38 protein-coding genes, 2 tRNA genes, 2 rRNA genes and 2 pseudogenes (2 of these 44 only partly in view) are annotated in these 43550 nt (G+C 59.2%); 23 read left to right on the top strand and 21 right to left on the bottom strand.

The features are described from left to right. The 4 genes in view from ACA074_RS23315 to hemA are tightly spaced (each overlapping or abutting the next) and all read right to left on the bottom strand, a layout consistent with a single transcriptional unit that may run on beyond the window. Positions 1-644 carry the 5' portion of a molybdopterin-synthase adenylyltransferase MoeB gene (locus tag ACA074_RS23315; protein ID WP_497677891.1) on the bottom strand. It extends 112 nt beyond the left edge of the window, so the window shows 644 of its 756 coding nt (coding positions 1-644); the start codon lies at positions 642-644; its stop codon lies beyond the left edge, outside the window. Beyond that, positions 638-1468: a peptide chain release factor N(5)-glutamine methyltransferase gene (prmC, locus tag ACA074_RS23320; RefSeq protein WP_497677892.1), complete on the bottom strand. Its 831-nt coding sequence runs from the start codon at positions 1466-1468 to the stop codon at positions 638-640. The genes ACA074_RS23315 and prmC overlap by 7 nt, the downstream gene beginning before the upstream one ends. Then, positions 1469-2551: a peptide chain release factor 1 gene (gene prfA, locus ACA074_RS23325; RefSeq protein ID WP_401271813.1), complete on the bottom strand. Its 1083-nt coding sequence runs from the start codon at positions 2549-2551 to the stop codon at positions 1469-1471. After that, on the bottom strand, positions 2548-3834 hold the full coding sequence (gene hemA / locus ACA074_RS23330) for a glutamyl-tRNA reductase (protein ID WP_187678054.1): 1287 nt from the start codon (positions 3832-3834) through the stop codon (positions 2548-2550). The genes prfA and hemA overlap by 4 nt, the downstream gene beginning before the upstream one ends. 182 nt (positions 3835-4016) lie before the next feature. On the opposite strand from hemA, the gene ACA074_RS23335 reads away from it, so the two are divergent. The 8 genes from ACA074_RS23335 to ychF all read left to right on the top strand — a co-directional run bounded on the left by ACA074_RS23335 (position 4017) and on the right by ychF (position 10933). Continuing rightward, a complete protein-coding gene (locus tag ACA074_RS23335) occupies positions 4017-5741 on the top strand; it encodes a tetratricopeptide repeat protein (protein ID WP_401272232.1) in 1725 nt (574 codons plus the stop codon). Next, positions 5741-6358: a lipoprotein insertase outer membrane protein LolB gene (lolB, locus tag ACA074_RS23340; RefSeq protein ID WP_187678056.1), complete on the top strand. Its 618-nt coding sequence runs from the start codon at positions 5741-5743 to the stop codon at positions 6356-6358. Before ACA074_RS23335 ends, lolB begins: the two co-directional genes overlap by 1 nt. Positions 6359-6360: 2 nt before the next feature. Next, a complete protein-coding gene (gene ispE / locus ACA074_RS23345) occupies positions 6361-7212 on the top strand; it encodes a 4-(cytidine 5'-diphospho)-2-C-methyl-D-erythritol kinase (protein WP_497677893.1) in 852 nt (283 codons plus the stop codon). A 36-nt stretch (positions 7213-7248) separates the two neighbouring features. Further along, positions 7249-7323: transfer RNA gene (locus ACA074_RS23350), tRNA-Gln, on the top strand. Between the two features lie 45 nt (positions 7324-7368). Beyond that, a complete protein-coding gene (locus ACA074_RS23355; protein WP_003171603.1) occupies positions 7369-8310 on the top strand; it encodes a ribose-phosphate pyrophosphokinase in 942 nt (313 codons plus the stop codon). A 141-nt stretch (positions 8311-8451) separates the two neighbouring features. Further along, a complete protein-coding gene (locus tag ACA074_RS23360; protein ID WP_187678058.1) occupies positions 8452-9054 on the top strand; it encodes a 50S ribosomal protein L25/general stress protein Ctc in 603 nt (200 codons plus the stop codon). A 171-nt stretch (positions 9055-9225) separates the two neighbouring features. Then, positions 9226-9810, top strand: a complete 585-nt coding sequence (gene pth, locus ACA074_RS23365; RefSeq protein ID WP_212617127.1) for an aminoacyl-tRNA hydrolase — start codon at positions 9226-9228, stop codon at positions 9808-9810. A 22-nt stretch (positions 9811-9832) separates the two neighbouring features. Next, positions 9833-10933, top strand: a complete 1101-nt coding sequence (gene ychF, locus ACA074_RS23370; RefSeq protein WP_187678059.1) for a redox-regulated ATPase YchF — start codon at positions 9833-9835, stop codon at positions 10931-10933. Positions 10934-11113: 180 nt separating this feature from the next. On the opposite strand, the gene ACA074_RS23375 is transcribed toward ychF, so the two are convergent. Then, positions 11114-12331: an MFS transporter gene (locus ACA074_RS23375; protein ID WP_497677894.1), complete on the bottom strand. Its 1218-nt coding sequence runs from the start codon at positions 12329-12331 to the stop codon at positions 11114-11116. A 333-nt stretch (positions 12332-12664) separates the two neighbouring features. Between ACA074_RS23375 and ACA074_RS23380 the strand changes: the two genes are divergently transcribed. Together ACA074_RS23380 and ACA074_RS23385 are read left to right on the top strand one after the other, a co-directional pair. After that, positions 12665-14722: a methyl-accepting chemotaxis protein gene (locus ACA074_RS23380; RefSeq protein WP_497677895.1), complete on the top strand. Its 2058-nt coding sequence runs from the start codon at positions 12665-12667 to the stop codon at positions 14720-14722. 115 nt (positions 14723-14837) lie between these two features. Then, positions 14838-14914: transfer RNA gene (locus ACA074_RS23385), tRNA-Met, on the top strand. A gap of 68 nt (positions 14915-14982) precedes the next feature. Here the strand turns inward: ACA074_RS23385 and ACA074_RS23390 are convergent. Together ACA074_RS23390 and ACA074_RS23395 are read right to left on the bottom strand one after the other, a co-directional pair. Next, the gene (locus tag ACA074_RS23390) at positions 14983-15207 is read right to left on the bottom strand and encodes a SymE family type I addiction module toxin (protein WP_497615351.1); all 225 of its coding nucleotides are present in this window, start codon (positions 15205-15207) and stop codon (positions 14983-14985) included. 79 nt (positions 15208-15286) lie between these two features. Then, positions 15287-15757 (bottom strand): helix-turn-helix domain-containing protein, encoded by a 471-nt coding sequence (locus tag ACA074_RS23395; RefSeq protein WP_489881031.1) that lies wholly within the window; start codon positions 15755-15757, stop codon positions 15287-15289. 334 nt (positions 15758-16091) lie between these two features. Between ACA074_RS23395 and ACA074_RS23400 the strand changes: the two genes are divergently transcribed. Beyond that, entirely contained in the window at positions 16092-17309 is a 1218-nt protein-coding gene (locus ACA074_RS23400; RefSeq protein WP_497677896.1) for a pyocin-S2/colicin E7-DNase domain-containing protein, read from the top strand. A gap of 1 nt (position 17310) precedes the next feature. Beyond that, the gene (locus ACA074_RS23405) at positions 17311-17565 is read left to right on the top strand and encodes a bacteriocin immunity protein (RefSeq protein ID WP_489881029.1); all 255 of its coding nucleotides are present in this window, start codon (positions 17311-17313) and stop codon (positions 17563-17565) included. A gap of 151 nt (positions 17566-17716) precedes the next feature. Here the strand turns inward: ACA074_RS23405 and ACA074_RS23410 are convergent, their stop codons facing one another. Beyond that, on the bottom strand, positions 17717-18829 hold the full coding sequence (locus ACA074_RS23410; protein ID WP_497677897.1) for a DUF2817 domain-containing protein: 1113 nt from the start codon (positions 18827-18829) through the stop codon (positions 17717-17719). A gap of 154 nt (positions 18830-18983) precedes the next feature. Here ACA074_RS23410 and ggt point away from each other — a divergent pair, with 154 nt between their 5' ends. The 3 genes and pseudogenes from ggt (at position 18984) to ACA074_RS23425 (ending at position 21408) form a co-directional block, all read left to right on the top strand. After that, positions 18984-20816: a gamma-glutamyltransferase gene (gene ggt, locus ACA074_RS23415; protein ID WP_497677898.1), complete on the top strand. Its 1833-nt coding sequence runs from the start codon at positions 18984-18986 to the stop codon at positions 20814-20816. 133 nt (positions 20817-20949) lie between these two features. Next, positions 20950-21033: pseudogene (locus tag ACA074_RS23420) on the top strand (type II toxin-antitoxin system HigB family toxin); the annotation flags it as partial. A 3-nt stretch (positions 21034-21036) separates the two neighbouring features. Continuing rightward, positions 21037-21408 (top strand): helix-turn-helix domain-containing protein, encoded by a 372-nt coding sequence (locus ACA074_RS23425; protein WP_401271435.1) that lies wholly within the window; start codon positions 21037-21039, stop codon positions 21406-21408. Positions 21409-21442: 34 nt separating this feature from the next. Here the strand turns inward: ACA074_RS23425 and ACA074_RS23430 are convergent, their stop codons facing one another. The 5 genes and pseudogenes from ACA074_RS23430 to ACA074_RS23450 all read right to left on the bottom strand — a co-directional run bounded on the left by ACA074_RS23430 (position 21443) and on the right by ACA074_RS23450 (position 25676). Continuing rightward, complete coding sequence (locus ACA074_RS23430; RefSeq protein ID WP_401271433.1) at positions 21443-22075, bottom strand: LysE family translocator; 633 nt, start codon at positions 22073-22075, stop codon at positions 21443-21445. A gap of 73 nt (positions 22076-22148) precedes the next feature. Next, positions 22149-22748, bottom strand: coding sequence for a flavin reductase family protein (locus tag ACA074_RS23435; protein ID WP_497677899.1), 600 nt, complete (start codon positions 22746-22748; stop codon positions 22149-22151). A gap of 181 nt (positions 22749-22929) precedes the next feature. After that, positions 22930-23490, bottom strand: a complete 561-nt coding sequence (locus ACA074_RS23440) for a methyl-accepting chemotaxis protein (RefSeq protein WP_410457997.1) — start codon at positions 23488-23490, stop codon at positions 22930-22932. Next, positions 23470-24294 (bottom strand): annotated as a pseudogene (locus ACA074_RS23445) (PAS domain-containing protein); the annotation flags it as partial. The pseudogene ACA074_RS23445 and the gene ACA074_RS23440, both read right to left, overlap by 21 nt. Before the next feature lie 68 nt (positions 24295-24362). After that, positions 24363-25676 (bottom strand): MFS transporter, encoded by a 1314-nt coding sequence (locus tag ACA074_RS23450; RefSeq protein WP_187678068.1) that lies wholly within the window; start codon positions 25674-25676, stop codon positions 24363-24365. 320 nt (positions 25677-25996) lie between these two features. Between ACA074_RS23450 and ACA074_RS23455 the strand changes: the two genes are divergently transcribed. The 4 genes from ACA074_RS23455 (at position 25997) to ACA074_RS23470 (ending at position 31330) form a co-directional block, all read left to right on the top strand. Then, positions 25997-27415 carry a short-chain fatty acid transporter gene (locus tag ACA074_RS23455; protein WP_187678069.1) on the top strand — a complete coding sequence of 473 codons (1419 nt, stop codon included), beginning with the start codon at positions 25997-25999 and terminating at the stop codon, positions 27413-27415. 218 nt (positions 27416-27633) lie between these two features. Beyond that, positions 27634-29334, top strand: coding sequence for an acid phosphatase (locus ACA074_RS23460; RefSeq protein ID WP_489881024.1), 1701 nt, complete (start codon positions 27634-27636; stop codon positions 29332-29334). 119 nt (positions 29335-29453) lie between these two features. Then, entirely contained in the window at positions 29454-30626 is a 1173-nt protein-coding gene (locus ACA074_RS23465) for a hypothetical protein (RefSeq protein WP_497677900.1), read from the top strand. Positions 30627-30805: 179 nt separating this feature from the next. Beyond that, positions 30806-31330 carry an SET domain-containing protein-lysine N-methyltransferase gene (locus ACA074_RS23470; RefSeq protein ID WP_497677901.1) on the top strand — a complete coding sequence of 175 codons (525 nt, stop codon included), beginning with the start codon at positions 30806-30808 and terminating at the stop codon, positions 31328-31330. Positions 31331-31351: 21 nt separating this feature from the next. On the opposite strand, the gene can is transcribed toward ACA074_RS23470, so the two are convergent. Then, a complete protein-coding gene (gene can, locus ACA074_RS23475; protein WP_401271417.1) occupies positions 31352-31996 on the bottom strand; it encodes a carbonate dehydratase in 645 nt (214 codons plus the stop codon). Positions 31997-32137: 141 nt separating this feature from the next. On the opposite strand from can, the gene ACA074_RS23480 reads away from it, so the two are divergent. Next, entirely contained in the window at positions 32138-32545 is a 408-nt protein-coding gene (locus tag ACA074_RS23480) for a serine kinase/phosphatase (protein WP_497677902.1), read from the top strand. 125 nt (positions 32546-32670) lie between these two features. On the opposite strand, the gene rimI is transcribed toward ACA074_RS23480, so the two are convergent. Both rimI and ACA074_RS23490 read right to left on the bottom strand, forming a co-directional pair. Beyond that, positions 32671-33123 carry a ribosomal protein S18-alanine N-acetyltransferase gene (rimI, locus tag ACA074_RS23485; RefSeq protein WP_187681331.1) on the bottom strand — a complete coding sequence of 151 codons (453 nt, stop codon included), beginning with the start codon at positions 33121-33123 and terminating at the stop codon, positions 32671-32673. Continuing rightward, positions 33116-33865 carry an energy transducer TonB gene (locus ACA074_RS23490; RefSeq protein ID WP_497618297.1) on the bottom strand — a complete coding sequence of 250 codons (750 nt, stop codon included), beginning with the start codon at positions 33863-33865 and terminating at the stop codon, positions 33116-33118. Before ACA074_RS23490 ends, rimI begins: the two co-directional genes overlap by 8 nt. A 220-nt stretch (positions 33866-34085) precedes the next feature. Between ACA074_RS23490 and mksB the strand changes: the two genes are divergently transcribed. From mksB to mksF, 3 genes are read left to right on the top strand one after another with little or no spacing between them, the layout of a single operon-like run. Next, complete coding sequence (gene mksB, locus ACA074_RS23495; protein WP_187681332.1) at positions 34086-35363, top strand: Mks condensin complex protein MksB; 1278 nt, start codon at positions 34086-34088, stop codon at positions 35361-35363. After that, positions 35353-36054 carry an Mks condensin complex protein MksE gene (gene mksE, locus ACA074_RS23500; protein WP_187681333.1) on the top strand — a complete coding sequence of 234 codons (702 nt, stop codon included), beginning with the start codon at positions 35353-35355 and terminating at the stop codon, positions 36052-36054. Before mksB ends, mksE begins: the two co-directional genes overlap by 11 nt. Next, the gene (mksF, locus tag ACA074_RS23505; RefSeq protein WP_401271405.1) at positions 36051-38891 is read left to right on the top strand and encodes an Mks condensin complex protein MksF; all 2841 of its coding nucleotides are present in this window, start codon (positions 36051-36053) and stop codon (positions 38889-38891) included. The genes mksE and mksF overlap by 4 nt, the downstream gene beginning before the upstream one ends. A gap of 116 nt (positions 38892-39007) precedes the next feature. On the opposite strand, the gene ACA074_RS23510 is transcribed toward mksF, so the two are convergent. The 5 genes from ACA074_RS23510 to ACA074_RS23530 form a co-directional block, all read right to left on the bottom strand. Further along, positions 39008-41311, bottom strand: coding sequence for a PqiB family protein (locus ACA074_RS23510; RefSeq protein WP_497677903.1), 2304 nt, complete (start codon positions 41309-41311; stop codon positions 39008-39010). Further along, entirely contained in the window at positions 41304-41927 is a 624-nt protein-coding gene (locus tag ACA074_RS23515; protein ID WP_497677904.1) for a paraquat-inducible protein A, read from the bottom strand. The genes ACA074_RS23510 and ACA074_RS23515 overlap by 8 nt, the downstream gene beginning before the upstream one ends. Further along, positions 41914-42573 carry a paraquat-inducible protein A gene (locus ACA074_RS23520; protein WP_497677905.1) on the bottom strand — a complete coding sequence of 220 codons (660 nt, stop codon included), beginning with the start codon at positions 42571-42573 and terminating at the stop codon, positions 41914-41916. The genes ACA074_RS23515 and ACA074_RS23520 overlap by 14 nt, the downstream gene beginning before the upstream one ends. Before the next feature lie 148 nt (positions 42574-42721). Next, positions 42722-42837: ribosomal RNA gene (rrf, locus tag ACA074_RS23525) — 5S ribosomal RNA — on the bottom strand. Positions 42838-42988: 151 nt separating this feature from the next. Next, positions 42989-43550 (bottom strand): 23S ribosomal RNA (locus tag ACA074_RS23530); it runs 2332 nt beyond the window's last position.

Genomic DNA, 43550 nt, shown 5'->3' on the forward strand with positions numbered 1-43550 from the left:
CCGAAGCCGACCAACACTTTCAACGCTTCAAGCGCCTGAAGGCTGCCGACCACCCCCACCAACGGCCCGACCACACCAGCCTCGCTGCAGGTCAGTTCGGCTTCGCTGCCATGCCCGTACAAACAGTGATAGCAAGGGCTCTCGGCGCGACGCGGATCGAACACCGACAGTTGCCCTTCAAGACGAATGGCGGCTCCGCTGACCAAGGGTTTAGTCGCGGCCACGCACGCAGCGTTGACCGCTTCGCGCGTGGAAAAATTATCCGAACAGTCGAGTACCAGATCCACCGCCGCAACGGCAGCGGCGAGAGAGTCCTCGTCGAGCGCCTGACGATGCGGCACCAGTTGAATCTCGGGATTGATCGCACTCAAGCGCTTTAGCGCCGAGTCGACCTTGCTCATGCCGACGCTGTCGGTGTCGTGAATGATCTGGCGTTGCAGGTTGGTCAGATCGACTGTATCGAAGTCCGCCAGATGCAGTTCGCCGACACCGGCTGCCGCCAGATACAGCGCAACCGGTGCGCCAAGACCACCGAGGCCGACGATCAGGACGCGACTGTCCTTGAGCTTCAGTTGCCCATCAATATCGATGTGTTGCAGCAGAATCTGCCGGCTGTAGCGCAGCAACTCCTGATCATTCAGCACGGCAGGCGCCCCAGGCTGATGCGTTGATGGCCGCCCAGATCGGTACGGCTGTGGACTTCTTCGAAACCGCGAGTGTTAAACAGATCGCGCACGGCTTCGGCTTGATCATAGCCGTGTTCGAGCATCACCCAGCCGCCGGCCTCCAGATGATCCGGGGCCTGGGCAACGATCAGGCGCAGATCGTCGAGCCCATCCTCACCGGCCACCAGCGCACTCGCCGGTTCGAAGCGCACATCGCCTTCGACCAGGTGTGGATCGGCGGCGGCAATGTACGGCGGGTTGCTGATGATCAGATCAAAACGCTGACCTTCCAGAGCGCTGAACCAGTGACTGCTCAGCACCGTGGCGTTGTTCAAATGCAGACGCTGGCGATTGCGCTCGGCCAATGCCACCGCTTCCAGCACGCGATCCACGGCGGTGACCTGCCATGCCGGACGCTCACTGGCCAGAGCCAGGGCAATCGCGCCGCTGCCGGTGCCGAGGTCGAGCACTTTGGCCGGGGTCGCTGGCAGCAATTCCAGCGCCGCTTCCACCAGCAGTTCCGTGTCCGGACGGGGAATCAGCGTGTGCGGCGCGACTTCCAGATCGAGTTTCCAGAATCCTTGCTGGCCGAGAATGTAGGCCACCGGCTCGCCGCCACGACGGCGTTGCAGGTATTCGGCAAAGGTCAGCGCGGCTTCCGTCGGCACGATGCGCTCGGGCCAGGTGTGCAGGAAGCTACGCGACTTGCCCAGCGCGGCCGCGAGGAGCAATTCGGCATCGAGACGTGCGGTAGGTGAGTCCGGCAGTTCGGCGGCACGCAACAGGCTGGCAATGATGGTCATTTATTCACCTATCGCAGCGAGTTGGTCAGCCTGGTATTCGGCCAGCAAAGGCTCGATCACCGCGTCAACGCCACCGGCGAGAACGTCATCAAGAGAGTACAGGGTCAGGTTGACGCGATGGTCAGTGACCCGGCCCTGGGCAAAGTTGTAGGTGCGAATCCGCTCGGAACGGTCACCGGAGCCGACCAGCAATTTACGCTCGCTGGCGATGGCATTGGCCGCCGCGGCGGTTTGCTGATCGTTGAGCTTGGCCGACAGCCACGCCATCGCACGCGCACGGTTCTTGTGCTGGGAACGCTCTTCCTGGCACTCGACGACGGTGCCGGTCGGTATGTGCGTGATGCGAATCGCCGAGTCGGTCGTGTTGACGTGCTGACCACCGGCCCCGGAGGAACGGTAAGTGTCGACGCGCAAATCCGCCGGGTTGATCTCGATGGCTTCCCGCTCGTCCGGCTCCGGCAACACCGCTACGGTGCAGGCCGAGGTGTGGATACGCCCCTGGGATTCGGTGGCGGGTACACGCTGTACGCGGTGCGCGCCGGATTCGAATTTCAGCTTGCCGTAAACGTTGTCGCCTTCAATGCGAGCGATGACTTCTTTATAGCCGCCGTGTTCGCCTTCGTTTTCCGAAAGGATCTCCACACGCCAGCCACGGCGTTCGGCGTACCGCGAGTACATGCGGAACAGGTCGCCGGAGAAAATCGCCGCCTCGTCGCCACCGGTGCCGGCGCGGATTTCGAGAAACACGTTGCGCCCGTCGTTGGGGTCCTTGGGCAGCAACATGCGCTGCAGATCGCCTTCCAGCGTGATCAGCAATTCTTTGGCTTCACGGACTTCTTCCACGGCCATTTCACGCATGTCCGGGTCGCTGTCCTTGAGCAGCGCCTGCGCGCCTTCAAGATCGCTTTGTACGCTGAGCAGCTTTTTATAGGCGTGTACGATCGGCTCGAGTTCGGCGTATTCCTTGGAATAAGCGCGAAACTTGGCCTGATCGGAAATGACTTCGCCGTCGCCGAGCAACGCGGTCAGTTCCTCGAAACGGTCCTGGAGGATGTCCAGTTTATTGAGCAGTGACGCTTTCATTGCGGTTTTTTATCCGAAAAGCTATCCGGTGAGCCCTCGAGGGCAAAGAGTTCCTGGGCCATGGCCAGCGCATCGAGGCGGCCTTCGGCAGAAAGCTTTTTCAGTTGCACGCTGGGCGCATGCAACAGTTTATTGGTCAGGCCACGGGCCAATTGCCCGAGCACATCTTCAGCGTTGCCGCCGTTGGCCAGCAGACGCAGGGCTTTTTGCAGCTCTTCGTCGCGCAAGCGTTCGCTCTGTTGACGATAGGCCTTGAGCACATCGACCGCCGCCAGCTCACGCAGGCGCACCATGAAATCGTCGGCACCGACCGAGACCATCTCTTCGGCCGCTTGCGCTGCGCCTTGGCGGCTCTTGAGGTTCTCGGCGACCACTTCGTGGAGATCGTCGACGCTATACAGGTAAACGTCGTCCAACTCGCCGACTTCCGGTTCGATATCCCGGGGAACAGCGATGTCGACCATGAAGATCGGTTTGTGCTTGCGCAGCTTCAGTGCGCTTTCCACCGCGCCCTTGCCGAGAATCGGTAACTGGCTGGCCGTCGAACTGATGACGATGTCGCTGCGCACCAGTTCGGCCGGGATGTCCGAGAGCAACACCGCGTGGGCGCCGAACTGCTCGGCCAACAGGCTGGCACGCTCCAGCGTACGGTTGGCGACAACGATGCGTTTGACCCCCAGCTCGTGCAGATGGCGGGCGACCAGGGTGATGGTCTCGCCGGCGCCGATCAGCAAGGCCTGGCTGCGTTGCAAATCACTGAAAATCTGTTTCGCCAGGCTGACCGCGGCAAACGCCACGGACACCGGGTTTTCACCGATGGCGGTGTCGGTACGCACCTGCTTGGCGGCATTGAAGGTTGCCTGGAACAGCCGGCCCAGCAGCGGCCCGATGGTGCCGGCCTCGCGGGCCACGGCGTAGGCCGACTTCATCTGGCCGAGAATCTGCGGTTCGCCCAGCACCAGCGAGTCGAGCCCGGAGGCGACGCGCATCATGTGACGAACTGCCGCATCATCTTCATGCACATAAGCACTCGCGCGCAGCTCATCGAGGCTTAAATGGTGATAATCGGCCAGCCAGCGCAGCACGATATCCGCAGAAAGCTGATCCTGTTCTATATAAAGCTCACTGCGATTGCAGGTGGAGAGGATCGCAGCTTCGCGGCTGTCGGTCATTCGGCAGAGCTGCTGCAAGGCCTCAACAAGTTGCTCAGGGGTAAAGGCCACGCGCTCGCGGACGTCTACTGAAGCAGTCTTGTGGTTAATACCGAGTGCAAGGAAGGCCATTCAAGGTCGCTGATGGTGACGTGAAGCCGGCAATTGTCCACCTTCGTCAGATTCAGAACAACTACCGCTGACTATTGTCCCAATTGTCCGCCCCTATAATGGGCACAATTGAGACTCGGTTATGTTTGGCCGAAGGCTTGTGTCATGATGATCCGACCGCAGGTTAGTCGTCCTCTTCCTATATGAATAGATCTTCCGCGTTGCTCCTTGCTTTTGTCTTCCTCAGCGGCTGCCAGGCCTTGGCCCCCGTTGCGCCGAATGGTACGCCATCGGTAGAAGACACCACGCCCGCCCCTGAAAAGCCCAAGGTTTACAGCTCGTTCAGCGAAGAAACCGTGTTCAGCCTGCTGAGCGCCGAACTCGCCGGCCAGCGCAATCGTTTCGACATTGCCCTGGACAACTACGTGACCCAGGCCATCAACACTCAGGATCCGGGCGTCTCCGAGCGTGCGTTCCGCATCGCCGAGTACCTTGGCGCCGATCAACCGGCCCTCGATACCGCGCTGATCTGGGCGAAAAACGCCCCGGACGATCTCGAAGCGCAACGCGCCGCCGCCGTGCAACTGGCACGCGCCGGGCGTTACGACGACTCGATGGTCTATATGGAGAAAGTCCTGCAAGGCAAGGGCGATACCCATTTCGATTTCCTCGCACTGTCGGCGGCCGATACTGATCAGGAAACCCGCAACGGCCTGATGAAAAGTTTCGACCGTTTGTTGCAGCGTCACCCGAACAACAGTCAGCTGATTTTCGGCAAGGCCCTGCTCATGCAGCAGGATGGCGACAACAAAGCGGCACTGGCCCTGCTCGAAGACAATCAGCCGGAAGACGGCGAAATCGCCCCGATCCTGCTGCGCGCACGTCTTCTCCAGCTCCTGAACCGTGGCGACGAAGCCCTGCCGCTGCTGAAAAAGAACATCAAGAAATACCCGGACGACAAGCGTCTGCGCCTGACTTACGCGCGCATGCTGGTTGAACAGGACCGGATGGACGACGCCAAGGCCGAGTTCTCCGGCCTCGTTCAGCAATACCCGGAAGACGACGAACTGCGTTACTCGTTGGCGCTGGTGTGCCTGGAAGCCAAGGCTTGGGACGAGGCCAAGGGTTATCTGGAAGACCTGATCGCCCGTGAAAGCCATGTCGATTCGGCGCACCTTAACCTCGGTCGTATCGCCGAAGAGCGCAATGACCCGCAAGGCGCACTGATCGAATACGCCCAGGTCGGCCCGGGCAATGACTATCTGCCCGCGCAGTTGCGTCAGGCCGACATTCTGATGAACAACGGCAAAACCGCCGAAGCACAAAGCAAACTGGCGGCCGAGCGTGACGAACAACCCGATTACGCGATCCAGTTGTACCTGATCGAATCGGAAACCCTGTCGGCCAACAAACAGGACGACAAGGCCATGAAAGTCTTGCAGCAAGCCTTGCTGCAATACCCGGACGATCTGAATCTGCTGTACACCCGCGCCATGCTTGCGGAAAAGCGCAACGATCTGGCGCAGATGGAAAAAGACCTGCGCCTGATCATCAAGCGCGATCCGGACAATGCCATGGCGCTGAACGCGCTGGGCTACACCCTGTCCGACCGCACCACCCGCTACGCTGAAGCCAAGACGCTGATCGAGCAGGCGCACCAGATCAACCCGGAAGACCCGGCAGTACTCGACAGCCTCGGCTGGGTGAATTACCGCTTGGGCAACCTGGACGACGCCGAGAAATATCTGCGTCAGGCGCTGGAGCGTTTCCCTGATCACGAAGTCGCCGCACATCTGGGCGAAGTCCTGTGGACCAAGGGAAATCAGCGCGAAGCCAAACAAATCTGGGGCAAATTCCTCAAGGATCAGCCCGACAGCACCATTCTGCGCAGCACCATCAAGCGCCTGACCGGATCCGAGACTCTTTAATGTTTTTGCGCCACGTTATTGTTTTCAGCTTCATCGCCCTGCTCGCCGGCTGCGCGGGCTTCGGCGCTCGCGAATCGGTCGAAGGCCACGGCAGCCCGGCTCAATGGGCCGCGAACAAACAGCAACTGACCGGCCTTGACGGCTGGCAGATCGACGGCAAGATCGGCATCCGCGCCCCGAAAGACTCGGGCAGCGGCACGCTGTTCTGGCTGCAGCGTCAGGACTATTACGACATTCGACTCTCCGGCCCGCTGGGTCGTGGTGCGGCACGTTTGACCGGGCGTCCGGGCAAGGTGTCGCTGGAAGTCGCCAATCAGGGTCGCTATGAATCGCAGTCGCCGGAAACGCTGCTGGAAGAGCAACTTGGCTGGAAACTGCCAGTGTCGAACCTCGCCTGGTGGGTGCGTGGCCTGCCGGCGCCGGAAAGCAAAAGCCGTCTGAGTCTGGATGCCGACAGCCGCCTGGCCAACCTTGAACAGGATGGCTGGAAAGTCGAATACACCGCCTACACCGAACAAAATGGTTACTGGTTGCCCGAGCGCATCAAACTGCACGGCACTGACCTGGACGTGACGCTGGTGATCAAGACCTGGCAGCCGCGCAAACTGGGGCAATAAGCATGAGCGCTGCACGCCTGACTCTGCCGTCGCCGGCCAAACTCAATCTGATGCTGCACATTCTTGGTCGCCGTGAAGACGGTTATCACGAGTTGCAGACGCTGTTCCAGTTTGTCGATTACGGCGACGAAATCACTTTTGCCGTTCGCGATGACGGCGTGATTCAACTGCACACCGAATTCGCAGGCGTGCCCCACGACAGCAACCTGATCGTGCGCGCGGCGAAGATGTTGCAGGAACAATCCGGTTGTTCTCTTGGCATCGACATCTGGATCGACAAAGTGCTGCCCATGGGGGGCGGCATTGGTGGCGGCAGTTCCAACGCGGCGACAACCCTGCTCGGTCTCAATCATCTGTGGCAGTTGTGCTGGGATGAAGATCGACTCGCCGCACTGGGCTTGTCGCTTGGCGCTGATGTTCCGGTTTTCGTCCGTGGCCACGCAGCGTTTGCCGAGGGCGTAGGCGAAAAACTCACCCCGGTCGATCCCGAAGAACCGTGGTATCTCGTGCTTGTGCCGCAAGTCGCTGTAAGTACGGCAGAAATTTTTTCCGATCCTTTGTTGACACGTAACACGCCGCCCATTAAAGTGCGCCCCGTTCCCGAGGGAAACAGTCGAAATGACTGCTTGCCGGTGGTTGCAAGGCGTTATCCAGAAGTACGTAACGCATTGGATTTGCTAGGTAAATTTACCGAAGCAAAGCTCACCGGAACTGGAAGTTGTGTGTTTGGGGGCTTCCCAAGCAAAGCTGAAGCTGATAAAGTCTCGGCCCTTCTGACAGAGACCATTACAGGGTTTGTAGCAAAAGGAAGCAACGTTTCGATGTTGCATCGCAAGCTGCAAAGTCTGCTCTAAAGGAACCAAGTGCTCGGCACTTGATGCAACAGATACAGGGGCGTCGCCAAGCGGTAAGGCAGCAGGTTTTGATCCTGCCATGCGTTGGTTCGAATCCAGCCGCCCCTGCCATTTTCTATACTCATCCAGGTTACCCTCAGCCTCTAGGTACTGCGCGTGTCCAAGATGATGGTCTTTACGGGGAACGCTAACCCCGATCTGGCTCGGCGTGTTGTACGTCAGCTGCATATCCCTCTCGGTGACATCTCTGTCGGTAAGTTCTCCGACGGCGAAATTACTGCCGAGATCAATGAAAACGTTCGCGGTAAAGACGTTTTCATTATTCAGCCGACTTGCGCTCCGACCAACGATAACCTGATGGAACTGGTAGTGATGGCTGATGCCTTCCGCCGCTCCTCGGCTACTCGTATCACTGCTGTTATTCCTTATTTTGGTTATGCCCGTCAGGATCGCCGTCCGCGTTCCGCACGTGTGGCTATCAGCGCGAAAGTCGTCGCTGACATGCTTACCGTAGTCGGCATCGACCGTGTTCTCACGGTTGATCTGCATGCTGACCAGATTCAGGGTTTCTTCGATATTCCGGTAGATAACATCTACGGCTCCCCGGTTCTGGTGGATGACATTGAAGATCAGCGCTTCGAAAACCTGATGATCGTATCCCCGGATATTGGTGGCGTCGTGCGTGCACGTGCTGTTGCCAAGTCGCTGGGTGTGGATCTCGGGATCATCGACAAACGCCGTGAGAAAGCCAATCACTCTGAAGTGATGCATATCATCGGTGATGTCGAAGGGCGTACCTGCATTCTGGTCGATGACATGGTCGATACCGCCGGCACTCTGTGCCACGCGGCCAAGGCCCTGAAAGAGCATGGCGCAGCCAAGGTCTTTGCCTACTGCACACACCCTGTGCTGTCGGGTCGGGCCATCGAGAATATCGAAAATTCCGTGCTGGACGAGTTGGTGGTGACTAACACCATCCCGCTGTCCGCTGCAGCACAAGCCTGTGCACGTATCCGTCAACTGGATATTGCACCGGTAGTTGCCGAAGCGGTTCGCCGCATCAGCAATGAAGAATCGATCAGCGCGATGTTCCGCTAAGGGCCCTGCCCTTCTCGAAATGTCTCGTTGACGAAAAGCGCCCCGCCCCGGCATTCCTGTCGGGGCGGGGCTTTTTTGCCCATACCGTGTTAGGCGCTGGTCGCAAACGCCGCTCGGTCATGGCTATTTTGGAGATACAAAATGAACGATTTTACTCTGAATGCTGAAGTGCGTTCCGACCTGGGGAAAGGTGCGAGCCGCCGCCTGCGTCGTCTCGCCGCTCTGGTTCCAGCTGTTGTTTACGGTGGCGAAAAAGCCCCTGAATCCATCAGCATGCTGGCCAAAGAAGTTGCCAAACTGCTCGAAAACGAAGCGGCTTACAGCCACATCATCGAGCTGAACGTTGGTGGCACCAAGCAGAATGTCATCATCAAAGCTCTGCAACGTCACCCGTCGAAAGGCCACGTTCTGCACGCTGACTTCGTACGCGTTGTAGCAGGTCAGAAACTGACCGCTATCGTGCCTGTACACTTTGTTGGTGAAGAAGCTCCAGTGAAGAAAGGCGGCGAAATCTCGCACGTTACTTCGGAAATCGAAGTGACCTGCCTGCCGAAAGATCTGCCTGAGTTCATCGAAGTCGACCTGTCGAAAGCAGAAATCGGCACCATCATTCACCTGTCGGACCTCAAAGCTCCTAAAGGTGTTGAGTTCGTTGCTCTGGCACACGGCGATGACAAGGCTGTTGCCAACGTCCACGCTCCACGTGTTGCTCCAGAAGCTACCGAAGAAGGCGCAGCAGAGTAATTCACTCTGTAACGCCTGAGTGAGCAGGTAACATCGCGGACTGGAACGTAGCGAGAAAGCGGGCGAGAACGCGGAGTTTACATTCATGGTAAATGAGCAATTTTCGTCCACTTTCGCCGCTTCCCCTGATCGCGGCGATGTTATCCACCACTCCAAGGAAGGGCCCCTATCGTGACTGCCATCAAACTGATCGTTGGCCTGGGAAATCCAGGCGCCGAATACGAACAGACCCGGCATAACGCAGGGGCCCTTTTTGTTGAGCGCGTCGCCCACGCACAGAATGTGAATCTTGTGGCCGATCGCAAATATTTCGGCCTGACCGGGCGCTATTCGCACCAGGGTCAGGATGTTCGTCTGCTGATTCCCACCACCTACATGAACCGCAGCGGCCAGGCCGTGGCGGCACTCGCAGGTTTCTTCCGCATCAAGCCTGAAGAAATCCTGGTGGCGCACGACGAACTCGATCTGCCTCCGGGCGTTGCCAAGCTCAAGCAGGGCGGCGGCCATGGCGGTCACAACGGGTTGCGCGACATCATCGCGCAACTGGGTAATCAGAATACTTTCTACCGCCTGCGGCTTGGCATCGGCCACCCGGGCGTCGCCAGTATGGTTTCAAATTTCGTCCTGGGTCGTGCGCCACGCGCCGAACAGGAAAAACTCGATGCCAGCATCGACTTTGCCCTCGGCGTGCTGCCGGATATCCTCGCCGGTGAATGGAACCGCGCGATGAAAAACCTGCACAGCCAGAAGGCCTGACTCTACTCCGAGGGGAAACACCATGGGATTCAATTGCGGCATCGTCGGCCTGCCTAACGTCGGCAAGTCCACCCTGTTCAACGCCCTGACCAAATCCGGTATCGCGGCCGAGAACTTCCCCTTCTGCACCATCGAGCCGAACAGCGGCATCGTGCCGATGCCGGACCCGCGTCTGGAAGCACTGGCGGCCATCGTCAATCCAAAGCGCATCCTGCCGACCACCATGGAATTCGTCGACATCGCGGGCCTTGTAGCCGGCGCCTCGAAAGGTGAAGGCCTGGGCAACAAGTTCCTGGCCAACATCCGTGAAACCGACGCTATCGCTCACGTCGTGCGCTGCTTCGAAGACGAAAACGTGATCCACGTTTCCAACAGCGTCGACCCGAAACGCGACATCGAAATCATCGACCTGGAACTGATCTTCGCCGACCTCGACAGCTGCGAGAAGCAACTGCAGAAAGTCGCACGCAACGCCAAGGGCGGTGACAAGGACGCAGTGGTTCAGAAAGCTCTGCTGGAGCAACTGATCGCACACTTCACCGAAGGCAAGCCTGCGCGCAGCCTGATGAAGAACATGAGCACTGACGAAAAGGCAGTCATCAAAGGCTTCCACCTGCTGACCACCAAACCGGTCATGTATATCGCCAACGTTGCTGAAGACGGTTTCGAGAACAACCCGCACCTAGACGTGGTCAAGGCCATCGCCGAAGAAGAAGGCGCCATGGTGGTTCCGGTCTGCAACAAGATCGAAGCGGAAATCGCCGAGCTGGATGACGGCGAAGAGAAGGACATGTTCCTCGAGGCCTTGGGCCTGGAAGAGCCTGGCCTGAACCGCGTGATCCGTGCCGGCTACGAAATGCTGCACCTGCAGACTTACTTCACCGCCGGTGTCGAAGAAGTCCGCGCCTGGACCGTCAAAGTCGGTGCCACCGCACCTCAGGCTGCCGGAGTGATCCACACCGACTTCGAAAAAGGCTTCATCCGCGCCGAAGTTATCGCCTACAACGACTTCATCCAGTACAAGGGCGAAGCCGGCACCAAAGAAGCCGGTAAATGGCGTCTGGAAGGCAAGGACTACATCGTCAAAGACGGCGACGTGATGCACTTCCGCTTCAACGTGTAAGCGACACGCCCAAGAAAAAGCCGCGTTTGATACGCGGCTTTTTTGTGCCTGAAATCTACTGTTGAACATTTCCCCTGTGGGAGCGAGCCTGCTCGCGAAGAGGGAGTGTCAGTCACATCTCTGCGGATGACACACCGCATTCGCGAGCAGGCTCGCTCCCACAGTTTGAACTGTGTGAGGTCAGGCCTTTTTGGTCCGCGGCAAAAAGATCGCCAACACCCCGAACAGCGGCAAGAACGAGCACAGGAAGTAAACGTACTCAATCCCGTGCACATCCGCGAGATGCCCAAGTAACGCCGCGCCAATCCCGCCAAAACCAAACATCAAACCGAAAAACACCCCGGCAATCATCCCGACATTGCCCGGCACCAACTCTTGCGCATAGACCACAATCGCCGAGAACGCCGAAGCGAGGATGAAGCCGATCACCACGCTGAGGACCGTCGTCCAGAACAGATCGGCGTGAGGCATGAGCAGCGTAAAAGGCGCCACGCCCAGGATCGAAAACCAGATTACCGCCTTACGCCCGATCTTGTCGCCGATCGGCCCGCCAAAGAACGTGCCCGCCGCCACCGCGCCAAGAAACAGGAACAAGTGCAGCTGCGAACTGGCCACCGACAGGTCGAACTTCTCGATCAGGTAGAACGTGAAATAGCTCGTGAGGCTGGCCATGTAGAAATACTTGGAGAACACCAGCAAACCGAGCACCACCAGCGCACTGGTCACCCTGCCCTTCGACAACCCGTGAGTCGCTGCCTGGCCGGCCTTGAGTTTGAACAGGTTCAGGTGATGGGCGTACCAGCGACTGATGCGGTACAGCACGAACAATGCAAACACTGCGAACAGACCGAACCACGCCACGTTGCCCTGACCGAACGGAATAATGATCGCCGCCGCCAGCAACGGGCCGAACGCAGAACCGGCGTTACCACCGACCTGGAAGGTCGATTGCGCCAGACCGAAGCGTCCGCCCGAGGCCAGCCGCGCAATGCGCGATGCCTCGGGGTGGAACGTCGAGGAGCCGATACCAATCAGCGCCGCCGCCAACAGAATCAATGGAAAACTGCCGACCATCGACATCATCACGATGCCAATCAGCGTGCAAATGGAACCCGCCGGCAACAGCCACGGTTTCGGATGGCGATCGGTGTGATAACCGACCCACGGCTGCAAAAGCGAGGCGGTCAGTTGAAACGTCAGGGTAATCAAACCGACCTGAGTGAAGCTCAGACCGTAGTTGGCCTTGAGCATCGGGTAGATCGACGGCAGCACCGACTGGATCAGGTCATTGATCAAATGCGCCAGCGCCACCGCGCCGATGATGCGCATCACCAGTGGGCTGCTTTGGGGAGGAGCGGACGCCGAGGCAGCGGCGGTCTGAGCGTTGCTGATAGCCATGGAAATTTCCGGACAGCAGATGGGTGCCCGCAGGCAGGTGCGTCAATGTGCCATTTTTCGGTGCGCCAGCGCCATCCCCTTAGCCAGCTAACGAACGAGTTGTTCATCGCCATAACGGTGATAGCGCAACGCCATGGTCTGAATCTTGCCTTGCTTCTATGCTTGAACGCGGCGCCCTTACAAAGGGCGCCGAGAATGGGAAGTTTCGCTACAGAGTCGGCCTACAGAGCGGGCGAGAGTGAACTTTCGAGGCCTTTTAGCAGGGCACAACATCAAGGTCGCACGACCGCGATGCACGCCGATGGTGCGTGGTGTCCAGAGGAGTCATGAGGCATGCAGGCTTTCCTTTCACCGGGGATCAAATTGCTGGGGCGGTTTGGCTTCGCACGTAAATTCCAGCTGTTGTTTCTGCTGTTCATTCTGCCGTTGGCCGGCAGTCTGTTGATGATCGGCCAGGACTATCGCGACAAGCTCAACCTGATTTCCGGCGAACGCGCCGGGGTGCGCCAATTGCTCAGCCTCGATGCGCTGGACAATCTGCTCGCCGCCCAACGTGACCGCGCCGCCCGTTGGCGCGCCACGGAAACCAATCGCCAGCCGACGCCCGCTACCCTCGCCGCCATGGCTGCATTCGACGGCGTGCAACCCGCCGTCCTGCAAGCCACTGCCGATTTGGGCAATGCCCTGAAAAACGAAGGCGCCGACGGCGAGATTCTCGTCCGCTATCAGGCGTTGCAAACCGCGCTCAATGGCCTGGATTCGAAAAGTCTCAGCGGCGTCGGCTGGTGGCCGGACGGTTACGACCGTTTCACCCATGCCCTCAGCGCCCTGCAAGCGTTGCGCGAGCAGATCGTCATGGACAATCGCCTGACCTTGGCACCGTGGCTGGAAACCTACTTGCTCACGCAAATTTCCACGCAGCACGCGCCGGACTTGATCGAACGGGTCGGTCGCCTCGCAGCGGTGGGTCAGGCTTCGGTGGTGTCCGGCCAGTTCACCTTGCAGAGCCGTTTGCAGTTGCGCGACCTGCGCAGCCGTATCGGCGATGCCCGCGAGCAGCTTGTCAAAACGGCAGGCCTGCTCGAAGCGCGCCTGCCGAAAGAGCTGCAAGCCTGGGCCGGCCAGTATCACGGCAGCCTGAAAAACCTCGATGCTGGCCTCAAGGTGCTGGATGACGGCGTGTTCGGCGGCAGCATCACGCTCAAGCCCGAAGAGTTCGAACGCAGCCTCGACGCGTTGCTGACCGACCTTGCCTCCCTGCGCCAGCAATCGCTGGTGTCGCTGGATCAGCGCCTGGAGGCCTACCACGCCTCGGCGATTCGCCAGTTCATCCTCGTCGCCGCTGTATTCGGCTGTCTGCTGCTGGCCGCGTTGTACTTGTTCATCTGCCTGCAAGCCTCGATCCGGCGCAGCGCCAGCGGCATCACGGTGCTTGCCGAAGCCCTGCGTGACGGCAACCTGAGCCTGCAAGTGCCGGTGGAGGGCCGCGATGAGTTGGCGGCGATCAGCACCGCGCTCAACGTCGCCGTGGTGCAACTGCGCAACAGCATGCTCGGCGTCGACCACGAGACCTCGCAACTGAGCAACGCGGTGCGCAGCCTCAACGATCATTCCAGCGGCGCGCTGGGTGAAGTCGAAGCGCAGCAGTTGCAGATCAGCCAGATCGCCGCTGCCGCCACGCAACTGGCTGCCACCTCGCAAGGCGTGGCGCAGAGTTGCGAACAGGCTTCCGGCAGCGCGCAGCACACCCAACGCATCGCCGCTGACAGCAGCCGCGACAGCCAACGGACTACCGCGAGCATTCAGCAGCTCAATCAACGCCTCAACGAAACGGCAGCGGCACTGGGCCGGGTCAGCGAGCAAGGGCAGCAGATTCAACTGGTGGTCGACACCATTCGTGGTGTTGCCGAACAGACCAACCTGTTGGCACTCAACGCTGCGATTGAAGCGGCGCGCGCCGGTGAACAGGGACGCGGTTTTGCCGTGGTGGCCGATGAGGTGCGCAGCCTGTCGCAACGTACGCAATCGTCCACGGCGCAGATCGCCGGCACCGTTGACAGCCTACGCGCCACGGTCAACGAAGCCGTGAGTTTGATGGAAGCCGCGTGCGGCCAGGCGCAAACCGATGCCGAGTCGGTCACCGGTCTCGGTGAACGCTTGGGCGAAATCGCCAGCGCCGTACAGAGCGTCACCGACACCCTCGCGCAGATCGCCACGGCGGTTGAAGAGCAAGCGAGTACCGCCGATGAGGTCAGCGGCAATATCCAGCAGGTCGATCAGGCAGCGGTGCGTTTGCTTGAAGGTGCGCGGGCGGTGAACTTGGCGGCGGACACCCTGAGCCAGGGCAGCCATGCGTTGAGCGCCAATACCGCAAGATTCCAACTGCGTTGACGCCCTGCCCGGCCCCGATTTCCGGGGTCGGAGGATAAGCGGTTGAAAACAGGAAGAAATATTTTAAATTTACGCTTGACGCTTTTCCATTTCAGGGGAATAATGCGCGCCACTTGGCTACATAGCTCAGTTGGTTAGAGCATAGCATTCATAATGCTGGGGTCCGGGGTTCAAGTCCCTGTGTAGCCACCAAGTACTAAAAACGGCTTACCGAAAGGTAAGCCGTTTTTTTATGCCTCGAGAAAAGTCTCGGCAATCCGTTACTCCGCGGTAATCACCAAGCACCCTTTCATCACTCGGACTTTAACGTTCTCGTTCACCTCAAATCCCGCCTGCCGCAACCACAGGCCACGTAGCCTGATCCAGGGCACCGGTTTGGCGGGGCTGTGGTTTTTTTCCTTGGTGTGGACCGGGTAAAAGTCTGCGGCGATTTTCAACCGGCGTTCAGTGATGGGGGTTGATGACGTATGATTGGTTTTAGCCATGATTAGCTCCTGTTTAGCTGCTTTTGGTTAGCGGGGCCAAGGTGTTGTCGCACCTTGGTTCTGCGTTCTTTGAGTTACTTCAAACTTCTCTTTCTTCGTCGCTTGTTTTGGTCGCTGCCTGCGCGATCAGGGCGTCGAGCATCTGCGCAATGACCTTCTGTTGGACCTTCGAAAGCTCATTGATGGACTGCAGCCGTCGATACCACGCTGAGGTCAAGCAGCGTCTGGGCGTCTCCGTGTACGAGGGAACCCCGAGCAAGTCTTCAACAGGAACGCGAAGCGCAAATGCCATCTTCACCAGTGTCGTGACCGGCATGCTGCGCGTGCCCTCCTCGTAGCCCTGAAAGGTTTGCCGGGAAAGACCTAATGCCCGTGCAAACCGAGTCTGTGTGATCTCGTGCACTGTGCGTAAGTGGGCAATGCGACTGCCCATCGCCACCAGAAAATCACGGTCCTCATTGGAAATACTCATGACAATGGCCGACTGAAAATAGAGTTGAATGGCAACGGACTCATCCTTTTCATATGAAATCCATCCTGGAAAAAACAACAGAAAACATCCTCAGGCAGCGGTGCGTAAGTTGTCGACCTGAAAACTCTGTAGGAGAAATGCAGACATCCCTTCCATCCAAACCGAAAGACTACAAGCACGAAATACCGCTGGTTCACCTGGATCAATCGCCCATCAACAGGTTGAGAGAGCGCCGTAGGAAACGGCTTCGATCCAGGTACGAATCGGATTTTTCGTAAATCCAGGCGCGTGAAACTCACCCCATCGGTTTGCCCGAAATCCCCACTGACCGACAAGGTTCCCTGGCTCGATTCAAAGCTATACAGGGAGTTGTCATGGCTCGATTCAAATCTCTCTTCGATGAAGATTGGCCTTGGAAACGTCCAAGCGGGAACGGCTCATGGGCTGCGTGGAATCCGCCCCCCCCCCCGCGCCGGAGCCGGTGTACATCGAAAAGGATGAATGGCCAACGCCCAAGCCTCGCGAAGATCAGGTGTTCGCCAAGTCCTGCACTGTGGATAACTGGTGCCGAACGGACGCCGGCACGGCCACCGAACCCGCCAGCAACTTCGGCAAGATCATGGTCGCCGGCGCCATGCTCCTGCCCTCTGCCAGCACTGCGGTAGCGACGGCAATAGGTGCTGATCTGGCCTTGGGGCGTCTGGCGGGCGGCGGCATTCTGCAACAACGCCTCAACTGGGCAATTCGCGGCGCTGGTGGGCCGGCCAGCGTGTTCATCCTCGGGATGCTGCCGACCCGAATGGGCGACGGCACGCTGCATACCGATGAACAGCTGCGCCGCATGAGCCGCGCGCCCACTCGTGTGCGCTTCCAGTTTCGGCGTGATGCCGAAGGGGTCATGCAGGTTTACGGCATCCACTCCGGCGCTTCTGGCGATGACTCGGTGCGTACTGTCAAAGTCGAGTGGAACAGCGACAAGACTGCGATGGAGGCCAAGCTTAACGGCATTACGATTTTGTGGACGCCACAACGCGGGCCACTCGGCTCAATGCCGCCGCTGGTCTGTCCGGAACACGGCGAGCAACTGAACACGATCCTTGTTCACCCGATTCCCGAGAACACGGACACCCAGATAGAAGGCCTGCCCGGCGAGGACATTACTGCCGAGGATTGCATTCTGGTGTTCCCGGCGGACACTGGGCTGAAGTCGCTGTATGTGGTGTTTTCGAAACTGGCCAGACTGACGCCGGGTACGGTGACGGGGGTTGGGGATGATGTTTCGGGGATCTGGCTTGCTGGAGCGGGAACGGGGATAGGCGTGCCGATTCCGACACGGATTGCGGATAGGCTCAGGGGGTGGGAGTTTTCAAGCTTTGACAAATTTAGGGAGGCGTTTTGGGTGGAGGTGGCGAATGACCCTGAGTTGCTCAGTCAATTCAAACGCACAAACCAAGGGAAACTCATGGACGGAAGATCTCCTTTTGCTCCGAAGTCAGAGCACCACGGAGAAAAAGCCAAGTATGAGATACATCACATCGAGCATATCCAGAATGGTGGTGCAGTTTATGATGTGGATAACTTGGCTGTAATGACTCCGAAACGGCACGTAGAGATTCACAGGGAAGATTGAAATGGCTACTAAACAAAGCTTTTCGGATTACACAGAACAAGAGTTTATTGACCTGCTTGAGCGCATCATAGGAAATGATGAGCGCGAGGAGGACGAAAGCAGACTCGTATTTCACTTCAATTCTATTTGTGGACATCCTGAAGGATCCGATTTGATTTTCTATCCGCAAGAGGACGCCGATGACTCTGCAGAAGGCATCACCGAAACAGTAAAAAAGTGGCGTGCCGCCAATGGACTGCCCGGTTTTAAGCGATAAGCGCTTTTATACCTTGAAACAGCACCGAACCTGTGGCGAGGGGATTTATCCCCGATGGGGTGCGAAGCGCCCCCCACCTCTTCATTAAATGAATGGGACTGCTGCGCAGTCCATCGGGGATAAATCCCCTCGCCACAGAGTTCTGCCTGACCTATTCGGGGTTCTCTGTCGACAGGGCTGCCAATCCCTTCCCCCAAATCTGCCGAGTCCGCAACCCCACCATCGCCCGCCAATCCGGGTCCGCCGGATAAAACTGCCCCAGCAAATTCAACTTGATCGCCCTTCCCGTCGCATCCAGCGGATCGCCATGCAGATGCAGCCAATGGTCATCACGCAAATATCGATGCACGTCCGCGCCCGGATACGTCCCGCACTCGATCACGAATGGCATCAGTTGCACACCTGGTAATGCATTGAGCAACGCCTGCGAGGTGTAACCGGTAGCCGTCGCCGCGACACCGGTTTCACTCAGGGTATTGGCGCCGGTGTGCAGGGTGTAGAGCCATGGGCCGTAGATCGATTGGGCCTGCGCCAATGCCGGGTATGGCGCCTCAGTGATGGTCAACAGCATCGGATGACCGTACTCACCAGCCCCGGTGTGCAGGTCGAAACACATCAGCGTTTCTGCGCCAGCCAGATGTGCTTCGATGATTTGATGCAACGTGCGATTCGACCAGCTCGGCGCGCGGCCGCCGTAAAACAATCCATCGGGATGGCTGTACTGACCACCCTCGACAATCGACATCACCGCCGGCCAGCCATACTCAGCGATCTGCGCAGCCAGCAAGGCATCGGCACGTTGTCGCTCGGGGCCGTTCAAGTCGCGGCAGGCGTAAATTTCATGCAACGCGGCGTAAGCGCGGTTATCCGGTAGCGACCCAGTGAAATCCTGGTGATTGCGGTTGAGGTCGATGTTGTCTTCATTGACCCGCCGCAACCACGCCGTGCCCCAGGGATTGATCAGGTGAACCATCACCACCGCGACATCCTTGGGCAGCGAACCCGGCACGAAGGTTTTCAGCCAGTCGATCTGACAGTCGGAGCCGTAATAACCCTCCACGCCATGCGTACCGCTAAGCGTCACCAAACGCCGCTTCGCCTGCGGGTTGCCGAGCACAGCCACATCGGTGCTCAACGGTTCGCCAAACGGCCCGCAACGCGGGTGTGCGTAGGAGGTAAGCGTCGCGCCGGCGGATGTCGCTGCGGCAAGAAACTGTTCGCGCTGATGGCGGTAACTGGGCTCGCTAGGAAACTCGCTGTGCATGTCGGCCTATTGTGGATTTTTCTGGCTTCACGATTGCCACTGACCCTACAGAAAATTCGTCAAGGCATGAAGGAGAAACACACCGGTGGTTTGCGTCCTTCACGGTCGGTCGATAAAGTCCGTCAGACTTTTATCCCACGGACGGAGAGCCTACGTGTTTACAGCCCTGCCCTTGAGCCGCTTTCGCCTGCCTGCCCTGACCCTGATTATCAGTGCCCTGACCCTCACCGCGTGCAACGCCCCGCCCTCCTCGACCCTGCCGCTGGCGCCGGAAGCCGCCTCCGGTTATCGCACCGATCTGCAAACCCGCCACGCCAGCAAACACATGGCCGCCGCTGCGAATCCGCTGGCCACTGAAGCCGGTCGCGAGATGCTACGTCAGGGCGGTTCGGCGATTGATGCGGCGATTGCGATGCAAGCGGTGCTGACGCTGGTTGAGCCGCAATCCTCCGGGATCGGTGGCGGCGCGATGATCGTGCTGTGGGACGGTAAACAGGTGCGCACCTATGACGGTCGCGAAACCGCGCCGGCCGGCGCCACCGAGAAGCTGTTTCTGCAAGCGGACGGTAAACCGATGCCGTTCCCGCAGGCGCAGATCGGTGGCCGTTCGGTCGGCACGCCGGGCGTGTTGCGCGCACTGGAGATGGCGCATAAACAACACGGGCGCCTGCCGTGGGCGAAGTTGTTCGAGCCGGCGATCAAACTGGCCGAGCAAGGCTTTGCGATTTCCCCGCGTCTGTATTCGCTGCTGGCGTCAGACCCGGTGATTGGTAAATCGCCGGACATGGCCGCGTACTTTCTCAACCACGACGGCAGTGTCAAAGCCGTCGGCACGCGCCTGCAAAACCCGGCGCTGGCTAAGGTGTTCAAGCGCATTGCCAACGAAGGCGCCGATGCGCTGTACAAAGGCCCGATCGCCGAGGAAATCGTCGCCAAGGTTCAGGGCCACGCCAACCCCGGCAGCCTGTCGTTGAACGATCTTCAGCGCTATCAGGCCAAGGAGCGCGCGCCGCTGTGCACCGACTACAAGCGATGGCAGGTCTGCGGCATGCCGCCGCCGTCGTCGGGCGGGATCGCCGTGGCGCAGATTCTCGGCACCTTGCAGGCACTGGACACCCGCGATCCGCGCCTTTCGCTGACCCCGCTCAAACCCCACAAGACTGACAAACCGGCCGGCATCGAACCCGATCCACAAGCCGTGCACCTGATCGCCGAAGCCGAGCGCCTGGCCTACGCCGACCGCGCGCAATACGTCGCCGACACCGACTTCGTGCCAGTGCCGGTCAAAGGCCTCGTCGACCCAGGCTACCTCGCCAGCCGCGCCAGCCTGATCGGCGAACGCAGCATGGGCAGCGCCAAACCGGGCACGCCGCCGGGCGTGCAAGTGGCCTACGCACCGGATCGCTCGCCGCTACGCATTTCCACCTCGCAAGTGGTGGCGGTGGATGACCTCGGCGGCGCCGTGTCGATGACTACCACCATCGAAGCCGCATTCGGTTCGCACCTGATGGTTCAGGGCTTCTTGCTGAACAACCAGATGACCGACTTCTCGTTCATCCCCGAAGAAAACGGGCAGAAAGTCGCCAACCGCGTCGAACCCGGCAAACGCCCACGCTCGTCGATGGCGCCGACGCTGATCTTCGACCGCAACAGCGGCGAATTCCTCGCAAGCGTCGGCTCACCGGGTGGCTCGCAGATCATCGAATACGTGGCGAAAACCACCGTCGGCCTGCTCGACTGGAACCTCGACCCGCAAAGCGCTATCAGCCTGCCCAACTTCGGCAGCCGCAACGGCCCGACCGAACTGGAACAAGGCCAGTTCAGCCCGGCGCTGATTCAGGCGCTGAAGGACAAGGGCCACAGCGTGAATGAAATCGACATGACCAGCGGCACCCAGGCCGTCGTGCGGGTCAAGGATGCGCAAGGGAATGTGTCGTTGGCGGGTGGCGCGGATCCACGGCGTGAAGGGGAAGCGTTGGGGGATTGAGGCTACGCAGTGAATGGAAAAGGCTTACCGGGAGGTAGGCCTTTTTTGTGGCTAACAGATTGTGTTCACTAGCATTCCGTCGCCTTTTCCTACCCCGAAAATTTGCTGCCACGGATAGAGTAAGTGACCGTGCCGCTTCGGCGCCATATACATAAAATTCGTCGGCACCCACAAGCAGTACGATGCAATCGACGCTGATACCGTCGAAATGGAGTAACCCATGAACATACGTCCGATTCATAACGAAGAAGACTACCGTGCGGCGCTCAATAACGTGTCTGCACTCTTCGACAACGAGCCAGAACCGGGTACCCCTGAAGGTGATTACTTCGACATCATGATCACTCTCATTGAGGCCTACGAAGCCAAACAGTTTCCACTGGATTTGCCCAATCCAATCGATGCCATCAAATTCCGGATGGAACAGTCAGGCCTGTCAGCCGCGGATCTCGCTCCGGCTATCGGTCGAACAAACAGGGTCTATGAAGTGTTGAATGGCAAGCGGGCACTCACTTTGCCAATGATCTGGAAACTTCATGAGCTGTTTGGAATTCCTGCAGAAAGCCTGATCAAGCCAATGAAGCAAATCTGATACAGATTGCAGCAACCCAGCCTGTGACCGCGGCTCAGCGATAAGCCAGCAGATGCGCACCAAACAGCAGATAACAACCACCGGCCAATCGATCCAGCCATTGACGTGACCGCTCGTAAACACCGGCAATCCGCCGACTGGCGAAGAACAGCGCCACGCTGCAATACCAACTGAACGACAACGTGGCCATGGTCATCACCGCCAGCGCCAGCAGCAACGGCGGTATATGGGCAGGCATCGCGGTGGCGAAGATTGTTGCGACGAAAAGCGCCGATTTGGGGTTGGTCATGTTGCCCAGAAAACCGCGCCCGTAAGCACCGAGCAACGTTTGCTCCGCAGCATCTGAAGCGCCTGGGACGATGGGCGCCTTGCGCTTGAATTGCTGGAGTCCGAGATAGATCAGATAGCAGCCGCCGGCAATCTTGAAGCTCAAGTACAAGGTCGGTGCTGCGCTGAACAATGACTGGATACCCAGGCCGCCCGCCAGTCCCCACAACACCGTTCCGCTGGCAACGCCGAGCGCCGCTACCACGCCATGACGGCGAGAGCGGCTAACTGCGAGTTGAGCGATGTTGAAGAAGTTCGGGCCGGGTGTGACCACCGCAACTGTCCATAGCAACGCCAGCGACAGTAACGGAGCGAGATAACTCGAAAGGGAAAGGTCCATGGGGCACGCGCCTGATTGGTTCGACAATGCCCCTACCTTGCAACATTTGGCAATGGTTTGCCATCAACCAGCCTTAAAGCGCCAGCGTCTTGCCATCCACCGCATCACCAATCGTCAGGAAATGCCCGCCCGCCACATGGTGCAGCGTACGCAAACCATCATGCCCTTCGAAATGCCAACGCCCTTCACTGAACACACGCTCATCGGCGTGAGCGGCGATGACTTCGGCGAGAAACAGATCGTACTGTTCGTGGTTACGCGGCTCGGGCAACAAGCGGCATTCGAGCCAGGCGACGCAACCGTCGAGCAATGGCGCCTCGACTTTCTCGCCAGCAAAGGTCTGCAAGCCATAGGCCTGAAACTTGTCCTGCCCTTGGTTTTGAGTGATTTCCAGACCCGACGTGTTGCCGACGGTTTGCACGATATCGGCCTGATTGACGCACGGCACGTTGAGGACAAAGGTGCCGGAGGCTTCGAGCAATTGCCGCGTCCAGGTGGATTTGTCGAGTACGACGGCGACTTTCGGCGGTTCGAAATCCAGCGGCATCGCCCACGCAGCAGCCATGATGTTGCGCTGGCCGTCATGGGCAGCGCTGACCAGAATGGTCGGGCCGTGGTTGAGCAAACGGTAGGCTTTGTTCAGGGGTACCGGGCGGCGGTGGGAATCGCTCATGGGGATCTGCTCCGGGAAAAAGGAACAGATTGTAGCGCTGCCACTGGAGAAACACAGATCCTGTGGGAGCGAGCCTGCTCGCGAAAGCGGTGTATCAGTCAACATCAATGCTGAGTGTACTGACGCCTTCGCGAGCAGGTCGAATCGTCGCACCGTCGCTCCCACAAGGGATCAGTGCAGGTCAGTGGGACAGTTGATTGGCGAACTGCCCGACCGCATCGACCACTTTCTGCGCGCCGTCCTGAATCTCGAGGATCACCGTGCCCGCCTCCGCCGCGAGCGCCAGCCCTTGTTCGGCCTGGAGCTTGCCGTCGGTCATCAGGGCGACGGCGTTGCGCGCCATTTCCTGGTTCTGCCGCACCACGCCGACGATTTCCTCGGTCGCCTGGCTGGTACGTGAAGCCAGTTGTCGCACTTCATCGGCCACCACAGCAAAGCCGCGACCCTGCTCGCCCGCGCGAGCCGCTTCGATCGCCGCGTTGAGCGCCAGCAAGTTAGTCTGCTCGGCAATGCCGCTGATGGTTTTGACGATGGTGCCAATCACCAGCGACTGCTCGTTCAGCGCTTCGATGCCTTCACCGGCGGTCTGCATGTGCCGCGACAGATCGCGCATCACGTTGACAGCCTCGGTCACAACGGTCGTACCGCGTTGCGCGGTGCTGTCGGTCTGCTGCGAGGTGCTGTAGGCAATGTTGGCCGCGTCAGCGACGGCTTGCTCGCGATTGACCTGATCGGTGATCACCGTGGCGAACTTCACCACTTTGTACAGTTTGTTGTTGGCATCGACCACCGGGTTGTAGGACGCCTCCAGCCAGACTGTACGACCATGGCTGTCGACACGCTTGAAGCGTTCAGCCACGAATTCGCCATTGTTCAAACGGCGCCAGAAGTTCTGATACTCGGCGCTGTTGTATTCCTCGGGTGTGCAGAACATACGGTGATGTTTGCCTTTGATCTGCGCCAGGCTGTAACCCATGCCGTTGAGGAACCGCTCGTTGGCGTTCAGCACGTTGCCGTTGAGGTCAAACTCGATCACTGCAGTGGAACGCACCAACGCGCCGATCAGGTTTTCGTGTTCGCGGGAGGCTTCGATGGTGCGGGTCAAGTCGCTGGAGAAGATCGAAATATGTTTGATCCGCCCATCCGAAGAACGTACAGGCTGGGCAATCGAGCGCAACCAGGCCTCTTCACCATTGCCACGCAACAGGCGCACGGCTCCGGCGAAGTGCTCGCCTCGGGTCAAGGCATTCCTGAGGCGGTGGTGAAATTCGTCGGATTTGACGTGAGCCGGCACGATATCCTCAAGCGCCCGACCCATCAGGTCCTGGCTCTTGTAGAGCATCTCGTTGAGGAAGTTCTGGTTGACCGATTGAATCCGTCCGTCCGGTTCAAGGGTCAGCACCAGCATCTCGCTCTCCAGGCTTTCCTTTACCTGTACAAGACTGGAGAGTTCTTCACGAAGAGCGGCCAGCTCTTGCTTCAGGCGTTTGTTGAACATGGGAAAGCACCGATGGGCAGGGTAGTAAGCGGGATACAGCCTAACCATCGGCCTTGGAAGCCTTTTCTGAAGAGCGTTTGAGACCGGTCAGTCAAAAATAGTTTGGGCGGTTGGCGTCAAGCAGCCCCGGCCACCTGACACGGGCCCGTGCGCGGCATCCGCGAGCCGAAATACGCTGCACTGAGAATCCCCACTACGCCCATCACCGCGCAGAAGATCACGCAGATCCAAGGGCTCCACGGCATCAGACCGATCAACAACAGCGGTGTGATACTCGCCCACGCGGCGTAGGCAATGTTGTAGGTGAAGGAGATCCCCGACACTCGGATACGCGCCGGGAACAAACCGACCATCACCGACGGCACTGCGCCGACGACACCACACGCCAGACCGGCCACGGCGTAGGCCAGACCAACCCAATCGCCGCCCATGATCAGACAGCCATAAAGCACGGCGATGCCTAGCGGCAGCAGCAGGCTGTAAAGCATGACCGTGCGCCAGGCGCCGATGCGATCGACCAGCAGACCGGCGATCACGCAACCGATGTTGAGGAAGACGATGCCCAATGCGCTCAGGGCAAAGGTGTGGCTAGCGGTCATGCCGAAGGTTTTCTGCATCATGGTCGGGGTGATGACCACGAACACCACCACTGCCGAGGTCAGTACGCAAGTCAGTAGCATGGCCGGCAGCATCGCCAACCGGTGTTCACGCAGCACGGTACGCAGCGGCAGTTCGACCCGCGCTTCGCGTTGCGCTTCCATCGCCATGAATACCGGAGTTTCGCTTAACCAGCGACGCAGATAGACACCGATCACGCCGAATACGCCGCCGAGCAGGAACGGATAGCGCCAGGCGTAATCGAGGATTTCCGCCGGGGTAAAGGCTTGCGCCAGAAAGGTCGCGGTCAGTGCGCCGATCAGATAGCCGAACGTCAGCCCGGCCTGCAAAACGCCCAGCGCATAACCACGATGGCCGGTCGGTGCGTGTTCGGCGACGAACACCCAGGCGCTCGGTACTTCACCGCCGACGGCCGCGCCTTGGAGGATGCGCAGCGCCAGCAATAGCAGCGGCGCGAAATAACCGATCTGCGCATACGTCGGCATGATCCCGATCAGCAGGCACGGCAACGCCATCATCAGGATGCTCAGACTGAAGACTTTCTTGCGCCCCAATCGGTCGGCGAAATGCGCCATCAGGATCCCGCCCAGCGGCCGCGCCAGATAACCGGTGACGAAGATGCCGAAGCTCTGCAACAGGCGCAGCCACTCGGGCATTTCCGGCGGGAAGAACAACTGGCTGAGGGTCAGGGCGAAGAACACGAAAATGATGAAATCGTAGATCTCCAGCGCCCCGCCAAGGGCCGCAAGGCCGAGGGTCTTGTAGTCGGAGCGGCTGAACGGCGCAGGTTTGGCCGTGGTTTGGGCAGTCATGGCAAAGAACTCTGGCAGGCAAAAAACCAAGGCGCCCATGGTCTACGCAAATGGGCGGATGGACAACCCGTTAGACCATAGTCCCGGTTTTGCAAAACCTGCTCACAAAACGGCGGCGGTTGATTTACTGTTTATGCCTGTCCGAACTGGCGAGTTTCACAGTCGAATACCTGTAGGAGCGAGCCTGCTCGCGATGGCGTCGATTCAGTCAATACATGTGTTGAATGTAATGACGCTATCGCGAACAGGCTCACTCCTACAGGGGATGTGCAATTCATCCTCAGGACCAAAAACAACCATAAAAAATCCGAGGTACTCCCGTGGCCGTTGATATCGAAGATAGCCGCTCCGCACGCTTTGCCCTGCGCTGTTCAAGTTTTGCCGAACGCTGGTTTCCCGACTCCTGGGTATTCGCCGCGCTGGCCGTGATCATCGTGGCAGTGGCCACGCTGGCCATGGGCGCCAAGCCCACCGCTGCCGCGATGGCGTTCGGTGACGGCTTCTGGAGCCTGATTCCGTTCACCATGCAGATGGCTTTCGTGGTGATAGGCGGCTACGTTGTCGCCAGCTCGCCCCCCGCCGTGAAACTGATTGATCGCCTGGCACGCATCCCGAAAAACGGTCGCTCCGCCGTGGCCTGGGTTGCCTTGATCTCGATGGTCGCGTCGCTGCTCAACTGGGGTCTGTCGCTGGTGTTCGGCGGTTTGCTGGTGCGCGCCCTCGCCCGCCGCACCGATCTGAAAATGGACTACCGTGCCGCCGGGGCCGCTGCTTATCTGGGTCTTGGCGCGGTGTGGGCGCTGGGCTTGTCGTCGTCGGCTGCGCAGTTGCAGGCCAACCCCGCCAGCCTGCCGCCATCGATCCTGTCGATCACTGGCGTTATTCCGTTCACCGAAACGATTTTCCTCTGGCAGTCCGGCGTGATGCTGCTGGCGCTGATCGTGATTTCGATCATCATCGCCTACGCCACCGCCCCCGGGCCGAACTCCGCGCGCGACGCCGAGGCCTGCGGCATCGACCCGGCCTTTAACCTGCCTCCGCTGCAACCACGCACCCGGCCGGGTGAATGGCTGGAACACAGTCCGCTGCTGATCATCGTGCTGGTGCTGCTGGCGGCGGGATGGCTGTTCCACGAGTTCTCGACTAAACCGGCGATCACCGCGATCTCCGGGCTGAACACCTACAACTTCCTGTTCATCATGCTCGGCGCATTGCTGCACTGGCGTCCGCGCAGCTTCCTGGACGCGGTAGCCCGCGCGGTACCGACCACCACGGGCGTGCTGATTCAGTTCCCACTGTATGGCTCGATTGCCGCGCTGATGACCACGGTCAAAGGCGCCGATGCGCAAACCCTGGCGCATCACATCTCGACGTTTTTCGTGAGCATCGCCTCTCACGATACCTATGCGTTGTTGATGGGCGTGTACTCGGCGATTCTCGGCTTCTTCATCCCGTCCGGCGGCGGCAAGTGGATCATCGAAGCGCCGTACGTGATGCAAGTGGCCAACGATCTGCAGTATCACCTCGGCTGGGCAGTGCAGATCTACAACGCCGCCGAAGCGCTGCCGAACCTGATCAACCCGTTCTACATGCTGCCGCTGCTGGGCGTGCTCGGTCTGAAGGCGCGGGATCTGATCGGCTTCTCGTTCGTGCAATTGCTGGTGCACACGCCGCTGGTACTGCTGTTGCTGTGGGCGCTGGGGACGACATTGGCGTATACGCCGCCGGTGATGCCTTAGACGGATAGGCCTGGCGACATAGAACCCTCGTGGGAGCCAGCCTGCTGGCAATTGCAGTTTGTCAGGCAACTTCAATGTTGACTGATACACCGCTATCGCCAGCAAGCTGGCTCCCACACTCATTCTCGGCGCATTCAAAGCTGTAACCCCGCCGTCACATTCCCTTGCTAGCGTCCGCCCGAAACATACTGAAACATTTAAGCAAAAACGGGCGCGACATGAACGACGATACAAACGCTAAAGACCCCTCCTCGCCAGAATCTGATAAACCCACCGACACCAGTCGCCGCCGCTTTCTCGGCGGCGTCGCGGTACTCGGTGTCGGCGCAACGCTGGCGGGTTGCAGCAACGCGGGCGATCAATCCGGCCAACCGGCCGAGCGCCCATTGTCTGCGGCCGAGCTGGACAAGGCCCTGCGCGATCAGGTGAAAACCGTGGTGGTGATCTACGCCGAGAACCGCAGCTTCAACAACCTGTTCGGTGATTTCCCCGGTGTCGAGAAACCGCTGTCAGCGCTAAAACCTGCCGACTATCAACAACGCGACCGCGACGGCAGCCTGCTGCAAACTCTGCCGCCAGCCTGGGGCGGTGTCTTGCAGATCGGTCCGCAAACCCTCGATGGCGTAACCTATCCCGGCGCCACGCAGTTTCAGGAAAACCTGCCCAACGCACCGTTCGCTCTCAAAGGCCCGAATGGCGAAGACTTGCCGTTTGGTCTGGTTACCCGCGATTTATGGCATGTGTTCTATCAGAACCAGATGCAGATCAATGGCGGCAAGAACGATGGTTTTGTCGCGTGGGCCGATTCCGGAGGCTTGACCATGGGCCACTACGCACAGAGTCGCTATTCCCTGCGTTTGTGGGACGTCGCGCAGGAATTCGTGCTGTGCGACAACTTCTTCCAGGGCGCCTTCGGTGGCTCGTTCCTCAACCATCAATACCTGATCAGCGCCACCGCGCCGTTTTACCCGGACGCTGCCAATTCGGTAGCCAAAAGCCAAATCGCTGCGCTGCAAAGCGATGACCCGGCCGATCCAAGGCTCAAACCGCTGGCGCAATCACCGGCCAGCGCCATGACAGGCCCGCCACAGTTTGGCCCGAGTGCGCTGACGCCGGACGGTTTCGCGGTCAACACTCTCGCCCCTCCCTACTGGCCAACGTGGATTCGCGACCCGGAGCGTCCGGCGTACTCGAAACCCGATCTGCCCAACGTGTTGGTGCCGCAGACCCACGAGCACATCGGCGACAAGCTGTCGAAGAAGAACGTCGACTGGGCGTGGTACGCCGGGGCGTGGCAGGCGACGCTGGAGCAGTACAAGGATTCCGGCGGCATTCCGAAGATCCCTAACTTTCAGTATCACCACCAGCCGTTCAACTACTTCAAGCAGCAAGGCCCGGAGAATCCAGCCGAGCGCAACAAACGCCTGCGCGATGCCGGGTTGGGTGACGAGTCGAGCACCAACAAGTTCTTCGCCGACGCCGAGGCCGGCAAGCTGCCCGCCGTGAGTTTCTACAAACCTCAGGGCAACCTGAACATGCACGCCGGTTATGCCGACGTGGCGTCAGGTGACCGGCACATCGTGCGTGCGCTGAAGGTGCTGCGCGAAAGTCCACAGTGGAAAAACATGGTGGTGATCGTCACGGTGGACGAAAACGGCGGCTGGTGGGATCACGTCGCGCCGCCCAAGGGGGATCGCTGGGGGCCGGGCTCACGCGTACCGGCCTTGGTGGTGTCGCCATTCGCACGCAAGGGCACGGTGGATCACACGATTTACGACACGGCATCGATCCTGCGCCTGATCACCCGAGTGTTCCAACTGGAGACCCTCGACGGCCTCAAGCAGCGCGATGATGCAATGACCGCAAGAGGCCAGAAACCCATGGGGGATTTGACCAACGCCCTGCATTTTCAGGTCTGAGAGCGAGTCCTGCGGCGCGGCGTAAAAATCTGCGAATGATGGCTTCTCTGTGTCACAGCGCTGATCCAATATGAAGCGCCCCAACAATCGGGGGAAACCACGCTGAAAAGGATCTGAGCATGTTCAAATTCGCAGGACTTACCCTCGCCGCGCTCACACTGAGCGCGGCCGCCCACGCCGATGTCGACCTGAAACTGGGCAGCACCGAGCGCGTCACCCGCCTCTTCGCCTATCCCAACAATTGCAGCGTGATCTGCTTTCGCAATTGGTCGCTGGAGCAGACCGTCGCCCATTATCTGAGCCAGAGCGTGCAGCGCGATGGTTACACCGATGCCAAGGTGCTGGTGAAGAACGATAACGGCCAGATTTACGCCGAAATCAGCGGCGTGCCTGAGGGGTACGACAAACCGCTGTCCGCCCTGCTCGATGCCGGCGATCTGGCTTATACCGGCGCGAGCAAACTCAATGCCGACGGCAAATGGGCCTATAGCTGGTATCTGTTCCTGCCACTGGGCATGGCCCTGGAAAATCGCAAAAGCGTCGAGCTGTTGCACTTCCCGCCGGATTACTCACTGACTCAGGCTCAGGATTATCTGCGTTCGAACACCACCGACCGCTGGGCAACGCTGTTGACGGTCAATGGCATCCCTGCCGATCAGACACCTGCTTACCAGACCATCATCGACATCGCCCCGATTGCCGCGCCGTCCAACGCCGGCAGCGATCTGGAAGGCGTCTATGACTACTTCAAGGACTACCAGACCACACTGGTCAAACAGTTCACCCAGACCGCCAAGGGCACGACGCTGCCGATGGTGGCTTTCGGCGCCCCCGTGCGGAACTGGATCAAGCAGCAATACGGGCCGACCGTGAATGTTCTGGGCCTGGCGACCATCAGCCCGAGCACAGGCGTGAACGTGCCGGTGCTCGGTTCGAACCACCCGAGTTACATCTGGTACGCCGCCGACCCCAAGAGCTACACCGGCGACGATGCGCAGGCCAAAGCCGATGCTGCTGGTTTGAAAGTGATGGGGCAGGATTTGAGCGCCGCCTGCTGGCAGGCCGGGATGGGCAGCAAACCGGGAAGTGATCCGCAAGCCACGCTCAACAGCTGCACCCAGACCTGGCAGGTGACGCAAAAGGTCAAAACCTGCGAACTGTTCTACACCTCGATCCGCAACCTGAAGCCGGAAGAGGCCGCTGCCAAGTGCACGACCACGCCGATCAAGGCGCAACTGCAACAGCTCAAAGCCCCGCTGCCAGCCGCTGCGGTTCCCGCTCCACATCTGTAATCGAGCAGACGTGATTCCTGTGTCAGTCATGACTGACGCGGGAAAGCGTCTATCTCGACTGTCAGATCTGACAGTAGACCGGCTATACCTATACGAATAGATTGGATCCAAAGAAACGTGTCACCGTGTTGACAGGACGTCAACCAAGGAAGTCGCAGCCCCTTGCGACAAGGATTGTTATGAATACCCATGCCGTTGCTGGATCCGCTCCACGCGATACCGAAGGCATCTACCCCTTCGCCGGACTGCCGGTGCGCCTCGGGTTTCCATCCAGCGCCGACTTCGAAGTCATCCACGATCAACACGGCAACCCTGTGGCGGTTGCCGCGCGCCGTGAGTTTCTGCATACCAGCCGGATGTGCCGGGTCTCGGGGCAATTGCTGCCCTATCGCTGTCGACAGACCCGACAATTGCTGACCGGCATTCATATCTACGATCCGCGCTTCTGCGGATTGCTCGAACACGCCTGCGACCCAAATGTGTTTCTCGACATGAGCGAACTATGGCTGTGGGCGTTGAAAGATATCCACAGGGGCGAGCGTCTGACCATGGATTACGCCGCCACCGAAGACAAACTGCTGCGCCAGTTTGCCTGCGGTTGCGGGTCTTCGCGTTGCCGAGGGTGGATCACCGGTTACAACGAACCACCGAGCATTGAGGGCCAGTACTTTCTGCAGCGCTGGCCCCGGCAATGCTCACGTTGAACAGCCCCTGAAAAATCCGGGTTACAACTCACCGACCGGACGCAAACGGTATTGCGGCGGCAACTGTTCGAAACCGCTGATGGTCGTGTTCAGGCTTTTCCAGCGACCGTCCTTGATGCCATAGATGCAACCGTGAATCGACAGGCTCTGCCCGCGATGCCAGGCGTTCTGGATGATGCTGGTGTGGGCGACGTTGGCCACTTGCTGGACGACGTTGAGCTCGCACAGTCGGTCGACCTGTTCTTCTTCGGTTGGCAGCTTGGCCAGCTCTTCACGTTTTTCGTAGTACAGATCGCGGATCGAACGCAGCCAGCCGTCGATCAGGCCGAACTGACGATCCTGCATCGACGCCCGCACACCGCCACAGCCGTAGTGGCCGGTGACCAGGATGTGTTTGACCTTGAGCACATCGACGGCGTACTGGATCACCGACAGGCAGTTGAGGTCGGTGTGCAGGACCACGTTGGCGACGTTGCGGTGAACGAACAGATCACCCGGCAGCATGCCGACGATTTCGTTGGCCGGCACCCGCGCGTCGGAGCAGCCGATCCATAGATATTCGGGGGTTTGCTGGCGAGCGAGTTTGGCGAAGAAATCCGGGTCTTCCTTGGTGATCGCGTCAGCCCAACGCTCGTTGTTATCAATCAGGTCTTGTAAGTCATGCATGCTGTAAGGCCTCAAGAAAGATGCGCAGCTTTGACAGACAACCGTCCGTCGGGGTCACGAAAGGATCGCAAGTGTTTTGATTGGAATTCTCGCGTGCCGGGTGTGTCCACCCAAGTAAGGCCCACAGTATGAGGAATTGCCATGACTGATTCACGACGCCCTTACGATGCGGTGCAACCGGAGCCCATCGATGATAACGAAGACCGCATGGGTTCGATGCGCGAACTGGACTTCGACGAAGACGAACAGCCCAGCGCAAAAATTGGCGATGAATTGCCCGAGCGTGAGCGCGAACAGCTGATGCCAGAGGAACGTGTGCATGAGGCGGGCATGACGGGAGCATCAGTCAGCGACCATGAGCCGACCGACGACGATATGAGCCCGGAAACGCTGATTCATGAAGATGGTGCCCGGGATGCCGCAGAAGCGGGTGAAAACCATCCGGCGGATTGGGATTTGAGCGTGGTCGATGAAGATGACATCGGCGGCGGTAACGGCTTTGATGAGGCGGAACTGGCGCGGCGCGATCCGATTGATGGCAACCGCTGATTTGTGTTGCCTGAAAGGACGCCTTCGCGGGCAAGCCCGCTCCCACAGGGATCTGAATCGTACTCAAATTATGAATACGACACTAAAACCTGTGGGAGCGGGCTTGCCCGCGATGCTTTTAAGGATTAATCAACCAGGGTGCAGGCCATGACCACCGCATCTTCACGCCCACCCACCGCCGGATAGTAATCCCGACGCCGGCCAATCTCGTTGAAGCCATAACGCTCATACAACTTGAACGCCGCGGTATTGCTGTCGCGCACTTCGAGAAAACACTCGCGAGCCTCGGCGGCATAGGCCCGCGACATCAAATGCTCCAGCAACGTCAGCCCCAGCCCACGCCCCTGATTCTCCGGTTTCACCGTGATATTGAGCAGATGCGCCTCATCGAGAATGATCTGCACCACGCCGTGGCCGACTTGCTGCTGACCTTCGAACATCAGCCAGATCTGGTACTTGCCCAAGCCATCGAGAAAAATCCCGCGAGTCCATGGATGGCTGTACGCCGCGTATTCAATCTTCAGCACGGTGTCCAGATCCGCCTCGGTCATCGGGCGGAACGATACAGCTTCACTCATTCGATTCTTTCCAGCGCGCCATCAGCCGACGCATGGCTTGCCACACAGCGGCTTTGCGCTGCGGCTCTTCCATTAATAATTCCAGACCCGGGAGGGCCCAGGCCGAGCCCAGGCCTTCGATCTGCAATTCACGATTGAACGCTTCGGCGTCCGCCTCACCGGCAAAACGCACTGCCGGCAGGCCGATCAGCCACAGGCAGGCACAAGGCGCGGCTTCCATCTGCACAGAAAGGAAACCCTGCACAAAGTCGCGCGCCGCGTCCGGGCCTTGATCCATCGTGCCGCGATTGAGCCACGGCCAACGCACTGGTTCGCCGACGATCTGCGGTGCATCCGGCAGACCGGCGGCGCGCAGCATGTCTTTGAGCAGCAGATAAGCGGGGTCGCGACTCTGGAAGGGTTCGCCTGTGGGTAACTCCACCAGCAGCAGACAACGCCCGGCACGCAGCAATTGCAGGGCGAAACGCGGTGGCGGCACAGGGGCTGGTTTGGCGACCACCGGTGTGTCGTCGACTTCTTCCACCGGTTTGGCGCCGGTGCGGGTGCTCGCCAGCGAGGGGCGCGGCACTTCGATCTTCGCCCGCTCGACCGGACGCGCTGCAGCCGCTTGCACCGGAGCTTCGGCCTGCGGAGCCAGCACCACCGGCACCTCAACCTCAGGCTCGGGCATGTCCAGCAGCTCGGGCCGCGACGGGGCGGCGAAGGGCAATTCGGTGCGCGGCAGCCAATTGACCACCTGCATGGCGTTCAAATAGGCGCGGCGGCGGGACTCGATAAGCAAGGGTCGGCCACTTGTGGATAACTGAAAGTGCGCTGATTCTACCGCCCTTCGCTAAAGATCGCCCGCTGTTGATCGATAGTCTTGACCTAAACAAAAGCGACAGCCCGTCCCGAGAGTGAATCGCATCCTTCGTGATGCAGTACAATCGCGGCTTTTAATCGCCAACCAGCCGGCCATTCCGATGATCGAACCCAAGCGCGTCTTGCGCGCCCTCGCTGAACACTGGGCACTTCTGGAGCCACTGTGCGAGCACTTCGACCAAGGCACCTTGAGCCTCAACGAACTGCGCACGCAACTGGCCGCCCAACAACTGGACAGCACGCCGCAGGACATCACCAGCCTGCTCGACGTGTGGATTCGCCTCGATATCCTGGTGCCCGTGGCGAAAAGCCCGAACCGTTTCGAGCTGAACGCGCAGATCCACGACTTCCTCGCCTACCTGCGCCGTGAGCACCGTCTGGGCCTGTGCCTGGAAATCGAAGCCTATCTGCGCCACCTCGAACGTCTGGCCGGTTACATCCAGGACGCGTTCGACATCCGCGACGGCAACGACCTCGCCCGTCAGTTGCGTCTTCTCGATATGCGCGTGCGCGACGTATTGAAGAAGCTCGACAACGACGAACAGGCGCTGGTGGCAGTGGCTGAACGGGCCAAGACCAGCGACCGGCAGATTCCGTTGCGTCAGCGTTACGCCGAAGTGTTGGCGACCTGGGACGAATACGTCGAGCCGATGATCGATCTGGTGAACGCCGACGGCGCCTTCGAACAAGGCGTGCGCAAAGTCGAAACCGTGCTGCTGAAAATGCTCAGCGAACAGCAGCGCCTCGGCCATCTGGTCGATGACGACATGCTGCTGCGCACCCACGCGCGCATTCTCGAAATGCAGACCAGCGCCCAGTTGACCCTGCGTCACGCCCGCGAACTGCTGCTGCCGCTGCGTGAAGAAGCCCGTCGGCACAACGCCGTGACCCGTGGCGCCGCGCTGGCCCTGGCGGCGATCCGCCGCAAAGGCATCGACGCCGTGCCACAAGCCGCGATGCCGCTGTTCACCCGGCCACAAAGCACCTTCCTCGGCAGCGCCAGTCAGGTTGAAGCCTACGTTTACGCTTTGGCGCGATTCGAGCCGAAACCGGCGCGCTTCCCCAAGGCGCACAAGACTCACAAGGGCGAGGCCCCACGTGCGCCGCGCACCGTGCGCGAGATGGTCGATCGTTGCGAAGAATCCCTGCCGATGCCGGACTTGATGACCTGGCTGCTGGAGCAGGAACCGGACGGCGCGACCGACGAATTGCTCTACTGGTTCTCGCGCCTGTCGCGGGAAAAACGCTTCAAGCGCGAGCGTCTGGAACGCCGCGAATACCACACTCACGAGCACCAGGTCAGCCTGCGCTCCTTCGCCCTGCTCTCGGCCCGCGACACCGCCGCCGAGGATTCTGCGAGCATCCCCAATGCATCTTGATCTCTCCGAACTGTCCCAACTGGCGCCGATCTTCCGCGAACTGTTCAAGGGCTACCACGTCAGCCGCCGCGACCCGGAGCTGTACACACAACTTTCGAACTTCCAGGATCAGTACCGCACGCTGTTCAAGGCCTTGGGTTTTGAACTGGTCTGCGACACCCGTGGTTTCTACTACTTCGTGCCGGACATGGCCGCGGCGGCGGTGAACAAGACTGCCCAGCGTCTGGCGCTGTTCACCTTCATCCTCGTCGAGCATCTGGCCGACCAGGGCCGCGACCCGATCGCCGTGCTCGACGGCGGCAGCCTCGGCCGCGAAGAACTGCCGTCGTTGCTGGAGAAGTACCGCGACCTGTTTATTCAGGCCGAAGTGCAGACGGTTGAAGAGCTGGAAGAAAAAATCATGCGCCGCATGACCCAGCTCGGCTTCGCCGGCGAAGAGAACGGCGTCTATCGCTTCTTGCCGCCAATGCATCGCTTCCTCGACGTGTGCCTGTCGGTGCAGCAAGACCGCGATCTGGCCGCCAGCGTCCACAGCGTTCTGCCGCTGCCGGCGCCAGTGCTGATCGACGAAGCCGCCGAGGCGAAATTCCTCGAAACCGACGATCCGCTCGATCTTTCCGAATTTGATGAAGAAAGCGAAGAAGACGCACTGGCCCGCGCCATTGCCGAAGAACAGGAGTCCGACGCATGAGCCAGGAACGCTACGGCATCCGCCGCTTTGCCCTTTTGAACACCGCCGGTTACAGCCTCGGCCTGTTTCCGCTCGAAGAACCACTGTCGGTTTACGGCGCGAACAACCTCGGTAAATCGGCGTCGATCAACGCCTTGCAGTTCCCGATTCTGGCGCGCATGTCGGACATGAGTTTCGGCAAGTACAGCCTGGAACAATCGCGGCGTTTCTACTTCGCTTCCGACACCAGCTACATCCTGGTTGAAGTGAACCTGCCCCACGGCCCGCACGTGATCGGCGTGGTCGGTCGCGGCCCGGGCGGCGGTTTCGGTCACCAGTTCTTCGCCTACGCGGGCAAACTCGATCTGGCTCATTACCAGAAAAACGACACCTGCCTGCGTCAGAAAGAGCTGTTCAGCAACCTTGAGCGCGAAGGCCTGAAAGCCTACGAGCTCAAACCTGACGAACTGCGTCGTTTGCTGGTCGGCGGTCACACATCGATCCCGCTGGATCTGACCCTGATCCCGCTGCGTTCCACCAGCGAGCAGAGCCTGAAGACCTTCCGCGCGCTGTTCATCAACCTGCTGCACATGCGCGAAATCACTGCGGCCAAACTCAAGCAGCTGTTCCTCGATGCCTTCGAACACAGCCTGCGTTCCGGCAGCGTCGACTACATCGCCGCGTGCGAAGAAGCGTTCCGCGACGTGCGTCGTATGGAACAGGACTACAACTCGCTGGTTGCCGCTGGCCCATTGGTTGAAGCCTTGGCCAACGGCGTGAAACAACGCGACGTGCTGCGCGGCAAACTGCATCGCCTGTCGCCTTTGCTCGACTCGTTGCTCGGCACCTGGTCGGACTACGCCAGTGCGCGCAAAGAAGAGCTGACCATTCAGGCCGACCACTACCGTGGCGAGCAGGACGCTCTGCAAAACAATCAGCGTGGCGGCACTCAGGAACTGATGCGTCTGGAGCGGGAAATCTCCGGTATCCAGCGCTGGCTCGGCGAGCTGTCGGTACTGAAAAACCGTTTCGCGCTGGTCGACGACGTCAAAGTGCTGGAGCAGCAACTGCTGGCGGCCAAAGACGCCCACGACGAACTGGCCGGCGCCTTGGCGCAATCCCGTCAGTTCAGCGCCGAAGATCTGGAAGAGCGTCTGCGCGATCTGGAAAAACGCCTGAAGTCGGTGAAGCAGCAACTCGATCACGCCGACAACAACAGCTATGCGCGCCTGCGCGAAGAGTTCTCGCAACAGGACGTCGAGCGTTTGATGCGTCTGTTCAACAGCGCGCTGTTCAGTCTGCCGCTGGGCGAACACGGCATCACCCTCGACGAGGATGGCGAGTGGGTCAAATCGGTTGAATTGATCCTTGATGGCTTCAAAGGCGAGCGCTTCGAAGTGCCGGGCCTGTCGATCGACATCTCGCACATCGAGCCGCCGGCCCTGCAAGCGCTGGCCGACCGCGCCGCGCTGCGTGATCAGAAAGAGCGTCTGGAAAAAGAGCTCAAGCAACTGAAAACCCAGCAAGCCGTGGCCGCCGACCGCGCCGCGAGCAAGACCCAGACCGAAGCGCTGTACCAGCAGGTGCTGGATGCGCAGAAAGCCCTGGAAGACTTCCGTCGCACCCAGACCTTGAGCGCCGAAGAAGGCGACAAGCTCGAACAACTGGCACAAATGGAAGGCGCACAGGATGAGCTGAAGCGCTCCAGCGATGCGTTCACCGAGCGCGTCCAGCAACTGTCGGCCAAGCTGCAACTGGTCGGCCGGCAGATCGCGGACATGGAAGCCAAGCAACGCACCCTCGACGACGCTCTGCGCCGCCGCCAACTGCTGCCGGCGGATCTGCCGTTCGGTACGCCGTTCATGGACCCTGTCGACGATTCGATGGACAACTTGCTGCCGCTGCTCAACGACTACCAGGACAGTTGGCAGGGCCTGCTGCGCGCCGATGGCCAGATCGAAGCGCTGTATGCGCAAGTGCGCCTCAAAGGCGTGGCCAAGTTCGACAGCGAAGACGACATGGAGCGCCGTCTGTCACTGCTGATCAACGCTTACGCGCACCGTACCGACGAAGCCCTGACCTTGGGCAAGGCCCGTCGTGCTGCGGTCACCGACATCGCCCGGACCTTGCGTAACATCCGCAGCGACTACGACAGCCTCGAGCATCAACTGGCGCTGTTCAACCGCGAGATCAACAAGCGTCAGGTCTCCAACCTGCAGAGCTTCCGCATTGTGCTGGCGCCGAACAAGGAAGCGCTCAAGCACATCGACCAGATCATCCACAGCGCCGGTCAGTACGAAGAAGGCGAAACACTGTCAGTGTTCGATCTGAGCCAAAGCGCCGAGCAGGACAACAAGAACGAAGAAGCCAAGGAATACCTGGCACGGCTGGTGGCGGCAAACCACAACCAGCTCGGCCTCAAGGACTTGTTCGAACTGGCCTTCGAGATCACCAAGGTCAACGGTCAACCGGTGATTCACACCGACATCGACGGCGCGGCGTCCAACGGCACCACCATGACCATCAAGGCGCTGACCAACATGTACTTGTTGCTGCACTTGATGGATCGCGATCTGGCCGGTCGCGTACGCCTGCCGTACTACCTCGACGAGGCGGCGGACATCGACGAGAAGAACCAGGCCGCATTGCTGGAAACCAGCCTGCAACTGGGCTTTGTGCCGATTCTGGCGAGCGTGAAGCCGCAGGTCTGCGCCAGTGTCGCCATCGACCTGGAAGGCGGCAGCGGCCCGGCGGGGATCTACATTGACGAGGCGGACTGGAAGTACATCCGTCGCCATGATGTGGTGAAGGCGACGCTGAATGTTGAAGCGGATGAACCGCAGATGGATGCGGTTTGATCGGCATTAGCTGAAGGCAGTAAAAAGGGCCGCGATCTGTTTGGATCGCGGCCTTTTTTTATGGCTTGGGGTTTGTGCTGATTTTTAGTGCCCTATCGCGAGCAGTCGCCGCAAGCTTACTTACCCAGCGAAATCTTCGGCGCCCAAGTCAGCCACTCATCCTCAAACTTGTCGAACAACGGGAACGTCTGCTCAGGACGCGCCGGATTACCCATGCGCTCGCCATCCGGTGTAGCGAAGGCAATGCCACCCTGGATCGCCGTCTCAAGCGACTCCGTGCGTACCGTCAAACCATTGAACAGACCGATATCGAAGCCTACACCGCTGGTATTCCAGAACCGGCTGCCACTGCGCACCAACGGCGCGTACTTCGGCTCGATCAGAATATGTACCAACACCCGGTCGGCGGTCTGACCCAGTTCATAACCTGTGACCTTGCCCACAGTGATTTCACGATAAGTCACCGGCACACCCGGTTTCAGCGAGCCACGGCGAGCCGCGCTCAATACCAGACTCAAACCCGCCTCTTGCTTGGTCACTTCCGGCGCATTGGTCAGTGCCACGAAGTTCTTCTGCGGGCCGATTTTTTTTGCCGCCGGTTGCACTTCGACGTATTGCCCGGTCACCAGGGTTTCCAGGTTCGATGTTTTCATCAAACCCAACTCCGGCTTGACCACCCAGAACTGACTGCCAACCCGGGCAATCTTCTCCGGCACTTCAGTGATACGCGCGGTGAGGATGACCGATTGCAGATCGTCAGTCAGGTCGACACTTTCGATCTTGCCGACATCCAGGCCTTTGAAACGAACCGGTGTGCCGCTGCGCAAACCGTCGGCGCGATCAACCTTGATCGTCACCACGGCGCCCTTTTGATTGGCGTCGTCATGGTTGGCGAACAGACGGAAGCGCGGAATGCGCTTCTGCAATGGCGCCTTGGCCAGCGGCGTTTCGAAGGCGATACCGCCGGCCATCAACGTCTGCAATGACTCGCTCTTCACTTGAATCCCGCCCGTCAAACCACCGGTCAGTGTGATACCGCTGACATTCCAGAAACGGGTCGAGGCATTGACGAGGTTTTCGTATTCCTTATCGATGTGCACACCGATGACCAATTGCTTCTTGGTCTTGGAGAACTGGTAGCTTTGCACCGAACCGACCTTGACCTGCTTGTACAGAATCGGGCTACCCACATCGATTGAGCCGAGGGCATCGGTGAACAACACCAGGTGCAGGCCCGGCGAACGCAGATCCAGCGGCGGCGCTTTTGGCCTGGCCTCGAATTCGCGTTTCGGTGCCGCACCTTTGTCGCCCGGGCGTACAGCGATGTAGTTACCTTTCACCAGCGCTTCCAACCCGGTGATACCGGCGAGGGAAATCGACGGTTTGACCACCCAGAACTGAGTGCCATCGACCAGATAGTCCTCAGCCAATGGATCAAGGGTGAGCTCGGCTGTGGCGCTGTTCAAATCCGGATCAACTTTCAGCGCTTTCATGTTGCCGACCTGAATACCTTTGTACATCACCGGCGTGCGGCCGGCCTGCAGGCCTTCGAAGTCGCTGAGTTTGACCTTGACCCGAATCCCGGCAGCGGCGGCATCGAAGTCTTCATAGAGACGGAACGGCAGGCTTGGATCTGTCGGTGGACTGTCCTTGCGGTTCTCTGGCGTTGCGAAGGCGATACCGCCGGCAACAATGCTCGCCAAGGATTCGCTACGCACTTTTACTCCGGACAGATTGGCATCGATGCTGATGCCGCTGGCGTTCCAGAAACGCGTGTGTTTGCGCACGAGTTTGGCGTAGGTCGGCTCGATAAAGACTTTGAGTTCGACCGTGCTTTGATCTTCCGAAAGCAGGTAGCTTTTCACCTGGCCAACCTTGATCTGCTTGTAGAACACCGGACTCCCGCGATTCAGCGAACCGAGGCGATCAGCCTTGATCGTCAGGTGCAGACCGGGTTTGGCGTCGGAGAGCGGCGGCTCTTCAGCCAGCGCCTTGAACTTGCGCGCAGGCTCGCCTTCGCCGGGGCTGATGGCCACGTAGTTACCGGACACCAGGGTTTCCAGACCGGTAATACCCGCCAAGGTCACGCTGGGTTTGACCAGCCAGAAGCGAGTGCTTGTCTTGAGGTACTGCCCGACGTCCTTGTTCATCTCGACCGTGGCAATCACTCCCTTGGAGTTGCCTTCGTCGTCGAGTTTGAGCGCCTTCACCTTACCGACCGACATGCCTTTGTACATGACCTCGGTCTTGTTGGCCTGGATGCCTTCGCCGCTTTCGAAGCGAACCTGGATCTCGATACCGGTTTCGGAATAGGCACGCCAGCCGAGCCAACCGCCGATGATCAGCGCAATCAGAGGCAGTACCCAAATGGCAGACCAGTTCGAGGCCGGTCGGGTTTTCGCTACGGGCAAATCAGTCATGGTCGTCGTCCGACTCCGTGTTATCCCAAATCAGTCGGGGATCGAAAGTTACTGCGGCAAGCATCGTCAGAATCACCACGGTGGCGAAAGCGATGGCGCCAAGATTGGCTTCGACACTGGCAAGCCGGCCGAAATTGACGACCGCCACCAGAATGGCGATCACAAAAATATCGAGCATCGACCAGCGACCGATGAACTCGATGAAGCGGTACATCCAGATGCGCTGACGGGCCGACAACGGCTGACGTCGTTGCACCGAAAACAGCAGCAGGGCGATACCGACCAATTTGAAAGTCGGCACCAGAATACTGGCGATGAACACCACGGCAGCAATTGGAATCATGCCGTGCTGCACCAACTGGATCACACCGGACATGATGGTACTCGGATCGCCTTGCCCCAAAGAACTGACAGTCATGATCGGCAACACATTGGCCGGAATATAGATAATTGCCGCCGTGATCAGCAGAGCCCAGGTTCGGGCCAGACTGTTTGGACGCCGAGCATGAACCAATGCACCGCATCGAGTGCAGGTTTGCTCATCGGTGCCCGCTTCCTGCCTGTTCAATTCGTGGCATTCGGTACAAATCAGAATGCCCGCATCAATCGCCCGCATGAGCATCCTCTCCAGATAACGCCTGCCAGATCTGATGCGGTGACATCACCACTTCCAGCCAGACCTGTACCAACAACAACGCAATGAAACACACCAGGCCGAGACCGACAGTAATGGCCGCCATGTCCGCCAGTTTGACGATCGCCACCAGTACGCCCATGAGGTAGACCTCAAGCATTCCCCAATCTTTGAGGTGATGGTAAATGCGGTAGAGCAACAAACCGTAGCTGCGACCGATGTTGAAGCGGATTGTTAGCAATACGATCAACTGGCAGAGCAATTTGATTAACGGTATGGCCATGCTGCACAGGAATACGACGATCGATACACCTTGCATGTCCGTGTTGAACAAACCGACCACACCGCTCCAGACAGTGTCCTGCGACGATTGCCCGAGTAGATTGAGCTCCATGATGGGTAAAAAGTTCGCTGGTACGTAGAGCAGCAGTGCCGCGATTACCAGGGCAAGGCTACGCTGCACCACGTTATGGCGGTGGGCGTATAGCTCGTAACCGCAGCGTGGACAGAGGGCCTTCTCACCGTGAGCAAGTTTTGGCTTGCGCATCAGCAGGTCGCACTCGTGACAGGCCACCAAGTCTTCCAGCGGTAAATCTGACAGCCCGGGGGCGTCAACCGACTCTGACATAAAGGCTCTGGCTCCGAAAAAGGTGGGGCTATTCTAGTGTTCTGATTGGAAAATAACTGTGCAAATTTGTTCGCAGGCTAAGCAAAAAACTTTCCTGCGGGCAAAACAAAACCCCAATTGCTTTCGCAATTGGGGTTTCGGAATTTAATCTTGACGATGACCTACTCTCACATGGGGAAACCCCACACTACCATCGGCGATGCATCGTTTCACTGCTGAGTTCGGGATGGGATCAGGTGGTTCCAACGCTCTATGGTCGTCAAGAAATTCGGGTACTGAGTCGTGACCTGATGGCCTCGCTTCAGCAAATTGGGTATGTGACAGCTGTCGGTGTTTTGTGAACATCGAACTTTCGGTTCGTTTCGTCTTCACACACCGCAATCTGGCCTTTCGACGCAAATTGCTTGGGTGTTATATGGTCAAGCCTCACGGGCAATTAGTATTGGTTAGCTCAACGCCTCACAGCGCTTACACACCCAACCTATCAACGTCGTAGTCTTCGACGGCCCTTCAGGGAACTCAAGGTTCCAGTGAGATCTCATCTTGAGGCAAGTTTCCCGCTTAGATGCTTTCAGCGGTTATCTTTCCCGAACATAGCTACCCGGCAATGCCACTGGCGTGACAACCGGAACACCAGAGGTTCGTCCACTCCGGTCCTCTCGTACTAGGAGCAGCCCCTCTCAAATCTCAAACGTCCACGGCAGATAGGGACCGAACTGTCTCACGACGTTCTAAACCCAGCTCGCGTACCACTTTAAATGGCGAACAGCCATACCCTTGGGACCGGCTTCAGCCCCAGGATGTGATGAGCCGACATCGAGGTGCCAAACACCGCCGTCGATATGAACTCTTGGGCGGTATCAGCCTGTTATCCCCGGAGTACCTTTTATCCGTTGAGCGATGGCCCTTCCATACAGAACCACCGGATCACTAAGACCTACTTTCGTACCTGCTCGACGTGTCTGTCTCGCAGTCAA

The organism is Pseudomonas sp. LBUM1655 (genome assembly GCF_059716085.1).

Coding starts and splice junctions, on each gene's coding strand:
- prmC (WP_497677892.1), bottom strand. CDS start 1,468: ATGACCATCATTGCCAGCCTGTTGCGTGCCGCCGAACTGCCGGACTCA.
- prfA (WP_401271813.1), bottom strand. CDS start 2,551: ATGAAAGCGTCACTGCTCAATAAACTGGACATCCTCCAGGACCGTTTC.
- hemA (WP_187678054.1), bottom strand. CDS start 3,834: ATGGCCTTCCTTGCACTCGGTATTAACCACAAGACTGCTTCAGTAGAC.
- ACA074_RS23335 (WP_401272232.1), top strand. CDS start 4,017: ATGAATAGATCTTCCGCGTTGCTCCTTGCTTTTGTCTTCCTCAGCGGC.
- lolB (WP_187678056.1), top strand. CDS start 5,741: ATGTTTTTGCGCCACGTTATTGTTTTCAGCTTCATCGCCCTGCTCGCC.
- ispE (WP_497677893.1), top strand. CDS start 6,361: ATGAGCGCTGCACGCCTGACTCTGCCGTCGCCGGCCAAACTCAATCTG.
- ACA074_RS23360 (WP_187678058.1), top strand. CDS start 8,452: ATGAACGATTTTACTCTGAATGCTGAAGTGCGTTCCGACCTGGGGAAA.
- ychF (WP_187678059.1), top strand. CDS start 9,833: ATGGGATTCAATTGCGGCATCGTCGGCCTGCCTAACGTCGGCAAGTCC.
- ACA074_RS23375 (WP_497677894.1), bottom strand. CDS start 12,331: ATGGCTATCAGCAACGCTCAGACCGCCGCTGCCTCGGCGTCCGCTCCT.
- ACA074_RS23380 (WP_497677895.1), top strand. CDS start 12,665: ATGCAGGCTTTCCTTTCACCGGGGATCAAATTGCTGGGGCGGTTTGGC.
- ACA074_RS23390 (WP_497615351.1), bottom strand. CDS start 15,207: ATGGCTAAAACCAATCATACGTCATCAACCCCCATCACTGAACGCCGG.
- ACA074_RS23405 (WP_489881029.1), top strand. CDS start 17,311: ATGGCTACTAAACAAAGCTTTTCGGATTACACAGAACAAGAGTTTATT.
- ACA074_RS23410 (WP_497677897.1), bottom strand. CDS start 18,829: ATGCACAGCGAGTTTCCTAGCGAGCCCAGTTACCGCCATCAGCGCGAA.
- ACA074_RS23425 (WP_401271435.1), top strand. CDS start 21,037: ATGAACATACGTCCGATTCATAACGAAGAAGACTACCGTGCGGCGCTC.
- ACA074_RS23430 (WP_401271433.1), bottom strand. CDS start 22,075: ATGGACCTTTCCCTTTCGAGTTATCTCGCTCCGTTACTGTCGCTGGCG.
- ACA074_RS23435 (WP_497677899.1), bottom strand. CDS start 22,748: ATGAGCGATTCCCACCGCCGCCCGGTACCCCTGAACAAAGCCTACCGT.
- ACA074_RS23450 (WP_187678068.1), bottom strand. CDS start 25,676: ATGACTGCCCAAACCACGGCCAAACCTGCGCCGTTCAGCCGCTCCGAC.
- ACA074_RS23460 (WP_489881024.1), top strand. CDS start 27,634: ATGAACGACGATACAAACGCTAAAGACCCCTCCTCGCCAGAATCTGAT.
- ACA074_RS23465 (WP_497677900.1), top strand. CDS start 29,454: ATGTTCAAATTCGCAGGACTTACCCTCGCCGCGCTCACACTGAGCGCG.
- ACA074_RS23470 (WP_497677901.1), top strand. CDS start 30,806: ATGAATACCCATGCCGTTGCTGGATCCGCTCCACGCGATACCGAAGGC.
- can (WP_401271417.1), bottom strand. CDS start 31,996: ATGCATGACTTACAAGACCTGATTGATAACAACGAGCGTTGGGCTGAC.
- ACA074_RS23480 (WP_497677902.1), top strand. CDS start 32,138: ATGACTGATTCACGACGCCCTTACGATGCGGTGCAACCGGAGCCCATC.
- rimI (WP_187681331.1), bottom strand. CDS start 33,123: ATGAGTGAAGCTGTATCGTTCCGCCCGATGACCGAGGCGGATCTGGAC.
- ACA074_RS23490 (WP_497618297.1), bottom strand. CDS start 33,865: ATGCAGGTGGTCAATTGGCTGCCGCGCACCGAATTGCCCTTCGCCGCC.
- mksB (WP_187681332.1), top strand. CDS start 34,086: ATGATCGAACCCAAGCGCGTCTTGCGCGCCCTCGCTGAACACTGGGCA.
- mksE (WP_187681333.1), top strand. CDS start 35,353: ATGCATCTTGATCTCTCCGAACTGTCCCAACTGGCGCCGATCTTCCGC.
- mksF (WP_401271405.1), top strand. CDS start 36,051: ATGAGCCAGGAACGCTACGGCATCCGCCGCTTTGCCCTTTTGAACACC.
- ACA074_RS23510 (WP_497677903.1), bottom strand. CDS start 41,311: ATGACTGATTTGCCCGTAGCGAAAACCCGACCGGCCTCGAACTGGTCT.
- ACA074_RS23515 (WP_497677904.1), bottom strand. CDS start 41,927: ATGCGGGCGATTGATGCGGGCATTCTGATTTGTACCGAATGCCACGAA.
- ACA074_RS23520 (WP_497677905.1), bottom strand. CDS start 42,573: ATGTCAGAGTCGGTTGACGCCCCCGGGCTGTCAGATTTACCGCTGGAA.